The organism is Streptomyces sp. NPDC007189 (assembly GCF_040703635.1).
Taxonomy (GTDB): Bacteria; Actinomycetota; Actinomycetes; order Streptomycetales; family Streptomycetaceae; genus Streptomyces.
Map to the genome: position 1 here is coordinate 540319 of NZ_JBEYEY010000003.1, position 56838 is coordinate 597156.

51 protein-coding genes, 1 tRNA gene and 1 riboswitch (2 of these 53 cut by a window edge) are annotated in these 56838 nt (G+C 73.7%); of the genes, 30 read left to right on the plus strand and 22 right to left on the minus strand.

The genetic code is table 11. The features are described from left to right. Both AB0950_RS08590 and AB0950_RS08595 read left to right on the plus strand, forming a co-directional pair. Window positions 1–468 carry the 3' portion of a LacI family DNA-binding transcriptional regulator gene (locus AB0950_RS08590; protein WP_366778132.1) on the plus strand. The gene continues 564 nt to the left of window position 1, outside the view, so the window shows 468 of its 1032 coding nt (coding positions 565–1032); the start codon falls outside the window, past its left edge; it ends in the stop codon at window positions 466–468. Between the two features lie 9 nt (window positions 469–477). Continuing rightward, a complete protein-coding gene (locus tag AB0950_RS08595; RefSeq protein ID WP_360156630.1) occupies window positions 478–1086 on the plus strand; it encodes a poly-gamma-glutamate hydrolase family protein in 609 nt (202 codons plus the stop codon). On the opposite strand, the gene AB0950_RS08600 is transcribed toward AB0950_RS08595, so the two are convergent. Next, the gene (locus AB0950_RS08600) at window positions 1076–1420 is read right to left on the minus strand and encodes a cupin domain-containing protein (protein ID WP_366778133.1); all 345 of its coding nucleotides are present in this window, start codon (window positions 1418–1420) and stop codon (window positions 1076–1078) included. The two genes, AB0950_RS08595 and AB0950_RS08600, sit on opposite strands and share 11 nt — an antisense overlap. Before the next feature lie 130 nt (window positions 1421–1550). Here AB0950_RS08600 and AB0950_RS08605 point away from each other — a divergent pair, with 130 nt between their 5' ends. Further along, entirely contained in the window at window positions 1551–2066 is a 516-nt protein-coding gene (locus AB0950_RS08605; protein WP_360156624.1) for a hypothetical protein, read from the plus strand. 34 nt (window positions 2067–2100) lie between these two features. Here AB0950_RS08605 and AB0950_RS08610 read toward each other — a convergent pair whose 3' ends face one another. Next, window positions 2101–2679, minus strand: a complete 579-nt coding sequence (locus AB0950_RS08610) for a helix-turn-helix domain-containing protein (RefSeq protein WP_360156621.1) — start codon at window positions 2677–2679, stop codon at window positions 2101–2103. Between the two features lie 193 nt (window positions 2680–2872). On the opposite strand from AB0950_RS08610, the gene AB0950_RS08615 reads away from it, so the two are divergent. Further along, a complete protein-coding gene (locus AB0950_RS08615) occupies window positions 2873–4300 on the plus strand; it encodes an MFS transporter (RefSeq protein ID WP_360156618.1) in 1428 nt (475 codons plus the stop codon). 45 nt (window positions 4301–4345) lie between these two features. Next, window positions 4346–4419 (plus strand) — tRNA-Pro (locus AB0950_RS08620). A 71-nt stretch (window positions 4420–4490) separates the two neighbouring features. Here the strand turns inward: AB0950_RS08620 and AB0950_RS08625 are convergent. From AB0950_RS08625 to AB0950_RS08635, 3 genes are read right to left on the minus strand one after another with little or no spacing between them, the layout of a single operon-like run. Beyond that, complete coding sequence (locus AB0950_RS08625; protein ID WP_360160604.1) at window positions 4491–5579, minus strand: ABC transporter substrate-binding protein; 1089 nt, start codon at window positions 5577–5579, stop codon at window positions 4491–4493. Between the two features lie 46 nt (window positions 5580–5625). Then, window positions 5626–6504 carry an ABC transporter permease gene (locus AB0950_RS08630; protein WP_360574141.1) on the minus strand — a complete coding sequence of 293 codons (879 nt, stop codon included), beginning with the start codon at window positions 6502–6504 and terminating at the stop codon, window positions 5626–5628. Next, window positions 6501–7361, minus strand: coding sequence for an ABC transporter ATP-binding protein (locus AB0950_RS08635; RefSeq protein WP_360160602.1), 861 nt, complete (start codon window positions 7359–7361; stop codon window positions 6501–6503). Before AB0950_RS08635 ends, AB0950_RS08630 begins: the two co-directional genes overlap by 4 nt. Window positions 7362–7598: 237 nt before the next feature. On the opposite strand from AB0950_RS08635, the gene AB0950_RS08640 reads away from it, so the two are divergent. Together AB0950_RS08640 and AB0950_RS08645 are read left to right on the plus strand one after the other, a co-directional pair. Continuing rightward, window positions 7599–9263 carry a sensor histidine kinase gene (locus tag AB0950_RS08640; protein WP_360160601.1) on the plus strand — a complete coding sequence of 555 codons (1665 nt, stop codon included), beginning with the start codon at window positions 7599–7601 and terminating at the stop codon, window positions 9261–9263. Next, window positions 9263–9952, plus strand: a complete 690-nt coding sequence (locus AB0950_RS08645; protein WP_360160600.1) for a response regulator — start codon at window positions 9263–9265, stop codon at window positions 9950–9952. The genes AB0950_RS08640 and AB0950_RS08645 overlap by 1 nt, the downstream gene beginning before the upstream one ends. Window positions 9953–10001: 49 nt before the next feature. Here AB0950_RS08645 and AB0950_RS08650 read toward each other — a convergent pair whose 3' ends face one another. The 7 genes from AB0950_RS08650 to AB0950_RS08680 all read right to left on the minus strand — a co-directional run bounded on the left by AB0950_RS08650 (window position 10002) and on the right by AB0950_RS08680 (window position 17737). Then, on the minus strand, window positions 10002–11414 hold the full coding sequence (locus AB0950_RS08650; protein WP_366778134.1) for an amino acid permease: 1413 nt from the start codon (window positions 11412–11414) through the stop codon (window positions 10002–10004). A 173-nt stretch (window positions 11415–11587) separates the two neighbouring features. Further along, window positions 11588–12286, minus strand: coding sequence for a GntR family transcriptional regulator (locus tag AB0950_RS08655; RefSeq protein WP_360574332.1), 699 nt, complete (start codon window positions 12284–12286; stop codon window positions 11588–11590). Between the two features lie 24 nt (window positions 12287–12310). Beyond that, complete coding sequence (locus tag AB0950_RS08660) at window positions 12311–13312, minus strand: proline racemase family protein (protein ID WP_366778135.1); 1002 nt, start codon at window positions 13310–13312, stop codon at window positions 12311–12313. A 28-nt stretch (window positions 13313–13340) separates the two neighbouring features. After that, window positions 13341–14237, minus strand: a complete 897-nt coding sequence (locus AB0950_RS08665) for a dihydrodipicolinate synthase family protein (RefSeq protein ID WP_366778136.1) — start codon at window positions 14235–14237, stop codon at window positions 13341–13343. Window positions 14238–14803: 566 nt separating this feature from the next. Then, window positions 14804–16213, minus strand: a complete 1410-nt coding sequence (locus AB0950_RS08670; protein ID WP_366778137.1) for an NAD(P)/FAD-dependent oxidoreductase — start codon at window positions 16211–16213, stop codon at window positions 14804–14806. Further along, window positions 16206–16499, minus strand: a complete 294-nt coding sequence (locus AB0950_RS08675) for a (2Fe-2S)-binding protein (RefSeq protein ID WP_360160594.1) — start codon at window positions 16497–16499, stop codon at window positions 16206–16208. The genes AB0950_RS08670 and AB0950_RS08675 overlap by 8 nt, the downstream gene beginning before the upstream one ends. 77 nt (window positions 16500–16576) lie before the next feature. Then, window positions 16577–17737, minus strand: coding sequence for an FAD-dependent oxidoreductase (locus AB0950_RS08680; RefSeq protein ID WP_366778138.1), 1161 nt, complete (start codon window positions 17735–17737; stop codon window positions 16577–16579). A gap of 163 nt (window positions 17738–17900) precedes the next feature. Here AB0950_RS08680 and AB0950_RS08685 point away from each other — a divergent pair, with 163 nt between their 5' ends. From AB0950_RS08685 to AB0950_RS08730, 10 genes are all read left to right on the plus strand, one after another. Beyond that, window positions 17901–18023: a putative leader peptide gene (locus AB0950_RS08685; protein ID WP_360160592.1), complete on the plus strand. Its 123-nt coding sequence runs from the start codon at window positions 17901–17903 to the stop codon at window positions 18021–18023. A gap of 106 nt (window positions 18024–18129) precedes the next feature. After that, window positions 18130–19017, plus strand: a complete 888-nt coding sequence (locus tag AB0950_RS08690) for a glutathione S-transferase C-terminal domain-containing protein (RefSeq protein ID WP_366778139.1) — start codon at window positions 18130–18132, stop codon at window positions 19015–19017. A 78-nt stretch (window positions 19018–19095) separates the two neighbouring features. Beyond that, window positions 19096–19207: riboswitch (SAM riboswitch) on the plus strand. 33 nt (window positions 19208–19240) lie between these two features. Further along, window positions 19241–19390, plus strand: coding sequence for a hypothetical protein (locus tag AB0950_RS08695; protein ID WP_360160590.1), 150 nt, complete (start codon window positions 19241–19243; stop codon window positions 19388–19390). Window positions 19391–19584: 194 nt separating this feature from the next. Next, complete coding sequence (locus AB0950_RS08700) at window positions 19585–20565, plus strand: amino acid ABC transporter permease (RefSeq protein ID WP_360574124.1); 981 nt, start codon at window positions 19585–19587, stop codon at window positions 20563–20565. Beyond that, on the plus strand, window positions 20562–21353 hold the full coding sequence (locus AB0950_RS08705; protein WP_360160588.1) for an amino acid ABC transporter ATP-binding protein: 792 nt from the start codon (window positions 20562–20564) through the stop codon (window positions 21351–21353). The genes AB0950_RS08700 and AB0950_RS08705 overlap by 4 nt, the downstream gene beginning before the upstream one ends. A gap of 73 nt (window positions 21354–21426) precedes the next feature. Further along, on the plus strand, window positions 21427–22449 hold the full coding sequence (locus AB0950_RS08710) for an ABC transporter substrate-binding protein (RefSeq protein ID WP_360574123.1): 1023 nt from the start codon (window positions 21427–21429) through the stop codon (window positions 22447–22449). Next, a complete protein-coding gene (locus AB0950_RS08715; RefSeq protein WP_366778140.1) occupies window positions 22391–22714 on the plus strand; it encodes a putative leader peptide in 324 nt (107 codons plus the stop codon). The genes AB0950_RS08710 and AB0950_RS08715 overlap by 59 nt, the downstream gene beginning before the upstream one ends. A 117-nt stretch (window positions 22715–22831) precedes the next feature. Continuing rightward, window positions 22832–24046 (plus strand): LLM class flavin-dependent oxidoreductase, encoded by a 1215-nt coding sequence (locus AB0950_RS08720; RefSeq protein ID WP_360160585.1) that lies wholly within the window; start codon window positions 22832–22834, stop codon window positions 24044–24046. Window positions 24047–24069: 23 nt separating this feature from the next. Then, entirely contained in the window at window positions 24070–25452 is a 1383-nt protein-coding gene (locus AB0950_RS08725; protein WP_360160584.1) for an NtaA/DmoA family FMN-dependent monooxygenase, read from the plus strand. A gap of 367 nt (window positions 25453–25819) precedes the next feature. Continuing rightward, window positions 25820–27553 carry a LuxR C-terminal-related transcriptional regulator gene (locus tag AB0950_RS08730; RefSeq protein ID WP_360160583.1) on the plus strand — a complete coding sequence of 578 codons (1734 nt, stop codon included), beginning with the start codon at window positions 25820–25822 and terminating at the stop codon, window positions 27551–27553. A 3-nt stretch (window positions 27554–27556) separates the two neighbouring features. Here the strand turns inward: AB0950_RS08730 and AB0950_RS08735 are convergent, their stop codons facing one another. Continuing rightward, window positions 27557–30169 carry a CHAT domain-containing protein gene (locus AB0950_RS08735; protein WP_366778141.1) on the minus strand — a complete coding sequence of 871 codons (2613 nt, stop codon included), beginning with the start codon at window positions 30167–30169 and terminating at the stop codon, window positions 27557–27559. A gap of 76 nt (window positions 30170–30245) precedes the next feature. On the opposite strand from AB0950_RS08735, the gene AB0950_RS08740 reads away from it, so the two are divergent. Genes AB0950_RS08740 through AB0950_RS08750 form a run of 3 tightly spaced genes read left to right on the plus strand, consistent with a single transcriptional unit; the run spans window position 30246 to window position 32781 of the window. Beyond that, a complete protein-coding gene (locus AB0950_RS08740; protein WP_366778142.1) occupies window positions 30246–31670 on the plus strand; it encodes a S8/S53 family peptidase in 1425 nt (474 codons plus the stop codon). A gap of 44 nt (window positions 31671–31714) precedes the next feature. After that, window positions 31715–32305: a sigma-70 family RNA polymerase sigma factor gene (locus tag AB0950_RS08745; protein ID WP_360574114.1), complete on the plus strand. Its 591-nt coding sequence runs from the start codon at window positions 31715–31717 to the stop codon at window positions 32303–32305. Beyond that, window positions 32302–32781, plus strand: coding sequence for a hypothetical protein (locus tag AB0950_RS08750; protein WP_366778143.1), 480 nt, complete (start codon window positions 32302–32304; stop codon window positions 32779–32781). Before AB0950_RS08745 ends, AB0950_RS08750 begins: the two co-directional genes overlap by 4 nt. A gap of 32 nt (window positions 32782–32813) precedes the next feature. Here AB0950_RS08750 and AB0950_RS08755 read toward each other — a convergent pair whose 3' ends face one another. From AB0950_RS08755 to AB0950_RS08785, 7 genes are all read right to left on the minus strand, one after another. Continuing rightward, window positions 32814–34034 (minus strand): cytochrome P450, encoded by a 1221-nt coding sequence (locus tag AB0950_RS08755; RefSeq protein WP_366778144.1) that lies wholly within the window; start codon window positions 34032–34034, stop codon window positions 32814–32816. Window positions 34035–34104: 70 nt separating this feature from the next. Then, window positions 34105–34890 carry an N-formylglutamate amidohydrolase gene (locus tag AB0950_RS08760; RefSeq protein WP_366778145.1) on the minus strand — a complete coding sequence of 262 codons (786 nt, stop codon included), beginning with the start codon at window positions 34888–34890 and terminating at the stop codon, window positions 34105–34107. A gap of 107 nt (window positions 34891–34997) precedes the next feature. After that, entirely contained in the window at window positions 34998–37217 is a 2220-nt protein-coding gene (locus AB0950_RS08765; RefSeq protein ID WP_366778146.1) for an NADP-dependent isocitrate dehydrogenase, read from the minus strand. 283 nt (window positions 37218–37500) lie between these two features. Then, window positions 37501–37905 (minus strand): DUF4186 domain-containing protein, encoded by a 405-nt coding sequence (locus tag AB0950_RS08770; protein ID WP_360160575.1) that lies wholly within the window; start codon window positions 37903–37905, stop codon window positions 37501–37503. A gap of 23 nt (window positions 37906–37928) precedes the next feature. Then, window positions 37929–39020 carry a mechanosensitive ion channel family protein gene (locus AB0950_RS08775; protein WP_360160574.1) on the minus strand — a complete coding sequence of 364 codons (1092 nt, stop codon included), beginning with the start codon at window positions 39018–39020 and terminating at the stop codon, window positions 37929–37931. Window positions 39021–39203: 183 nt separating this feature from the next. After that, window positions 39204–40736 (minus strand): amino acid permease, encoded by a 1533-nt coding sequence (locus tag AB0950_RS08780; RefSeq protein ID WP_366778147.1) that lies wholly within the window; start codon window positions 40734–40736, stop codon window positions 39204–39206. 47 nt (window positions 40737–40783) lie between these two features. After that, window positions 40784–41758: a hypothetical protein gene (locus AB0950_RS08785; RefSeq protein WP_360160572.1), complete on the minus strand. Its 975-nt coding sequence runs from the start codon at window positions 41756–41758 to the stop codon at window positions 40784–40786. 254 nt (window positions 41759–42012) lie between these two features. Here AB0950_RS08785 and AB0950_RS08790 point away from each other — a divergent pair, with 254 nt between their 5' ends. The 4 genes from AB0950_RS08790 to AB0950_RS08805 are packed head-to-tail and all read left to right on the plus strand — an operon-like array spanning window position 42013 to window position 47440. Next, window positions 42013–43443: an FGGY family carbohydrate kinase gene (locus tag AB0950_RS08790; protein ID WP_360160571.1), complete on the plus strand. Its 1431-nt coding sequence runs from the start codon at window positions 42013–42015 to the stop codon at window positions 43441–43443. Further along, window positions 43440–44903: an FAD-dependent oxidoreductase gene (locus tag AB0950_RS08795; protein ID WP_366778148.1), complete on the plus strand. Its 1464-nt coding sequence runs from the start codon at window positions 43440–43442 to the stop codon at window positions 44901–44903. The genes AB0950_RS08790 and AB0950_RS08795 overlap by 4 nt, the downstream gene beginning before the upstream one ends. Continuing rightward, complete coding sequence (locus AB0950_RS08800; RefSeq protein ID WP_366778149.1) at window positions 44900–46132, plus strand: FAD-dependent oxidoreductase; 1233 nt, start codon at window positions 44900–44902, stop codon at window positions 46130–46132. Before AB0950_RS08795 ends, AB0950_RS08800 begins: the two co-directional genes overlap by 4 nt. A 39-nt stretch (window positions 46133–46171) precedes the next feature. Then, complete coding sequence (locus AB0950_RS08805; RefSeq protein WP_366778150.1) at window positions 46172–47440, plus strand: HEAT repeat domain-containing protein; 1269 nt, start codon at window positions 46172–46174, stop codon at window positions 47438–47440. A 25-nt stretch (window positions 47441–47465) separates the two neighbouring features. On the opposite strand, the gene AB0950_RS08810 is transcribed toward AB0950_RS08805, so the two are convergent. After that, the gene (locus tag AB0950_RS08810) at window positions 47466–48230 is read right to left on the minus strand and encodes a crotonase/enoyl-CoA hydratase family protein (protein ID WP_360574099.1); all 765 of its coding nucleotides are present in this window, start codon (window positions 48228–48230) and stop codon (window positions 47466–47468) included. A 41-nt stretch (window positions 48231–48271) separates the two neighbouring features. Then, window positions 48272–49243 (minus strand): lysylphosphatidylglycerol synthase transmembrane domain-containing protein, encoded by a 972-nt coding sequence (locus AB0950_RS08815; protein WP_366778151.1) that lies wholly within the window; start codon window positions 49241–49243, stop codon window positions 48272–48274. 96 nt (window positions 49244–49339) lie between these two features. On the opposite strand from AB0950_RS08815, the gene AB0950_RS08820 reads away from it, so the two are divergent. The 6 genes from AB0950_RS08820 to AB0950_RS08845 form a co-directional block, all read left to right on the plus strand. Next, window positions 49340–51235: an ABC transporter ATP-binding protein gene (locus AB0950_RS08820; RefSeq protein WP_366778181.1), complete on the plus strand. Its 1896-nt coding sequence runs from the start codon at window positions 49340–49342 to the stop codon at window positions 51233–51235. A 164-nt stretch (window positions 51236–51399) separates the two neighbouring features. After that, window positions 51400–52758, plus strand: coding sequence for a lectin (locus AB0950_RS08825; protein WP_360160565.1), 1359 nt, complete (start codon window positions 51400–51402; stop codon window positions 52756–52758). A gap of 17 nt (window positions 52759–52775) precedes the next feature. Then, window positions 52776–54983, plus strand: coding sequence for an RICIN domain-containing protein (locus AB0950_RS08830; protein WP_366778152.1), 2208 nt, complete (start codon window positions 52776–52778; stop codon window positions 54981–54983). Between the two features lie 92 nt (window positions 54984–55075). After that, entirely contained in the window at window positions 55076–55615 is a 540-nt protein-coding gene (locus AB0950_RS08835; protein WP_360574091.1) for a 2Fe-2S iron-sulfur cluster-binding protein, read from the plus strand. Next, window positions 55612–56607 (plus strand): xanthine dehydrogenase family protein subunit M, encoded by a 996-nt coding sequence (locus AB0950_RS08840; protein WP_360160562.1) that lies wholly within the window; start codon window positions 55612–55614, stop codon window positions 56605–56607. Before AB0950_RS08835 ends, AB0950_RS08840 begins: the two co-directional genes overlap by 4 nt. Before the next feature lie 18 nt (window positions 56608–56625). Then, on the plus strand, window positions 56626–56838 hold the beginning of the coding sequence (locus AB0950_RS08845) for a xanthine dehydrogenase family protein molybdopterin-binding subunit (RefSeq protein WP_360160561.1). It continues 1935 nt past the right edge of the window; 213 of the gene's 2148 nt are visible here — the first part of the coding sequence; it begins with the start codon at window positions 56626–56628; its stop codon lies off the right edge, out of view.

Genomic DNA, 56838 nt, shown 5'->3' on the forward strand with positions numbered 1-56838 from the left:
CTCACCAGCCTGAGCAGCGGCTTCTTCCGCAACGAGGAGGAGCGCGAGATGGGCTTCCGCAGCGTGATGCGGGCCCGGCATCCGCAGCGCGCCCTGGTGGAGATCGCCGAGGGCCAGGGGCTGGACGCCACCCAGTACGACCTGGTCCGCGCCGCCCTGGAACGGGACCCGGAGATCCGCGCCGTCTACTCGATCGGCGGCGGCAACAACGCCACCCTGCGCGCCTTCGCCGACGCAGGCCGGGAGTGCGCGGTGTTCATCGCCCACGACCTCGACCACGACAACACGCGGCTGCTGCGCGAGCACCGGCTGTCCGCCGTGCTCCACCACGACCTGCGCCAGGACATGCGGGAGGCCTGCCATCTCGTGATGCGGGCGCACGGCGCGCTGCCCCCGGCCGGGCCGGCGCTACCGTCCGCGATCCAGGTGGTCACGCCGTACAACATGCCCGCGCCGACGGAGGGTTGAGGGGAAGCGATGACACATACCGAACAGGTGGAGATCGAGGGCGTCCCCATGGTCGCGACCCTCGTGCCCGGCGACGGGGTCGGGCTGCTGGCGCTGCACGGCAGCAACGAGGGCGGCACCGCCGCACTCGCCCGGACCGTGGCGCGCCGCTGCGGCGCCACCAGCCTCGTCTTCACCCAGCCGGGAGCACGACAGCCCGTGCACGTCACCTCCCCGCGGATGGCCGCCGACCACTGCGCGCTGCTGAGGGAGTTCCTCGAGAGGGTTTCCCTCACGGTCTCCCTGCACGGCCACATGCGGCCCGGGGCGCCGCACACGGTCTTCCTCGGCGGCGGCAACCGGGCGGCGGCCCGCGTCCTCGCCGAGGCGCTCGCCGCCCACGTCCCGCACTTCCCGGCGGTCACCGACCTGGCCGCGATCCCGAGCGCCCTGCGCGGCGTGCATCCCCGCAACCCCGTCAACCTGACCCGCCTCGGCGGGGTCCAGGTGGAACTGCCGCTCCTGGCCCGGACGAGCGGGGGCGCCAACCTGCCACCGGGGGAGGTGATCGAGGCGTTGGTCGCGGGGGTGAAGGAGCTGAGCGGTGCGACAGACCCCGGCTCGGGGCTCACATGGTGATCGCGTACGCCTTGCGCAGCGTCTCGTGCACGGTCCACGTCGTACGGTCGCCCGCGCCCAGCACCGCCATGTCGCCCGGCCCCACCGTCAGCGTCGGCCCGTCCTCGACCTCGATGGTCGCCGAGCCGCTGATCACCACGAACAGTTCGTCCGCCTCCGTGTCGGTGACCACGCCCGGAGTGATCTGCCAGATGCCACGGACCTGCCGGCCGTCCGGCGACTCCCAGACCACCTTCCCGGTGACCTCCGGGTTCCCGGAGACGATCTGCTCCGGGTCGAGGGGCTCGGGTTCGAGGCCGGCGTCGGGGATGTGGAGCGCGAAGCTGTGCGTCATACGGCGACCCTAGCCAGTGCCGGGACCGTGCCACGGACGACAGTGTGTGCGGCATCGGGGCTGGTGGCAGGACACTTCGTCGGGCCGCCTTGACTGGCGGGGCGGCGTGGCGCGGGTGATCGTGGTGAGCATGGCTGACTCTCCGGCGGTCGGCACGGCACCGCCCCGGCGGCACGACACCCGCGAGGCCGTCCTGTTCGGCGGGGTGTACGGCGCCGTCCTCGCCAGCTCGATGGTGGCGGCGCTCAGCCAGTACGGCCGTACGACCGCCGCAGGCCGCCGCTACGACGCCGTGTGGCTGCTGGTGACCGCCCTCGCCTCCGCCCTCGCGCACGGCTACGCCCACTACATCGCCGAACGCACCCCGCACCACCGGTGGGACGTAGTGCGCACGCTGCGGGACGAGTGGCCGCTGGTCATGGCCGCGCTACCCACGGTCTTCCTGCTCGCGGGCGCCGGCTGGGACTGGTGGCCGCCCAACGGCATCCAGTACCCGGTGTTCGCCCTCAACATCGTGATCCTCTTCACCCTCGGCCTGATCACCGCCCGCTGGTCGGCCCGGAGTTGGCCCATGGCGGTCCTCATGGGCGCCGGGGACGCGCTGCTCGGGGTGATCGTGGTGGTGGCGAACGCGCTCATCAAGTAGGAACGCGCTCCTCACGCAGGCGGTGCCCCGGGTCTCAGCGTCCGGCGCGCACCCCGTCCAGGGCGATCGCCAGGACCCGGTCGCGCTGGGCGTCGTCGTCGAACGCCGTGGCCGTGATGCCGGCGACCATCCGCAGCAGGTCGGTGAAGTCCATGTCCGCACGGGCCACGCCCGCCCGCTGGGCGCGCTCCAGCAGCGGGCCCCCGGCGGCGTACATGGAGTCGCGGCAGGTCTGGAAGATCTCCGACTCGTCGTTCAGCGCCTCGCGCACCGCGCGCTTGGTGACCATGTAGCCGGAGAACCGGTCCAGCCAGGCCGTCAGCGCCTCCCACGGCTGAAGGCCCGCGACCTCCTCGGCGGCCCGGCACAGGGCGTTGACCTCGTCGGCGTACACGCTCTCGAACAGGTCGCGGCGCGTGGGGAAGTTCCGGTACAGCGTGCCGATGCCGACCCCGGCGCGGCGGGCGATGTCCTCGAGCGAGGCGTCGGAGCCGTGCTCCGCGAACGCCTCGCGGGCGGCGGCGAGCAGGGCGTCGTAGTTGCGGGCGGCGTCCTTGCGGTGCGGCCGGCGGGCCGCCACGATCTCGCCGACGGGGAACGGCGTGGCCGTCACTGCTGCCTCCCAGAGGGAATCGATGAACCGGAGGAACGCATCCGCTTCGGTTGAACCGGATGCTCACCTCCGTTAGAGTGGAGGGGTACCTCCACTTTACCAGTGCGGAGGCGGCGCCGCCCTGGCCGGACGCGCCCGGCGGCCCTCGCACCCCTCGCCCATCCCCAGCGCTCCCTTCCGGAGAGGCTCCCTCATGCCCCGCAAGTCCACCCGCCTCACCTTCGCCGTCCTCGCGACCGGTGCGGGCGTGTTCTCCATGCTGCAGTCGCTGATCGCGCCGGCCCTGCCGACCGTCCAGCACGCCCTGCACACCTCCCAGGCCGGCGCGACCTGGGTGATGACGGCGTATCTGCTGTCCGCCTCGGTCTTCACCCCGATCCTCGGCCGGGTCGGCGACCTCGCCGGCCGCAAACGCACGCTCGTCGGCGTCCTGCTCGCCGTCCTCGCCGGCTGCCTCGTCGCCGCGCTCGCGCCGAACATCGGCGTCCTCGTCCTCGCCCGGATCGTGCAGGGCGTCGGCGGCGCCCTGTTCCCGCTGTCCTTCGGCATCATCCGCGACGAGTTCGCGCCGGCCGAGGTCAGCGGCAGCATCAGCAACCTCTCCGCGGTGATCGCCGCGGGCGGCGGCGTCGGCATGGTGGCCGCCGGGCCGATCGTCTCGGCGCTCGACTACCGCTGGCTCTTCTGGATCCCCGTGGTCATCGTCGCCGCGACGGTCCTGATCGCCGTGGCCTGCGTCCCCGAGTCCCCCAAGAGGGCCGAGGGGAAGGTGGGCTGGATGGGCGCCGGGCTGCTCTCCGCCTGGCTGGTGGCCCTGCTGCTGCCGCTGAGCCAGGCCGGGCAGTGGGGCTGGGGCTCGCCGAAGGTGCTCGGCCTGTTCGCCGCCGCCGTCGTGCTGTTCGCCGCGTGGCTCACGGCCGAGACCCGCTCCCGCACCCCGCTGATCGACCTGCGCGTGATGCGGCTGCCCGCCGTGTGGACCACCAACGCCGCCGCCCTGCTCTTCGGCGCGGGCATGTACGCGATCTGGTCCTTCCTGCCGGGCTTCGTCCAGACGCCGTCCACGGCCGGCTACGGCTTCGGCGCGAGCGTGACCGCCTCCGGCCTGCTCATGCTGCCGATGCTGCTGGCGATGTTCCTCTCCGGCGTGCTGTCGGGCCGGCTGGAGCCCCGCGTGGGCGCCAAGGCGCTCCTCACCACCGGCGCCGCACTCGGCGCGCTGGCCTGTGGGTTCCTCACCCTCTGGCACGACGCCCAGTGGCAGATCGCCGTCGTCGCCGGCCTGTTCGGCCTCGGTATCGGACTGGCCTTCGCCTCCATGGCCAACCTCGTCGTCGGCAGCGTCCCGCCCGAGCAGACCGGCGCCGCGACCGGCATGAACGCCAACATCCGCACCATCGGCGGCTCCATCGGCGCCGCGGTCACCAGCGTCCTGGTCACCGGCCGCCTCCAGCCCTCCGGCCTGCCCTACGCCTCCGGCTACACCCACGGCTGGGCCCTGCTCGCCCTCCTCTGCCTGGCCGCGGCCGGCGCCGCCCTCCTCGTCCCGGCCCGCCGCCCCGCCCGTACGACGCACTCCGCCACCCCAGGGGCGGCACGGGAACCCGCACAGGTGCGATAAGGTTGACCTGCGTGATCACGCGGGACGCCCCGCGTGGGAGCGCGACGGGACGTGGCGCAGCTTGGTAGCGCACTTGACTGGGGGTCAAGGGGTCGCAGGTTCAAATCCTGTCGTCCCGACGTACGAAGAAGCGGACGGGCGGCCGCTCCGGAGGCATCCGGTGCGGCCGCCCGTCCGCGTGTGAGGGTGCTCAGCCGGCCGCGCCCGCCGGGGTCGTGGTCGTGGTGAAGCCCTCCTTCTTGTTGGCCTTGAGGGCGAAGTCGTTGGTGAACGTGGTGCCCAGGTCGACCTTCGAGGTCGCGTGGCCCACCAGCTCCTCCGTGGCCAGGACGTTCTTCGGGCCGCCGGCCGGCATGATGCCGTCCGGGAGGAACTGCCCCTTGTCCTGGGTCAGCGCCGAGATGTAGTCGGCCTTTGTCACCAGCTGGTTCTGCACGAACGACTGCGGCAGCTTGCCGGCGATGTCGGCCGCGCTGTGCTTGTCGATCCAGTGCATGGTGGCCACCAGCGCGTCGACCACCCTCTGCACCGCGTCCTTGTGCGCGTTCACCCAGTCGGTACGGGCGATGACACCCGCGGCCGGCCAGGCGCCGCCGGTCGCCGCCTTGGCGCCGGAGGTGGTGGCGACGTCGACCGCCGAGTAGCCGACGCCCTTCTTCTCGATCGCGGCGACCGTCGGCTGCGTCGTCATCACGCAGGCCACCTTGCCGTTCTGCAGCGCGGCGATGGCGGTGGAGCCCGCGCCGACGCCGATCCGGTGGAAGTCGCTGGTCTTGACGCCCTTCTTGGCGGCCAGGAACTGGGTGAGGGTGTCGGTGCCCGAGCCGAGATCGGTGACGCCCAGCGTCTTGCCCTTGAAGTCCGCGGCCGAGTGCACCCCGCTCTTGGCGCCGCACATCTCCCGCTCGCCCGGCGCGCCGGACAGCTGGACGACGTCCTCCACCGCCTTGCCCTTCACCTGGAAGTCGATCGTGTGGTTGTACCAGGCGCCCGCCATGTCCACCTGCCCCGACGCCATCGCGTCCTCGGCGCCGGTGCCGCCGTCCTGCTCGGTGCTCAGGACGACGTTGACGCCGTACTTCTTGTAGAAGCCGAGATTCTGGGCGAGCTGGTACGGCAGGTAGATCTGCTTGTCGATGCCGCCGACCATCAGCCGGACGGTCGGCGTGCCGCCGGAGCCGCCCGAAGCGGAGGCGGCGGAGCCGCTGCCGGAGCAGGCGGTGGCCGCGCCGAGGGCGAGCACGGTCACGAGGGACGCGGTGAGGGTTCTCTTGGACATGGCGGCTCGATTCATCTCGTGGGACTCAGGTGAAGGGGGAGGGGGATCAGAGGGAGTTGGCCTCGGTGGGGGCCGGCGGGCGCCAGGAGAGCAGCCGGTGCTCGAGCTTGCCGATCAGCCACTCGGCGCCGAGCACGATCACCGCGATGACGAGCATCGTGGCGAACACCCCGTTGGGGTCGAAGTTGTTCTGCGCGGTCTTGATGACGAGGCCGAGGCCGCTCTGCGCGCCGAGCACCTCGCCGACGAGCGCGCCGACGATGGCGAAGCCGAACGCGCTGTGCAGGCTGGCGATGATCCAGGTCAGCGCGGACGGCACGATGACGTGCCGGATGATCTGCAGCTGCGAGGCGCCGAGCACCCGTGCGTTGGCCAGGATGTTGCGGTCGACCTCGCGCACGCCCTGGAAGGCGTTGAAGAAGACGATGAAGAACACCAGCACGGCGGCGAGCAGGATCTTCGGAGTGACGCCGATGCCGAAGGCGACGATGAAGATCGAACCGAGCACGATGCGCGGGATCGCGTTCACCATCTTGATGTAGGGGCCGAGGACGTCGGACAGATAGCGGCTCTGCCCGAGCGCGACACCGAACACGACCCCGGTGACCGCGCCGAGGGCGAAGCCGGCCAGGGCCTCCTGGATGGTGGTCCAGATGTTGGCGTAGAAGGACCCGAACTCGGTGCCGTTCTGGAAGAGGTCGACCAGCCGCCGGGCGATCCCGGACGGCTGCCCGAAGAAGAACGGGTCGACGACGCCCCAGGCGGTGAACGCCTGCCAGCCGCCGACGACGAAGGCGGCGAGGCCGATGCGGCCCGCCCACACCAGGGCGACCCGTCGTCGTGCGGCCCGTCTGGCGGCGGCCGCGGCCGAGGCCTGGCCGCCGTCGGCTACCGGGACGGCGGAAGCGGTGGACGTCGTGCTCATGCCTTTCCTCCTGCGGTGCGTGCGTAGGCGCGCTCCACCTCTTCGCGCAGCGTGTCCCAGATCTGGTGCTGGAGTTCGATGAAGCGGGGCTGGTAGCGGATCTCCTGCACCGAGCCGCGCGGCCGCGGCAGGTCGATGTCGAAGACGGCCTTGACCGATCCGGGGCTGGACGTCATGACCACCACCCGGTCGGCGAGGGCCACGGCCTCGTCCAGGTCGTGGGTGATGAAGATGACCGAGGGACGGATCTGCTCCCACAGGTCCAGCAACTCGGTCGACATGATCGCCTTGGTCTGCACGTCCAGGGCGCCGAACGGCTCGTCCATGATCAGGATCTTGGGTTCGTTGATCAGCGCCGCGGCCATCGCCACGCGCTTGCGCATGCCGCCGGACAGCTGGTGCGGATAGCGGTCCTCGAACCCCGCCAGGCCCACCCGGCGCAGCCAGTCCCGCGCCGAGGCCTGCGCCTGCTGCTTGGGCACGCCGCGGAAGACCGGGCCCATCAGCACATTGCCGAGGACCGTCTTCCACGGCAGCAGCGCGTCCGCCTGGAACATGAAGCTGACGCCGTCGGTGATGCCGTCCACCGCACGGCCGCCGACCTTCACCGAGCCCTCGCTGGGCCGGTCGAGCCCGGAGACCATGCTCAGCGTGGTCGACTTGCCGCAGCCGGTGGGACCGACCACGGCGCAGAACTGGCCCGGCTCGACGGTGAACGAGACGCCTTGGAGCGCCGTGAACACCTCACCGGCAGGGGTCAGGAATCGCTTGGTGAGCCCGGAGATCTCGATGCGCGCGTCCCCGCGCTCTGCTGCACCGGCGATCGGGCTCTTCGCGACGTCGTTGCGCGAAGCCATGTGAGGCCGTCTCCTTCCACACCTCGTGGGGTCGAGGAAGGCAGACGCTAGAGGTCACCCGGTGTTACGTCGCTGTTTCCCAGGTATCTCGCGAAACCCGCGTTAGCCGGGGTTCTGCTCATTCTGCTCAGTGGAACGGGGGTGGGCACGGTTTCGGCCATCAGGCACAATCACGCCACCACGGGTCCGGTGCAGGGCCGGCCCGGCACCACGCGCGACAGAGACGAAGAGGCACCTGTGACACCCATCCGTCAGTGGATCGGGCGCGGCGGGAGGAGGAGACTCTCCGCGCGGATCCTCGCCAGCCAGCTCGCCATCCTGGCGCTCACGGGCGCCATCGGATTCGTCCTGTTCGCCTTCGCGCAGCGCTCCGCGCTCGACCGCACCTACGAGGAGCGGGCCGTGGCCATCGCCCAGACCGCCGCCGCCGACCCGCAGATCCGGCGGGCCATGGAATACGGCGACGAAGGCGACACGGTGCAGCGGGCCGCCGAGCGGATCCGCCGGGCGTCCGGCGCGTCGTACGTGGTGGTGATCGACCTGCACGGCGTCCGCCACTCGCACCCCATGCCCCAGCTGGTCGGCTCGCCCGTGGCCGAGCCGCTGGTGGCGCTGGACGGCCGGCCGCACGTCGGCACCGACCAGGGCGCGACCGGACGCTCCGCCAACGGCAAGGCCCCGCTGTACGGGCCGACGCACAAGCTGGTCGGCGAGGTATCGGTGGGCATCCCGGAACGGCATGTGCTCAGCGAGCTGTGGCGCGAGCTGCCCACCTTCGGGCTGTACGCCGCGATCGCCACCGCACTGGGCGCCGCGGCCGCGTACCTGCTGGCCAGGCGGCTGAAGCGGACCACGTTCGGGCTGGAGCTGGAGGAGATCGCCGGACTGCTGCAGGACCGCGAGGCGATGCTGCACGGCATCCGAGAGGGCGTGGTCGCCTTCGACCCCGACGGCCGGATCACCGTGGTGAACGACGAGGCCCGCCGCCTGCTCGGCCTCGGCACCGCGCTCGGCCGCACCGTCGAGGAGGTGCTGCCCGACGGCCGGCTGCGCCGCGCCCTGGACGGCACCCTTGCCGGCGCCGACGTCAGCGTCCTGACCGACGAGCACTGCCTCGTCGTCAACCGGATGCCGGTGACCCTGCACGGCCGGGAACTCGGCGCCGTCGTCACCGTGCGGGACCGCACCGAGCTGGTCGGGCTGCTGCGCGAACTGGACTCCGTGCGGGGCCTGACCGACGCGCTGCGCGCCCAGCAGCACGAGTTCACCAACCGCATGCACACCCTGGCCGGCCTGCTCGACATCGGGGAGTACGACGACGCCTACGAGTTCGCCGTCGGCGCGGCCGGCGCCGGGCAGGCCCTGTCCGAGTCCGTGCGCAAGCGGATCGGGAACTCCCTGATGGTCGGACTGATCGTGGCCAAGACCACGGTCGCCGCCGAACGCGGGGTCCGGATCGAGCTGACCGGCGACTCGGCCCTCGGCCAGGACCCGCCGCACCTGCACCGGTTGCTGACCATCGTCGGCAACCTGCTGGACAACGCGGTCGACGCGGCCGGCGAGGGGCCGCGCCCGGCTGGCGGCCGCGAGGTGCGGCTCACGCTGAGCGAGACCTCGGGCGAGGTGCGGGTGCGGGTCGCGGACACCGGTCCGGGCGTCCCGCCGGACGCGGTGGAGTCGATCTTCGAGGACGGCTGGTCCACCCGGCCGGACCGGGGCACCGCCCGGCGCGGTCTGGGACTGGCCCTGGTCCACCGGCTGGTGCAGCGCCACGGCGGCGCCGTCACGGTCAGCGAGGGACCCGGCGCGGTCTTCACCGTCGTACTGCCCCAGGCGGAGGCGGCCACCGCACCGCGGGAGGCACTGTTCACCACGGCGTTGCCGGTGGGAGGCGAGCGCTGATGATCCGGACGCTGGTCGTGGACGACGACTTCCGGGTGAGCCACATCCACAGCGAGTACGTGAGCCGTGTCGCGGGCTTCCACGTGGTCGGCGAGGCGGCGACCGTCGCCGAGGCGCTGGAGGCGGTCCGGACCCTGCGCCCCGACCTGCTGCTGCTCGACGTCTTCCTGCCGGACGGCAACGGGCTCGACGTGCTCCGCCGGCTGTCGGGGGACGAGGGCGGAGCCCGCCCCGACGTCCTGATGATCACGGCGGACCGGGACATCGAGTCGGTGCGCGGCGCCATGAAGCTCGGCGCCGTGGGCTACCTGGTCAAGCCGTTCGGCTCGCCCGACCTGTGCGAGCGGCTCACCGCCTACCGCGAGCTCCAGCACCGTGTGGAGGTGCTCGGCCCGGCCGCCGAGACCCAGCAGGCCGACGTGGACGCGCTGTTCAGCGCCGCCCGGCCGCCCGCCGTTCCGCGGGTGCCGGCCAAGGGGCACTCGGCGCCCACCCTGACGCTGGTCCACCAGGCGCTGCGCGCCGCGCCGGGACCGGTGTCGGCGGCCGAGGCGGCCGAACTCACCGGAGTCTCCCGCGCCACGGCCCAGCGCTACCTGTCCTACCTCGTCAAGGAGGGCATGGTCCGCCTGGAACTGCGCTACGGCGCGACCGGGCGCCCGGAGCACCTGTACCGGATCGTCTCGTGACCCGGCGCCGGGGCCCCGCCCCCGGCGGGGCGGACGCACGGCCGGCGGCTCACGGCGTGTCCGTCTCCACGAGCCTGCGCTGCCGGCGTGCCGCCATCACCGCGTAGACCAGGATGCCGACGAACAGGAACAGCACCCCCTGGTACACCGCCGCATAGCCGGCGCCCGCCATCAGCCAGACCGAGAACACAGCCGCGATCACGGTGACCACCGAGTCGCGCACCAGCCGCCCGCGGTCCACCGACCTGCCGGAGACCAGGTGGAAGAGCTGCGCCGCCGTCGCCAGCAGGTACGGCACGGTCGCGGTGAACGTGGTCACGAGGACCAGGACGTCGAACACCTTCGCCGAGCCCGACAGGTAGTTGTAGGCGGTGAGCACGGAGGACAGGACGACCGTGACGGCGACGCCGACCGTCGGCACGCCCCGGCGGCGGCGCGCGAAGGCCGCCGGGAACAGGCCGTCCTTGGCCGCCGCGTACGGGGTCTGGGCGCTCAGCAGGGTCCAGCCGTTGAGGCAGCCGGTCATGGACACGAGCGCCGCCAGCGCCACCGCCGTACCGCCCCAGCCGCCGCCGAACATGGTGTTCACCGCGTCGGAGAAGGGGGCCGTGGAGGCCACCAGCCGGTTGTGCGCGACCGTGCCGAAGACGGCCAGCGTGCCCAGCAGATAGACCAGCGCGGCGCCCGCGGTGCCGATCACGGTGGCCCGCCCCACGTTGCGGCGGGCGTCCCTGACCTCGCCCGCGCTCACGGCGGCCGACTCCACCCCGAGGTAGGAGAAGAGCAGCAGGGCGGCGGAGGCGGAGATCGCGCCGACTGCGCTGTGCCCGCCGGCATTGAACGGCCCGAGCCGGGACGGGTCGAAGAAGAACAGCCCGCCGACCGCGACGAGCAGCAGCGGCAGGAACTTCAGCACCGTCGACACCAGCTGGACCGCGCCCACGTACCGGGTGCCGGCGAAGTTGGCGAGGGCCGGCAGCCACTGCAGGGCCAGGGCGGCCAGGCACGCGGACCACTTGTGGTGGCCGACCGGGATCAGCACGTCCAGGTAGCCGACGGCGGCGACGGCGAGCGCCGCGTTCGACACCCAGGTGGTGATCCAGTACGCCCAGGCGGCGAGGAACCCGGCGAAGTCGCCGAAGGCCTCGCGGGCGTAGACATAGGGGCCGCCGGTACGGGGGTCGCGCGCGGCGAGCCGGCCGAAGACCAGGGCGAGCGCGATGGCGCCCACGGTCAGCACCCCGAAGGCGACCAGGCTGACCGTGCCGTACGGGGCGATGGAGGCGGGGAGCAGGAAGATGCCGCCGCCGATGATGTTGCCCATGACCAGCGCGGTGGCGACCGGCAGGCCGAAGCGGCGGGCATGCTTGCCGGGGTCGGTGTGGTGCGGGACCTCGACGACGGCCCTACGGGTCTCGGAGGTGGCCGGAGCCGGCTGCGGGGCGGTTCCGGTGACGTGCATGGGTGGTGCGCCTCTCATCGAACAGACGTCCCAGGATCGCCGGGACGCTGTCATGGTCCGGGACACCCCCGCCCACCGCAAAATCGCCGTCTCTTGTGCCGTCCGGGACGGCCGATCACGGAAAAAGTGCGCTGGTGCGGCCTTTGCGCCGCGAGATGTTCAGCGTGCCGGTTCTAGTCCTCGCCGTCGGCCCACAGGCTGCGCACATGGCCCAGATGCCGGGTCATGATCGCGTGGACGGCCCTCTCGTCCCGCTCCAGCAGGGCGTCGAGCAGTTCCAGGTGCTCCTCGGCCGAGGCGAGCAGCCGGCCGGCCTCCACCAGGGCCGTCAGGCCGTAGAGACGGGAGCGTTTGCGCAGGTCGGCGACCACCTCGACCAGGTGGGCGTTGCCCGCGAGGGCGAGCAGGCCGAGGTGGAAGCGGGTGTCGGCCTCGACGTAGGCGATCAGGTCGCCCGCCACCGCGGCGGTGACGATCTCGCGGGCCGCCGGGCGCAGCGCCTCCAGCGAGACCCGGTCGGCGGTGCGGGCCAGGGCGACCACCGTCGGGATCTCGATCAGGGCGCGGATGTGCGTGTACTCGTCCAGCTGCTTGTCGGAGACGGCGGTGACCCGGAAGCCCTTGTTCGGCACGGTGTCGACCAGGCCCTCCTTGGCCAGGTCCAGCATCGCCTCCCGCACCGGCGTCGCCGAGACGCCGAAACGGGCGGCGAGCGAGGGCGCGGAGTAGACCTCGCCCGGCCGCAGCTCGCCGGCGATCAGTGCGGCGCGCAGCGCGTCGGCGACCCGCTCGCGGTAGCTGCTGCGCCGGCCGCCCAGCCGGGGGAGGGCGGGCACCCGAGTGCCTTCCGTGTCCGGTGCCATGTCACGCATCACCCGGTGAGTCTAGAGCACGGTCTAGAGGACGAAACCTTCCGGGAAGGGGTCGGTGGGGTCGAGCAGGTACTGCGCGGTGCCGGTGATCCACGCGCGGCCCGTGAAGCTGGGCAGGACCGCCGGGAGCCCCGCGACCCGCGTCGTGCCGAGGAGCCGTCCGGTGAAGCGGGTGCCGATGAACGACTCGTTCACGAACTCGGTGTGCAACGGCAGTTCGCCGCGCGTGTGCAGCTGGGCCATGCGCGCGCTCGTGCCCGTGCCGCACGGGGAGCGGTCGAACCAGCCCGGGTGGATGACCATCGCATGCCGCGAGCGGCGGGCGGTGGCGCCGGGCGCGTAGAGGTGGACGTGGTGGCAGCCGCGGATGGACGGGTCCTCGGGATGCACCGGTTCCGCCTCGGAGTTGATCGCCGCCATCAGCGACAGACCGGCCGCCAGGATGTCGTCCTTGCGGGCCCGGTCGAAGGGCAGCCCGAACGCGTCCAGCGGCAGGATCGCGTAGAAGTTGCCGCCGTAGGCGAGGTCGTAGGTGACCGTGCGGCCGCCGGGCAGGGTGATCGTACGGTCCAGGGCGACGGCGAACGACGGCACGTTCCGCAGGGTGACATCGCGCGCGGCGCCGTTCTCCACCGCCACCTCGGCCACCACGAGCCCCGCCGGGGTGTCGAGCCGGATGGTGGTCACCGGCTCCACCACCTCCACCATGCCGGTCTCCACCAGCACGGTCGCCACCCCGATGGTGCCGTGCCCGCACATCGGCAGATAACCGGAGACCTCGATGTAGATGACGCCCCAGTCGCAGTCCGGGCGGGTCGGCGGCTGCAGGATCGCGCCGCTCATCGCGGAGTGGCCGCGCGGCTCGTTCATCAGCAGCCGCTTGATGGGGTCGCGGTGTTCACGGAAGTACAACCGCCGCTCGTTCATCGTCGCACCCGGCACGGTGCCGATCCCGCCGGTGATCACCCGGGTCGGCATGCCCTCGGTGTGCGAGTCGACGGCGTGCAGGACGAGCTTGCTGCGCATGTTCCGGCTCCCTCGTACGGGCGCGGGCCTATGCGAGGCCCGCGGCGACGGCCTTCTCGGTGGCGGCCCGGACCCGCGCCTCCTGCTCGGGCAGCAGCGGCACGCGCGGCGGGCGCACCGGGCCGCCGTACCGGCCGACGACGTCCATGGACAGCTTGATCGCCTGCACGAACTCCACCCGGGAGTCCCAGCGCAGCAGCGGGTGGAGCCGGCGGTACAGGGGGAGCGCGGTGGTGAGGTCCCGGGCCAGCGCGGCGCGGTACAGTCGCACCGAGGCCCCGGGCAGGGCGTTCGGGTAACCGGCCACCCAGCCCTTGGCACCGGCCACCGCCAGCTCCAGCAGGACGTCGTCCGCGCCGGCCAACAGGTCCAGTTCGGGGGCGAGTTCGGCGATCCGGTAGGCGCGCCGGACGTCACCGGAGAACTCCTTGACGCCGTGGATGTGCCCCTCGCCGTGCAGCCGGGCGAGGAGTTCGGGCACCAGGTCGACCTTGGTGTCGACCGGGTTGTTGTACGCCACCACGGGCAGGCCCGCGCGGGCGACCTCCGCGTAGTGGGCGAGGACGGAACGCTCGTCGGCGCGGTAGGCGTTGGGCGGCAGCAGCATCACCGACGCGCAGCCGGCCTCGCCCGCCTGCTCGGCCCAGCGCCGCGCCTCGGCCGCGCCGTACGCGGCGACGCCCGGCATCACGCGCTCCCCGCCGATCGCCGCGACGGCCGTCTCCACCACCCGGGCGCGCTCGGCGGGCGTCAGCACCTGGTACTCGCCGAGCGAGCCGTTCGGTACGACGCCGTCACAGCCTTCCGCGACCAGCCAGGCGCAGTGCTCGGCGTAGCGGTCGTAGTCGATGGAGAGGTCCTCGCGCAGGGGGAGGGCGGTGGCGACGAGAACGCCCCGCCAGGGGCGGCGCTGCGGGTGGGTCATCTGCGGTCCCCAATCGGGTGGTGTGTGACATGGTACTGAGTGGGGCGATCTGCGGACAGGCTTCGGGTCGGGGGAGTGCGGTCGGGGCGGTGGCCGAGCGGGGTTGGTGGGGTCGTCGAGCCCGGTCGGCAGGGGTGCGGAGTGCGGTCGGTGGGGTCGCGGGCGGAGGCGCCGGGCTGCGTCAGTCGTCAGCGAGGTCTGCGGGGTGCCGCGCGGTACGGGCCGGGCGGACGGCCGGTGTCGGTCGCGTGCGGTCGGTGGGGTCGCGGGTGAATGGCGGTCGGGTGGTCAGTCGTCCGGGAGGTCGGCGGGGTGCCGGGCGGATGGTCGGTGTTGGCCGCGTGCGGTGGGTCGGGTGTGGGTGGATGGCGGTGGGCTGGTCAGTGGGCGGGGATGCTGGGCGCGGGTGGGGCGGATGGTCGGTGTCGGTCGCGTGCGGGGGGTCGGGTTCCGGGTGGATGGCGGTGGGCTGGTCAGTGGGCGGGGATGCCGGGCGCGGGCGGGGCGGACGGCCGGTGTCGGTCGCGTGCGGTTGGTGGGGTCGCGGGTGAATGGCGGTCGGGTGGTCAGTCGTCCGGGAGGTCGGCGAGGATGCCGAGGGGTACCGGGCGGGCGAACGGTCGGCGTCCGGGGTTTGGTGGGCAGCCGGTCAGGCCGGCCACCGCGGGGGTGCACATCCGGCCCTGGCACCAGCCCATCCCGGCCCGCGTGAGCAGCTTCACCGTGCGCAGATCACCCGCGCCGAGGGTGCCGGAGGCCGTGCGGACCTGGCCGGCGGTGACCTCCTCGCAGCGGCACACCACCGTGTCGTCCGTGATCCGGTCCGCCCAGCCCGGGGGAGGGGCGTACACCCTCTCCAGGGCCGCGAAGAACGCCCGCCCGCGGTCCCTCGCCCGTGCCGCCGCCGCCCAGGAGCGCGGGTCGGGGGCGGTGCCGTGCAGGCGGGCGGCGATCGAGCGGCCCGCGATGTGCCCCTCGGCGAGGGCGAGGCCCGCGCCGCCGATGCCGGTGGTCTCCCCGGCGGCCCAGACGCCGGGCACGTCGGTGCGCTGCTCGTCGTCGACGCGTACGGCCGTACCGGCCAGGGTGCAGCCGAGGGTCTCGGCGAGGTCGGTGTGCGGCAGCATGCCGTGGCCGACGGCGAGGGCGTCGCAGGGGATGCGGCGCGCGCTGCCGGGCCGGACCCGTCCGTCCCGGCCCAGCGCGGCGACGGCCACCGCCTCCAGCCGGCCGGCGCCGTGCGCCTCCAGCACGGTGTGCCGGGCCAGCGTGCGCACCCGGTACCGCAGCAACTGCCCCGCGTACCAGGCGGCTTCGGCGAGCTTGACGGGCTCCGCGGCGAGGGCCGGAGTACGGCGCGCCACGGCGCCGGGGCCGGCGGACTCGACCAGCGCCGCCACCCGGGCGCCCGCCGCGGCGAGCCCCGTGGCCACCGGCAGCAGCAGCGGTCCGGTGCCGGCCACCACGACCGTGCGGCCGGGCAGCACCAGGCCGCCCTTGAGCATGGCCTGCGCCCCGCCCGCGGTGACCACGCCGGGCAGCGTCCAGCCGGGGAAGGGCAGCACGCGTTCGTAGCCGCCGGTGGCGAGCAGCAGGGCGTCGGCGCGGACGGTGGCTCCCTCCTCCTGCGCGGGGCCGCGCAGGGCGTGCACCGCAAAAGAGCCCGGCTCTCGCGCGGAGGAGCCCGGCTTCCGTTCGGCACACCAGACGTGATGACCCGTCAGGTGGATGATCCGTCCGGCGGCGAGGTGCGCCTCCAGGCCGTCCCGCAGCCGTTCCCAGGTGCGCCACTGGTGGTGCAGGGCCTGGGGGCGGCGGGCGCCGAAGGCTCGGGCGGGCTGCCGGTAGAACTGGCCGCCCGCCTGCCCGTCCGCGTCGACGAGGGTGACCCGCACGCCCCGGGCGGCCGCCGCCAGCGCTGCCGCGAGCCCCGCCGGGCCCGCCCCGACGACGGCGAGATGCGCGCGCTCAGTCATCGTCCCGTCCCGTCCCCTCCTGCGTGCGGATCACATCGCCCGGCCGCACGGGCACCAGGCAAGCCCGTTGGTTCGCCCGGCCGTTGACCGTCACCAGGCAGTCGAAGCACACCCCGATACCGCAGAACACCCCGCGCGGCCGGCCGCCGCCGCGGGTGCTGCGCCAGGACGTCACGCCCGCCGCCCACAGCGCCGCCGCCACCGTCTGGCCGGGCAGGGCGGCCAGGGCACGGCCGTCGAAGGTGACGGTGAAGGCCGCGCCCGGCCGGGCCTCGGCCAACTCCAAAGGGCCGGCCGCGCGTTGCCGCCGCCGGGCACGAGCGGCCTGTCGCGCCCGACGGGACCGGGACGGCTCCTCGGGATTCACGGCGTGTCCCCTCCGTCGGTGTCGAACCGCTCCGGCCGGAACGGCGTGAGATCCAGCTCCGGTGACCTCCCGGTGAGGGCCTGCGCGATCAACTGCCCGGTGCCGGCGGCCAGTCCGATGCCGGCGCCCTCGTGCCCGCAGGCGTGGAACAGCCCCGGCGCGCGCGGGTCGGGGCCGATCGCCGGGAGGTGGTCCGGCAGATACGGCCGGAACCCGGCGTACGCCCGCAGCGCGCGCACCCGCTGCAGGAACGGGAACAGCCCGATCGCCCCGGCCGCGAGCGCCCGTACGGCCGGCAGCGACAGCGAGCGGTCGAAGCCGACCCGTTCCCGGCTCGCGCCGATCAGCACCGGGCCGGCGGCCGTGCCCTCCACCACCGGCGAGGTGCGCAAGCCCGCCGAGTCGCTGGCGACGTCCGCCACGTAGTCCGCGGCGTACACCTTGTGCCGGACCGTCCGCGGCAGCGGCTCGGTGACCAGGACGAAGCCGCGCCGGGGGAGCACCGGCAGCCGGACGCCCGCGAGCGCCGCGAGGTCGCCGCCCCAGGTGCCGGCGGCGTTCACCACCGCGGGTGCGTGCAGGTCGCCGCGGTCGGTGCGGACGCCGGTCACCGCGCCGTCGGCCGTGCGCAGCATCCCGGTCACCGTCCACCCCGTGTGCAGGCGGGCGCCGGAGGCGCGCAGCAGGTGGGCGGCGGCCAGGGCGGGCATGACCTGGGCGTCCTGCGGATAGTGCACCCCGCCGGCCATGTCAGGGGCCAAGTGCGGCTCCAGCCCGGTGAGTTGGTCCGCGGCGACCGGGCCGGCCGTGACTCCGGCCGCCCGCTGGCCGTCGGCGAACGCGTGCAGCGCCGCGAGCGCCTCGGGACCGGCGGCGACCACCAGGCCGCCTTTGGGCTCGTACTCGACCGCCGTACCCAGCTCGTCGCCCAGCCCCGCCCACAACCGGGCCGACAGCAGGGCGAGATCGAGTTCCGGGCCCGGTTCCTTGTCGGAGACGAGCAGGTTGCCCTCGCCCGCGCCGGTGGTGCCGCCGGCCACCGGACCCCGGTCCACCACCCGCACGTCGAGGCCCGCCCGCGCGGCGTACAGGGCGCAGGCCGCGCCGACCATGCCGGCGCCGACCACCACGACATCGCAGGTCAGTCCCTTCGCCACGCCAGTACTATGTCACATGGTCCCGCTCCTGAGGAGGCTTTCGGCGGGCGTGGAGGGGCCGTATCGCCTCGGCCGGGTGTCCCAGGCGTGGACGCCCCCTTGACGGCGCCGGACGCCGGATCGACACTCCAGGACGGGAACCCTAGTGAACAGGTAGGGAATCATGACGCGCCTCGACACCGGCACCGGCCACACGGGCCGTACGCCGCTGTGCGCACCCCTGCTCACCTCCCGCCGGCACATCGACCTGCTGCGCGTCTGCAGCGCCATCAGCCGCGGCCGCTGAGCCGGCCCCTCGCGCCCACCGGCAGGCCCGAGCCGGTCCCTCGCGCGCACCGGCCGGCGCCGGCCCTCGACGCGCACGTCCGTACGCCCATCACCCGGGGAGACGCATGTCCATCGCTCCGCTCGCCGCCGTCCCGTCCGTCCACCGCGCCGCCCCCGTCTTCCGGGGCCGGATCGGCCAGGACCCGCGCAGTGGCCACTACGCCGTGCCGCACCGCTACCGGCTCCATCTGTCCACCGCCTGCCCCGACGGGCTGCGCCTCGCCGTCGCGCACAGCCTCCTCGGCCTGGACGGCAGTTGTCCGGTGACGCTGCTGCCCGCCGTGCCCGACTGTCCCGGCGGCGGCCACTCGGCGCTGCGCCCGCTGTACGAGGCGAGCGCCCACCACTACACCGGCCCCGCCCTCGCGCCCGTGCTCAGCGACGACTGGTCCGGGCGGATCGTCAGCACCCACGCCGGTGACATCCTGCGGGACCTCGACCGGTTCCCGCGCGAGGGCGCAGCCGCCCTGTACCCGTGCGGCCAGGAGTCCGTGATCGAGGCCGTCGAGCGGATGTGCGCCGAGGGCATCGAAGGGGCCGCGCAGCGAGCCGGCCGGGCCGGCGCCGCCCCGGCCGAGCGGGACGCCGCCCTCGGCGTGCTCCTCGACACCCTGGGCCGGCTGGAGCGGCGGCTGGCCGGCGAGGAGTACCTGGTCGACGGCCGGCTCACCGCCGCCGACGTCGAACTGTGGGCCGCACTGGTGCAGCTGGACACCGTCCACCGCTGCCACCTCGACGCCTCCGCCGTGCACCGCATCGCCGGACACCGCGCCCTGTGGGCCTACGCGCGCCGCCTGGCCGCCCACCCGGCGTTCGGCCGCCACCTCGACCTCGACGGCATCTGCCGCCGCCACCACGGCCGCTGCCAGGGGCTGGAGGCCGCCGGAGCCGCCGTCCAGATCCTGGACTGGGCGGGCCACGCCGCCGACGCCGAGGACGCTTTCCGCAGGTGACGGCGGCACCGCCGGTGTCCACTGAGCGGACGGCCGTTGACATTCGAACGGCCAACTGCCTTACTTACGGCTCAGAACGGTCATGAGCGTCAGCGCCAAGCCCTGGCTCGCTGACCGGCAACCCTCGCATCGCGGTGGGGTGCCCCAGGTGACGACCGGACCGGAACGACGTTCTCGGTAAGCGCGAGGGCCCCGCGGGGCCGGAACAGTGACAGGTGACGCCATGGACGCAGCTCTCAGGACGGCCGCGAGCCGCCCCCAGGGCCGCGTACGGCCGTACGCCGGGCTCCTCGTCGCCGACCGCGCCGTCGACCTGCTCCGCGTCAACAGCGCACTGTGTACCGTGCCGGGCCGTGCCCGCTGCCGGGGCTGACGCCTTCTTCCAGCCCCGCCCGCCCTCCTCGCGTTCCTGACGCACACCGCCGCCCGTGCGGTGTGCCGTCGTCCGCGGGCCCCCGGTTCCCCCGCGCCGCCGTGCGCCGCCCCGTGCCGTAGTGCCGCGGCGGCCTGCACCCGCGCGCCGCGATCCGGGCGCCCGACTCACGCCGACTCAAGCCGGAGCCCGCCATGAGCGAACCCCCAGGCGCCGTCGTCTCCCTCGCCGAGGCGCCGTCCGCCGACACATCGTCAAAGCCACTGACAGCACAGCGCGTCCAGCCGTTGCGGCGTCCGGGACGGTGGATCGTCACCGCCGTCGTGCTCGTGCTCGTCGCGCAGATCCTGCACGGGCTGGCCACCAACCCGTTCTACCAGTGGGACCGCTTCCGCTACTGGTTCCTGCGCCCCACCGTCCTCGACGGCCTGCTGGTCACCCTCGAAGCCACCGCGCTCAGCGCCGTGTTCGGGCTCCTCGGCGGCATCCTGCTGGCCCTCGGCCGGCAGTCCGGCAGCCCCGTGCTGCGCGCCGTGAGCTGGACCTACACCTGGCTCTTCCGCTCGGTGCCGCTCATCGTCGTCCTCATCTTCCTCTACAACTTCTCCGCCCTGTACAAGACCCTGAGCCTCGGCATCCCCTTCGGCCCCGCCTTCGTCACCTTCGACGAGTCCAGGCTCGCCACCGACATGACGGTCGCCGTGGTCGGGCTCAGCCTCAACGAAGCGGCGTACGCGGCCGAGGTCGTCCGCGGCGGCATCCTCTCCGTCGACCAGGGCCAGCACGAGGCGGCGGCCGCGCTCGGCCTGCCGAAGGGCTACCAGTTCCGCAGGATCGTCTTCCCGCAGGCCCTGAGGTCCATCACGCCGAACTACGTCAACCAGCTCATCGGCCTGATCAAGAGCACCTCGCTGGTGTTCTACGTCTCGCTGCTCGACCTCTTCGGCTCCGTGCAGACCATGGGCAGCACCTACCCCGGCGACATCGTGCCGCTGCTGCTGGTCGCCACCGTCTGGTACCTGATCCTCACCAGCGCCGTGTCCGTCGTCCAGTTCTACGTCGAGCGGTACTTCGCGCGGGGCGCCACCCGCAGCCTGCCGCCGACCCCGCTGCAGAAGGCGCGCGCGGGCCTCGACGGGTTCCGGGCCCGGCTGCGCAGGGAGGCCGCCGTATGACCACCGCCGACACCCTTCAGACGACCCCGGCCGCGCTGGAGGTCCACGACGTCCACAAGTGGTACGGCGCCCACCGCGTGCTGGACGGCATCGACCTGACCGTCCGCCCCGGCGAGGTGGTGGCCGTCATCGGCCCCTCCGGCTCCGGCAAGTCCACGCTGCTCAGGGTCGTCAACCACCTGGAGAAGCCCGAGATCGGCCAGGTCAGCGTCGGCGGCGAGCTGATCGGCGTCAAGCGGGCGGGCGGCGGACGGCTGAAGGAGCTGAGCGAGCGCGCCATCCTGGCCCAGCGCAGCCGGATCGGCTTCGTCTTCCAGAACTTCAACCTCTTCCCGCATCTGACCGTCCTCGACAACGTGGCCGCCGCGCCCGTCGCCACCGGCCGGCTCACCAGGCCCCAGGCCCGGGAGCTGGCCCGCGAACTGCTCACCCGGGTCGGCCTCGGCGACCGCGGCGGCGCCTACCCGCGTCAGCTCTCCGGCGGCCAGCAGCAACGCGTCGCCATCGCCCGGGCGCTCGCCCTGCGCCCCGGCATCATCCTGTTCGACGAGCCCACCTCCGCGCTCGACCCCGAACTGGTCGGCGAGGTGCTCTCCGTCATCAAGGACCTCGCCACCAGCGGCACCACCCTGGTCATCGTCACCCACGAGATCGGCTTCGCCCGCGAGGTCGCCGACCGGATCGTGTTCCTCGACGGCGGCCGGATCGTCGAACAGGGCCCGCCGCAGCAGGTCCTGGACCGGCCCCGGCACGAGCGGACCCGGGCCTTCCTCGCCAAGGTCCTGTGACCCTCCGCCTGGCCCCGGCACCCCCGAACACCACCGAACGCACCGAACTCCACGGAACGACAAGGAAACAGCCATGCCCAGCCACCTTCCCCGACGCAGCCTGATACGCGGCCTCACCGCGGCGACCGCCGTCGCCGCCCTCGCCACCACCCTCGCCGCCTGCGGTGGCGACAGCGACGCGGCCACCACCGACAGCGTCGCGTCCGGTGAGGTGGTCATCGGACAGGTCTCCAACGGCGCCGCCCGGCCGGTCACCCTCAAGGTGCCGGAAGTGAAGTCCATCAGCGCCGAACTGCCCGCCTCGATCCGCAAGAGCGGCCGGCTCGTCATCGGCGAGGGCGCCCTGCCGTCCGGGTTCCCGCCGCTGGCGTACGTCGGCTCGGACCAGAAGACCCTCACCGGCTCCGAACCCGACCTCGGCCGCCTGGTCGCCGCCGTCCTCGGTCTCAAGCCCGAGCTGAGGAACTTCACCTGGGAGAACCTCTTCGTCGGCATCGACAGCGGAAAGGTCGACGTCGCCTTCTCCAACGTCACCGACACCGAAGAGCGCAAGCGGAAGTACGAGTTCGCCTCCTACCGGCAGGACAACCTCGCCTTCGAGGTGCCGAAGAAGAGCACCTGGAACTTCGACGGCACCTACGAGAACCTCGCCGGCAAGACCGTCTCCGTCGGCTCCGGCACCAACCAGGAGCGGATCCTGCTGGAGTGGAAGGCCAAGCTCGCCAAGGAGGGCAAGAAGCTCACCGTCAAGTACTACCCGGACCGCAACGGCACCTATCTCGCCCTCGCCAGCGGCAGGATCGACGCCTATTTCGGCCCGAACCCCGGCATCGCGTACCACATCACGCAGGTCGCGAACACGCCGAACGCGACGCGCAACGCGGGCGAGTTCTCCGGCGCGGGGGAGCACCTGCAGGGCCTGATCGCGGCGACCGCGAAGAAGGACAGCGGCCTCGCCAAGCCGGTCGCCGACGCCGTCAACTACCTGATCAAGCACGGCCAGTACGCCACGTGGCTCAAGGCCTACCACCTCTCCAATGAGGCCGTCGCCACGTCCCAGGTCAACCCGCCCGGACTGCCGCTGGACAACTCCTGACGGCGGGCCGCCCGGGGACCGGACCCGAGCCGGGAGCGGGCCGGTCCCGGGGCGCGGGAACAACCCGAGGCGGCCGCGCGTTGTGCATCATGACGAGATCCGCGAGGCGGCTGCCCACCCGGCCCGCCGAGCCCGACGGACGGAGGTGACGGCCGTGCCCCGCGCACTCCCGCCGCGCGCCCCGCGCCCGTACCGCTCCGTCCGCCTGATCACCCGGCCGCACATAGACCTCCAGCGCGTGTCCGCCGCGCTCTGTCGCCGCTGACCTCTTCTCCCGGCCCGCCCAGCCCCGAAGACCCGGGTTACCCCTGCCGCGCTCGCCCGTGCCGACGCCTGCCCCGCGAGCCGGTGTTCTCCTCCGGACGTCAAGGAAGGCACCGACGTGTCCTCAACCTCCTCGTCAACACCCTCCGCCCCGCTGCACCTCGCCGTCGCCCTGGACGGCACCGGCTGGCACCCCGCGTCCTGGCGCGAGCCGGTCGCCCGCCCCGGTGAGCTGTTCACCGCCCGGTACTGGGCCGACCTGGTCGCCGAGGCCGAGCGCGGTCTCCTCGACTTCGTCACCATCGAGGACGGCCTCGGCCCGCAGTCCTCGCACCCCTTCGACCCCGACGAGCGCACCGACCAGGTGCGCGGCCGGCTCGACGCGGTCCTCATCGCCTCCCGCATCGCCCCGCTCACCCGGCACATAGGCCTGGTCCCGACCGTGGTGGTCACGCACACCGAGCCGTTCCACATCTCCAAGGCCATCGCCACCCTGGACTACGTGAGCACCGGCCGCGCCGGTGTGCGGGTGCAGATCAGCGCCCGGCCGCACGAGGCCGCCCACTTCGGCCGCCGTACCGTCCGCCGGATCGAGGCCTACGACAGCCTGGCCGCACAGGACGTGCTCACCGAACTGTTCGACGAGGCCGCCGACTACGTGGAAGTGGTGCGCCGGCTCTGGGACAGCTGGGAGGACGACGCCGAGATCCGGGACGCGGCGACGGGACGCTTCATCGACCGGGACAAGCTGCACTACATCGACTTCGAGGGCCGCCACTTCAGCGTCAAGGGCCCCTCGATCACACCCCGCCCGCCCCAGGGCCAGCCCCCGGTGACCGCCCTCGCCCACCAGACGGTGCCGTACCGGCTGGTCGCCCGCCAGGCCGACATCGGCTACGTCACCCCGCACGACACGGACCATGCCCGGGCGATCGTCGCCGAGATCCGCGCCGAGCAGGAGGCCGCCGGCCGGGCCGCCGAGCCGCTGCACATCTTCGGCGACCTCGTCGTCTTCCTCGACGACAGCCGGGCCGAGGCCGAGGCCCGCCGGGAGCGGCTGGACGCGCTCGGGGGGGAGCCGTACACGAGCGACGCCCGCGTCTTCACCGGCACGGCCGCCCAACTCGCCGACGAACTGGAGGAGCTGGCCGAGCAGGGGCTGACCGGGTTCCGGCTGCGGCCCGCCGTCGCCGGGCACGACCTGCCCCGCGTCAGCCGGGACCTGGTGCCCGAACTCCAGCGCCGGGGCCGCTTCCGGCACGCCTACGAGGCGGACACCCTGCGCGGCCTGCTCGGCCTGGCCCGACCCGCCAACCGCTACGCAGCAGCCTGAGCCGGAGAGGACGACCCCACCCCATGAGCAAGCCGCTGAAGCAGATCCACCTGGCCGCCCACTTCCCCGGCGTCAACAACACCACCGTGTGGAGCGACCCGGCCGCCGGCAGCCACATCGAGTTCAGCTCCTTCGTGCACTTCGCGCAGACCGCCGAACGCGCCAAGTTCGACTTCCTGTTCCTCGCCGAAGGGCTCAGGCTGCGCGAACAGGGCGGCAAGATCTACGACCTGGACGTCGTCGGCCGCCCGGACACCTTCACCGTGCTGGCCGCGCTCGCCGCCGTCACCGAACGGCTCGGCCTGACCGGCACCATCAACTCCACCTTCAACGAGCCCTACGAAGTCGCCCGCCAGTTCGCGAGCCTGGACCACCTCTCCGGCGGCCGCTCCGCCTGGAACGTCGTCACCTCCTGGGACGCGTTCACCGGCGAGAACTTCCGCCGCGGCGGCTTCCTGCCGCAGGAGGAGCGCTACTCCCGCGCCAAGGAGTTCCTCGCCACCGCCCATGAACTCTTCGACTCCTGGCGCGGCGACGAGATCCTCGCCGACCGGGCCACCGGCGCCTTCCTGCGGGACGCCAAGGCCGGCGCCTTCGTCCACCAGGGGCAGCACTTCGACATCCACGGACGGTTCAACGTCCCGCGCTCCCCGCAGGGCCGCCCGGTGATCTTCCAGGCCGGAGACTCCGAAGAGGGCCGCGAGTTCGCCGCGTCCGGCGCCGACGCCATCTTCAGCCGGCACGCGACCCTGAAGGAGGGCCAGGCCTTCTACACCGACGTCAAGTCCCGGCTCGCGAAGTACGGGCGCCGCCCCGACCAGCTGCTCATCCTGCCCGCCGCGACCTTCGTCCTCGGCGACACCGACCAGGAGGCCGCCGAACGCGCCCGCGAGGTGCGCCGGCAGCAGGTCAGCGGGGCCACCGCCATCAAGCACCTGGAGTTCGTGTGGAACCGTGACCTGTCGGCGTACGACCCGGAGGGCCCGCTGCCCGACGTCGACCCCGTGGTGAGCGAGGAGCACATATCCCGGGGCCGCGCCCAGGTGCGGATGTACCGGGACCCGATCGCCGTCGCCCGCGAGTGGCGGCAGCTCGCCGAGGCCAACAAGTGGTCCATCCGCGACCTGGTCATCAACACCGGCAACCGGCAGACCTTCGTCGGCTCCCCGGACACCGTCGCACAGACCATCGACGACTTCGTGCAGGCCGACGCCGCCGACGGCTTCATCCTCGTCCCGCACATCACGCCCGGCGGCCTCGACCCCTTCGCCGACAAGGTAGTCCCCCTGCTCCAGGAGCGGGGCGTGTTCCGCACCGACTACGAGGGCACGACCCTGCGCGACCACCTCGGCCTCGCCCACCCCGACGCCGCCGCGTACGCCCCGGCCGAGCGGGCCGCGTCCTGAACGGGCGGCCGCACACCGGCGCGGCCGCGGTCGTCACCTCCCCCGTAGGTGACGACCGCGACCGCTTCCCCGCTCCCCCGGCGCCGGACCGTGGCCGCTGCCGTCCCTGTGCCGTCACCGGCACACGACCGCCGTCGCTCCGGGCCCCCACCCGGAGCGCGAACAGACGCGGACGGCGAAACGGCGGCCCCTGACGAGCCGGACCCGGGCGGCGGCGTCGTCCGGCGCGCCGCCGTCGTCTGCCGCGCAAGCGAGCAGAGGCGTCGGGTCATGCGCCCAGCCTGCCCGCCCGCCGGCGCCGGGCGCCTGAGTCGGGGGCTACTCAAGTCGCCCTGTATCAAACCTGAGTACTCGCGCTCTGCATGAGGTGAGGACTTACGAGCAGGACGCCAAGACGCTTCAGCTGCCCTGGCCGTTCACCGGCCGGGAGGAGGAACTGGAACTGGTCCGCGGGTCGTCGGCCGCCGGTCGGCCCGGCCTCGTGGTCACCGGACCGGCCGGCCACGGCAAGACCCGGCTGATCACCGAGGCGGTCCGGGGCACCGAGCACGCCCTGGTCACCGGCACCCCCGAGGCCCAGACCCTGCCCTTCGCGGCCTTCGCCCACCTGCTGCCCGACACCGTCTCACTGCACCACGCGGTACGGACGCTGTCCGGCGTACGGCTCCTCGTCGTGGACGACGCCCATCTGCTGGACGAGGCCTCCGCCGCCCTCGTGCACCAGCTCGCCGTGCACGGCCGGACCCGGCTCGTCGTGGCCGCGGTGGACGGCGTGCCCGCGCCCGCCGCGGTGTCCCGGCTGTGGACCGGCGAGCTGCTGCCCCGGCTGGCCCTCAGGCCGCTGCCCTGCGACGACATCGCCCGGCTGCTCGGCGCGGCCGGCCTCGAACCGCTCACCGTGCGCCGGCTGCACCGGATGTGCCGGGGCGATCTGCGGCTGCTGCGCGCCCTGGTCGCCGCGCTCGGCCCGGCCGGGCGACTGCATCCCGTCGCCGGTACCGAGGAGCGGGCCTGGCGGGGCGCGCTGCCGGTCACCGCGGCGGTACGGGAGCGGCTCGCGCCCGTGCTCGACCGCTCCCACCCCGGGGAACGGGACGTGCTCGAGCGCCTCGCGTTCGCCGAGCCGCTGCCGTTGCCGCTGGACGACCTCGATCCGGCGGCCCTCGACCTCCTGGAGTCTCTCGAGGCGGACGGCCTGATTCACGTCGACGACGAGACCGGCGACGTCACCCTCGCCCACCCCCTGCACGGGCCGGCCCTGCGCGCCACGACCGGCAGGCTGCGCGCCCGGCGGCTGGCCGGCACCCCCGCCTCGTACGGCCCGCCCCTGGAGGCCGAACGGCGGCTGCTGGTAGGGCGGATGGAGCAGCTCGACGTCCGCCCGGCGCCGGCACCGGTGGGGGAGTGGCTGGTCGCGGAGGGCACGGGGCTGCCCGCCGGGTACGCCGCCGTCCGCGCCCGGTTCGCACGGCTGCGCGGCGAGCTGCGGGACGCCGCCGCGTGGGCCCGGGAGGGCCTGCGGGAAGCGCCGGGGGACGCGGCCTGCCTTGCGGAACTCCAATTGGCCGACGGCGAGTTGGGTGACGGCAGCGGTGACGATGTGTACGGCCGGTACGACGCCGTACGCCTCGGCGCGCCCGAGCGGGTCCTCGGGCGGCTGCCGGCGGGCAGCGTGTTCGCGCGGCACGCGGAGGCCTTGGCGCGGGGAGACGGAGCCGGTCTTGACCGGGTCGCCGAGGAGCTGGAGGAGCGGGGGTTCCTGCTGTTCGCGGCCGAGGCGCGGGCGCAGGCCGTGCGGGCGCACCGGGATCCGCGGGCCGCGCGGGTCTCCCGCACCCGGGCGGTCGCGCTCGCGCGGCGCTGCCAGGGCGCCCGCACACCGGCGTTGGCGGGACTCGTCCTCGGTGAACTCACCGCGCGGCAGCGGCAGATCGTGACGCTGGCGGCGTCCGGGCTGAGCAACCGGGAGATCGCCGAGCGGCTGACGCTGTCCGTGCGGACGGTGGGCAATCATCTGTACAGCGCCTACAGCCGGCTCGGGACCGGTGACCGGGGTGCCCTGCCCTGGCTGGTGGACTCGCCGGAGCGTGCGTCGGCGTGACCCTCACGCCGCCCCGAACGCCGCGAACGCCCACCCCGTGGCCTGGTGGACGGAATCGCCCGGGAGGGCCGTACGGGCGTCGCGCAGGGCCTCGGCCAGGGACAGTCCGGTGTCGAGGCCCTTGTGGAGGGCCAGCATCAGCGGCACCACCGCAGCGTCGTTGACCGGCGCGCTGCTGGCCACCACCCCGGCCGTGCCCAGCGGCAGCAACGCGGTGACCAGGCCGAGGAGTTCGTCGGCGCCGACGGAGGCGAGGCGGGCGGTGTCGCAGCTGGAGAGGATGATCCGGTACGGGCTGCGGGCGAGCCGTTCGAAGTCGTGCACGATCAGCGGGCCGTCGGCCATGCGCAGGGCGGAGAACAGCGGGCTGTCGGCGCGGAACGTGCCGTGCGCCGCCAGATGCGCGAGCGCCGCGCCGTCGAGGTGCTCCAGGACGCGTGGGACCTGGGCTTCGTCGCCTTCCAGGACCGTCGCGGCGCCGTACCGGCCGGCCAGTTCCGGTACCTCCGCTCCGCCGGTCGCCAGGCCCGGCCCGCGCACCAGCACCTGCCGGCCGCCCGGCGGCGGCTCGGTCTCGCGGGCCCGCAGCCAGCTGCCCGCCGACGGCGAGACGCTGAGCACCCGGTCCCGCAGCGCGGGCAGCAGCGCCCAGGGCACCCGGTGCAGCGCCCCCGGCGGCACGATCACCACGGGTCCCGAGCCGAGGTGGGCCGCCGCCCCGCCCAGCAGCAGCTCCTGCAGCCGCAGCCCGGCGGCCTCCACCAGCGGCAGCCGGGCCTCGGCGCCGGGGTGCGCCAGGCGCCGCAGCCCGGCCTGGACGTACTCGGCCTCGGCGACCGCCTGGGCGAGCGGGCCGCCGGTGAACCGCCGGACCCGGCCCTGCCCGCACAGCAGGACGTGCACCCGCCCGTCGACCACGGCGAGTTCCACCAGCCGCGCCTCGCCGAGCCGGTCCAGCAGCCGGGCCACGCCGAAGCCGTCGCCCGCGTGCGGGGCCGAGCCGCGCATGCGGTGGATGCGGGAGCGGATCTCCCGTTCCAGGCGCCGCTGTTCGCGCTCCAGCGCCGGCACCGGACGGCCCTCCATCCGGGCCTCCTCGGCGCGGGCCGCGATCTCCCGGTAGGCGGTCAGCACGCTGAGCAGCGCCGGGTCGGCGGGCGGCCGGGTGGGCGGCGTGGACAGCACGGTCGCCCGCCAGCGCTCGCTCCACTGCAGCAGCCGGCGCGGTGAGCCGTGGGCGAGGCTCACCTCCTGGGCGAGCGCGGCCAGTTCGGCGCCCTGCGCGGTGGCGTGGGCGCGCAGCTCCGAGGCGCCGAGCGTCATCCGGTGGTCGTCCAGCACGCCCAGACCGCGCCGGCACGCCTCCAGCACGCCCCGCCGGGACCCGGCCGCGCGCGCCCTGAGTGCCTGTGCCGCCCAGCCCGTCACCCGGGCCGGCGGCGGCCCGCCGTACCGGCTGCGCGCGGCCACCGCCAGATGCCGTTCGGCGTCGGCCGGCCGGCCCAGCGCGAGCGCGATCCGGCCCGCGAGCAGGGACGCCTCCGGTGCGGCCGGCGAGCCGAACGAGGCCAGCTTCTCCGCGACCGCCGCCGCGTCCGCGACCAGCCGCCCCGAGCGGCGCCCGGCCGCCGCCCGCGCCTCGAGCAGCACCAGCCGGGCATGCGTCTCCCACCACGGCCTGCGCTGCGCCGCGAACAGCCGTACGGCGACGGCGGCGCGGGCCGCGGCGGTGTCCGGGTCCTGGGCCGAGCGGGCGGCCCGCGCGGCGGCCAGCAGCAGCTCGGCCTTCCGGGTGGACTGGCCGCCGATCCGGTCCAGCAGCGCGATCGTCGCGTCCGCCTCGGCCAGCGCCTCCGGGGCGAGCCCGGCCGCCATCAGCACCTCGCAGCGGCGCAGCGACAGCATGTAGGTGGGGGTACCGAGTTTCGCGTACCGTTCCTCGGCCTCGTCCAGCAGCCGCAGCGCCGCCGGGATGTCACCGGAGCGGAACGCGGCGAGCCCGCGGCTCTCCACCGCGTCGGCCTTGTCGTGCTCCTGGCCGGTGGTGTCCCACAGCCGTTCCGCCGCCGTGAAGTCGGCGACCGCCCGGTCCACCGCGCCGAGCGCGAGATGGACGGTGGCCCGCAGGGTCAGCGCCCGCGCGGTCCAGATGTCGTCGCCGATGTGCCGCAGCACGGGCAGCGCCCGGCGCACGTCCTCCAGCGCCTCCCGGTGACGCCCCAGCACCCACCACACGTACGCCCGCCGGAACAGCACCCGGGCCCGGGTGTGCCCGCTGCCCCGCGCCACCCCGCGCTCGAAGGAGGTGAGCCCCTGCCGCGTGCGCCCCGCGTGCACCAGTGCGACTCCGAGCGTGGCGAGCACATCCGCCTCGCGGTCGGCCGATTCGGCGCGCGCGGCCAGGTCCCGGGCCCGCCGCAGATGCCGCAGCGCGATCCGCAGATCGCCGAAGTCCCGCTGCCAGATGCCGAGGACCTGGTGGGCGACGCTGGCGTGCAGCGGCGGCGGAGCGGCCCGCAGCACCTGCTCAGCGCGGGACCGGGCCGCGCCCGGGTCGGCGAACACCAGGGGCAGCAGTTCGAGGACCGAGTCGCTTCCCGCCGTCACGTGTCGCATCGTAGTGGCCACCTGTATCAGACGGCGGCCCCGCGGCTCTCTCTGTCGAACGCCGTCGTCAGGGGGAGGACAGGTCATGGCACCACAGCGGTTCCACGAGCAGTTCCAGCACATCCAGCGCTCGATGCCGGACGTCTCCCTGGCCATGGGCCCGGACGAGGACGCCCACTTCCTGTACGAGAAGGGCGTCGTCCTGGCCCGGGACGGCGAGGAGGCCCGCGTCGTCGAGGACGCCGTGCGCGCCCACTTCACCGCGACCGACGGCCTGGTCCCCGACCACGTCCGGCGCGACGGACCCGAGGCCGGCCGCACCGGTGTCACCCGCATCCGCGTCGGCGACCCGGCCGCCGGCGACGACGCCGTGCCGCACGCGCTGCGCGCCCTGCGCGAGGCCGAGGACCGACGGGGCCGCCGGCTGGTGAGCCGCAACCACGTGGTGCACATCGCGGTCAACGCCTGCCCCGGCGACGAGCCGGTGCCGGTCGCACGCACTCAGCCCGCCAACCCGGCCGCCGCCGAGGGCGGTTGCGACGCGGACAGCGCCGCCCGCGTTCTCGTGATCGACACCGGACTGGTCCGCGACCACGGCTCCTACCCGCTGCTCGCCCGCACCACGGGCGACCCCGAGGCGGCCGAGACCGACGCCGACGGGGTGCTGCGCCCGTACGCCGGCCACGGCACGTTCATCGCCGGGATCCTCGCGGCCGTCGCGCCGGGCACCGCGATCACCGTGCGCGGCACGCTGAACGACGCCGGGGCCATCCTGGAGTCCGAGTTCGGCGCCCGGCTCTTCGAAGCGGTCGACCAGGGCGGCTGGCCCGACATCATCAGCCTCTCCGCGGGCACCACCACCGAGGGCGGCGACGGCCTCATCGGCCTGGACGCGTTCCTGCGCGAACTGCGCGAGCAGCGCACCCTGCTGGTGGCCGCGGCCGGCAACAACGCCAGTGACACGCCGTTCTGGCCCGCCGCGTACGCCGCCCTGCCCGAGTACGCCGGCAGCGTGCTGTCGGTCGGCGCGCTGCGCGCGGACGGCGACGGCGAGGCCTGCTTCAGCAACCACGGGCCCTGGGTGCGGGTCTTCGCCCCCGGCGAGCGTCTCACCAGCGCCCTCACCGGCTTCGGCACGCCCGTGCCGTACGTCTACCAGCACTCCACCTACGACGCCTGCCGGTTCGGCTACGACTATCCGTGCACCTGCCGGTTCCCGCGCCACACCGGCGTGCTGAGCGAGGACCGGGAGAGCACCGGCGCCAAGCCGGACCAGGTGATGTTCGACGGGCTCGCGCAGTGGAGCGGGACCTCCTTCGCCACGCCGGTCGCCGCCGGTCTCGTCGCCGCCCGCATGACGGCGCACGCGGAGCCCGATCCGCGCACGGCGCTCACCCGGCTGCTCGCGGACACCACCGACACCGCAGAGGTGCGCGGGGCGCGCGTCCCGGCGCTCCGGCCGGCCACCTGGCGTCCGGTTCCGGTCGTGGCCCCGGCCGTGCCCGCATGAGGCCGGGAACCCTCCACCCCACGGCGTACGATGACGTGCCGTACATGAGGGGTGGAGCCGTGGACCGAACAGAGGTCGGCGCGCTCGTCCGGTCCGCCGTCGACGGGGACGCCGCGGCCTGGAAGGCGCTGGTGGAAGGGATGAGTCCGCTGGTGTGGTCGGTGGTGCGCGCACACCGGCTCTCCGAGGCCGACGGGCACGAGGTCTACCAGACCGTGTGGTTCCGCTTCGCCCAGCACCTGGGCCGTATCCGGGAACCCGACAAGGCCGGTTCCTGGCTGGCCAGTACGGCCCGCCACGAGTGCCTGAAGGTGCTCAAGAGCCTGACCCGGCTGACCCTGACCGACGACCCGCGGGTGCTGGACCGGGCCAGCGACGACCGGACCCCCGAGGAGTCGCTGATCGAGTCGGAGGACGAGGCGGACCGGGCCGAGCGGGTCCGCCGCCTCTGGCAGGAGCTGGACGGACTGGGGGAGCGCTGCCGGCAGTTGCTGCGCGTGCTCGTGTCCTCCCCGCCGCCCAGCTACGGGGAGATCTCGGCCGCGCTCGGCATCGCGGTCGGCAGCATCGGCCCCTTGCGCCAGCGCTGTCTGCGCCGGCTGCGGGCCCGGATGGACGCACGGGGTGCGGCGTGAACGAGGACGAACGGTTCCCGGAGGCGGGCCCGGTGGACGACGAGCGGGCGGACGCCCTGCTGGAGCGGGAGCTGCGCCAGGCGGCCGCGGTCCTCGACCCGGTTCCGGAGGCCCTGCGCCAACTGGCGCTCGACGCCTACGCGTTGCACGACCTGGACGCGCGGATCGCCGAGCTGACCTTCGACTCGCTGGTGGACGCGCTGCCGGTGCGGGGGGTGACGGACGCGCCGCGGATGCTGACGTTCAGCGCGGGCGAGGTGACCGTGGACGTCGAGGTCACCGAGGACGGGCTGATCGGCCAGGTGCTGCCGCCGCGGTCCGTGCACATCGAGGTGCTCGGGGGCCCGCGGACCGCCCGCCCGGTCCCGGTCGACAGTCTCGGCCGCTTCACCAGCGACACACCGCCGGCCGGCCCGTTCGCCCTCAGACTGCGGACCGGCACGGAGGTGATCGTCACGGAGTGGCTGCGGGCGTAGCCGTCAGCGGACCGAGGTGTCAGCGGCCCAGGTCAGCGGACCCACGTCACCGGCAGTGTCCGCGGGCCGCGGATCATCGTCCGGTGCCGCCAGCGCACCTCTTCGGCCGGTACCGCGAGCCGCAGCCCCGGCAGCCGGTCCAGCAGGGTGTCCACCAGCAGCTCGGTCTGCAGCCGGGCCAGCAGCGTGCCGGTGCAGAAGTGCGGGCCGTTGCCGAAGGCCACGTGCGGGTTCGGCTCGCGGTCGGGGTCGATGCGGTCCGGGTCGGGGAAGACGGCCGGGTCGCGGTTGGCGGCGAGATAGGAGACGTACACCGGCTCGCCCGCGGCGATCCGCTGCCCGGCGATCTCCACGTCCTCCAGCGCGATCCGGGCGAGCCCGACCGAGCTGCGGTGCGGGATCCACCGCAGCAGCTCGTCCAGCACCACACCGCGCGCCTCGGGATGCGTCAGCATCCGCTCCATCAGCTCCGGCCGGGTCAGCATCAGGTACAGCATCTGCCCGCAGTTGTGCGTGACGGCCTCGCCGCCGATCTGCAGCGGACCGGCCAGCCCGACGGCCTCCTCCTCGCTGATCTCGCCGCGCGCCACGGCCCCGCCGAGCATCGAGTAGACGTCCTCGCCCCGCCCGTCGGAACGGGCCCGGACGATCGTCCTGATCCATCCGTACAGGCCGTCCTTGGCGCGGCCGGCCGCCTCGGCCCCGTTGGTGGAGATGATCTCCCGGGTCCAGGCGTGCACCTGCGTCCGGTCGGCGGCGGGCACGCCCATCACCTCGCTGACGACGCTGAGCGGGAACGGCTCCAGCACCCGCTCGACCAGATCGGCCGGCGGCCCGCCGCGTACGACGTCGTCCACCAGCTCGTCCAGGATCTCCTGCGCGCGGGGCCGCAGCCGCTTCATGGCGCTCACCGTGAAGGCGCCGGCGACCGGCTTGCGCAGCCGGTTGTGGTCGGGCTGGTCGGCCCAGGCGAGCGAGCCCGGGCGGGGCGCGAAGTTCGGCGCCATCCGGGTCACCTGACGCTGTGTCACCTCGGCGCGGCTGAACCGCGGGTCGTTGGTGATCCGTTTCACGTCGTCGTAGCGGGTCGCCAGCCACGCCCAGCCCTCGCCGAACGGCAGCCGGATCCGGGTCAGCGGACCCTCGCGCATCAGGCCGGCGAGCACCGGGTCGAAGTCCGTCCCGTCCAGGTCGGGTGTGGGCCAGTCCCGTACGGGCGGGGCCTGGCCGGTGAGCGTGATCTCCTCGGTCATGCGCACCACCTTGGTACGGGCGCCTCCGGCTGTCCTGCGGGCGTAGGCCAGGCGGAGGGCCGGTGTGCGCCTACCGGGGGGCCGCGTCGACCAGTGCGGCCAGTGCGGTGGCCAGGCGGTGAAGGCCCGGGCCGGGAGCCCCGCCCGGCTCGGTCATGTAGGCGTCCCGCCTGATCTCCACCATCACGGCGGCGACCCGGGCGTCGGCGCCGTAGAACTCCAGCGGCACGTACGTCCCGGCGAACGGGCTGTTCAGGCCGGTCCTGCCCATGTCCGCGAACGCCGTGCGGGCCGCTTCGGTGAGCCACGCCGGGGTGTGGAAGGCGTCCGTGCCCAGGCACACCGGCGGGCGCGGGCCGGTGCCGTGCAGTTCGTAGGGCAGCGGCTCGGTGGGATAGGAGTGCACGTCGATAATCACGGCCCGGCCGGTCGCGGCCAGCCGTCCGGCGACCGCCTCGGTCATGGCGCGCGCGTACGGCCGGAAGTACCGGGCCAGCAGCGGCTCCGGGTCGGTGTCCGCGGGCCGCAGCTCGCCCCGGTGCGTGGTCCGCGTGTACACGGCGCCCATGCCGACGGCCGCCATCTCCTCCCGCTCGTCCGGGAACCGCTCGGGATCCACGACGAGCCGGGACAGCCGGTTCACGAACCGCCAGGGCCTGACCTGCGCCAGTACGGCGGCCCGCGCGGCGAGTTCGGCGGTGTGCGCGTCGGTGATGTGGTCCAGCTCCCGGTCCAGGGCGGTGTCGTCCAGCACGATCCCGGCCCGCACGTCTGCCGGGACGGCCCGCGCGGAGTGCGGCACGTGCAGCAGCACGGGCGAGCCGGGATCACCCGGCAGCAGTTCGAAGGAGGGCATGGGCGGCTCCGGGACGTGGTCGGCGGTGTTGGATACGGCTCCGCCCCGGCCGGTGACCCCGGCCGGGGCGGAGCGCGCTCACGAGGGCGGCTCGGGCGCCGCGGGCACTAGCTCAGCGAGGCCAGGGCCTCGTTCCAGGTGGCCGACGGGCGCATGACCGCGTCCGCCTTGGCCTTGTCGACCTGGTAGTAGCCGCCGATGTCGGCCGGCTTGCCCTGGACGGCGATCAGCTCGTCCACGATCTTCTGCTCGTTCGCGGCGAGGGTCTCGGCGAGCGGCGCGAAGGCCTTCGCCAGGTCCGCGTCGTCGGTCTGCCGGGCCAGCTCCTGCGCCCAGTACAGGGACAGGTAGAAGTGGCTGCCGCGGTTGTCGATGCCGCCGACGCGCCGGGTCGGGGACTTGTCCTCGTTGAGGAAGGTCGCCGTGGCGCGGTCCAGGGTGTCGGCGAGGACCTTGGCGCGGGTGTTGCCGGTGGCCGCCGCGTACTGCTCGAAGGACGGGACGAGCGCGAAGAACTCGCCGAGGGAGTCCCAGCGCAGGTAGTTCTCCTTGACCAGCTGCTGGACGTGCTTGGGCGCGGAGCCGCCGGCGCCCGTCTCGAACAGGCCGCCGCCGGCCATCAGCGGGACGACCGACAGCATCTTGGCGCTGGTGCCCAGCTCCAGGATGGGGAAGAGGTCGGTCAGGTAGTCGCGCAGCACGTTGCCGGTCACCGAGATGGTGTTCTCGCCGCGGCGGATGCGCTCCACCGACAGCTTGGTGGCCTCGACCGGGGGCAGGATCCGGATGTCCAGGCCCTCGATGTCGTGCTCCGGCAGGTACTGCTTGACCTTCGCGATGAGCTGCGCGTCGTGGGCGCGGGTCTCGTCCAGCCAGAACACGGCCGGGTCGCCGGTGGCGCGGGCGCGGGTGACGGCCAGCTTGACCCAGTCGCGGATCGGGGCGTCCTTGGTCTGGCAGGCGCGGAAGATGTCGCCGGCCGAGACGGCCTGCTCGATCACGACGTTGCCGGCCTGGTCGACGAGGCGGACCGTGCCCGTGGTGGGGATCTCGAAGGTCTTGTCGTGGCTGCCGTACTCCTCGGCCTTCTGCGCCATGAGGCCGACGTTCGGGACCGAGCCCATGGTGGACGGGTCGTAGGCGCCGTTGGCGCGGCAGTCCTCGATCACGGCCTGGTAGACACCGGCGTAGGAGGAGTCCGGCAGCACCGCGAGGGTGTCGTGCTCCTGGCCGTCCGGGCCCCACATGTGGCCGGAGGTGCGGATCATGGCCGGCATCGAGGCGTCCACGATCACGTCGGAGGGCACGTGCAGGTTGGTGATGCCCTTGTCGGAGTCGACCATCGCGAGGGCCGGGCCCTCGGCCAGCTCGGCGTCGAAGGAGGCCTTGATCTCGGCGCCCTCGGGCAGGGACTCGATGCCCTTGAGGATGCCGCCCAGACCGTCGTTCGGGGTCAGACCGGCGGCGGCGAAGGTCTCGCCGTACTTCGCGAACGTCTTCGGGAAGAAAGTGCGCACCACGTGACCGAAGATGATCGGGTCGGAGACCTTCATCATCGTGGCCTTCAGGTGCACGGAGAACAGCACGTCCTCCTGCTTGGCGCGGGCGACCTGCGCGCCGAGGAACTCGCGCAGCGCGGCGACGCGCATCACGGAGGCGTCGACGACCTCGCCCTCGAGGACCGGCACGGACTCGCGCAGCACGGTCGTCGAGCCGTCGTCGCCCTTGAGCTCGATGCGCAGCGTGCCGGGCTCGGAGATCACCACGGACTTCTCCGTGGAGCGGAAGTCGTCCACGCCCATGGTCGCCACGTCGGTCTTGGACTCGGCGGTCCAGGCGCCCATGCGGTGCGGGTGGGTCTTGGCGTAGTTCTTCACCGAGGCCGGGGCGCGGCGGTCGGAGTTGCCCTCGCGCAGGACCGGGTTGACGGCGGAGCCCTTGATCTTGTCGTAGCGCGCGCGGATCTCGCGCTCCTCGTCGGTCTTCGGGTCGTCCGGGTAGTCCGGCAGCGCGTAGCCCTTGCCCTGCAGCTCGGCGATGGCGGCCTTCAGCTGCGGGATGGACGCCGAGATGTTCGGCAGCTTGATGATGTTGGCCGCGGGCGTCTTGGCCAGCTCGCCCAGCTCGCTCAGCGCGTCCGGGATGCGCTGGTCCTCGTTCAGGTACTCCGGGAAGACGGCGATGATGCGCCCGGCCAGCGAGATGTCACGCGTCTCCACGGGCACACCGGCCTGCGAGGCGTACGCCTGGATCACCGGCAGGAACGAATGCGTCGCCAGGGCCGGGGCCTCGTCTGTGTAGGTGTAGATGATGGTCGAGTCAGTCACCGGGTGCTCCGCTCCACGTCTGCAACATTGCTCGACATCAAGATATCTCGTGACGGGGCCCGGTTCGACAGGGGTCCCGGCCGGACAGCGCGGCGCGCCGCTCCGGCCGCGCGCCGCCGCGGGACGCGATGACAAGCGATCACCCGCCGACCACGGGCGGTCATCACGGAACCGGGCGTCCGGCCTCTTCCGGCCTCGGAAATATGGGAAACAACGGCTGCCGCGTGTTGCGCACCACCTCGGCGTGGCGGCACCGGCACGGGAACTTTCCGCGCCTGTCCGATCAGCCGCGACGAGGGGGACCGCTCCCGGTCCCGCCCCTCATCTCCCGTTCGATCCAGCGGCAGATCACGTCCACCACGTACACGTGCTCGGCCCGGGTCAGCTCGCGGCCCTTGGGGATTCCGTGCCGGCGTTCCAGACAGCTGCGGCAGCAGGTGGCGGTCGCGTGCTGGGCGACGAAGACCGGATGACCCCGGTACGGCGTCTGCTTGCCGTCCTTGTACGGCGCGGCCGGCGCGAGCCGCCTGGCGATCAGGTCGTACGCGTGCCGGCGGATCGTCGCCGGGCCCTTCAGCTCGGCGGTCGCCCGGTCCCGGCCGCGCAGGTGGAACCTCGCCCGGAACGGCTCCCGGGCGAGGGCGTCGAGCCGCTGGTCGAGCCAGGCGGGATCGGAGGAATCGGCCATACCGCTTCGAGCGTAGCGTGCGGCTACGGGGCCGGCGTGGCCCCCGGCGCCCGCTCCTGACCGCCGCGCTGCTGCGGGATCACCACCGCGCCCTGCTGCAGCGCCACCGTGCGGGTGGGGGCCGGGATGGAGATGCCCTCCTCGCGGTAGCGGCGGTGGAGGCGCTTGATGAACTCGTGCTTGATGCGGTACTGGTCGCTGAACTCGCCGACGCCGAGGATCACCGTGAAGCCGATGCGGGAGTCGCCGAAGGTGTGGAAGCGGATGGCGGGTTCGTGGTCGGGGACGGCGCCCTCGACCTCCCGCATGGTCTGCGCGACGACCTCCGCCGTGACCCTCTCCACGTGCTCCAGGTCGGCGTCGTAACCCACCCCCACCTGCACCAGCACGGTCAACCGCTGCTCGGGGTGCGTGTAGTTGGTCATGTTGGCCTTGGCGAGCTGGCCGTTGGGGATGACCACCAGGTTGTTGGACAGCTGGCGGACCGTCGTCTGGCGCCAGTTGATGTCGACGACGTATCCCTCCTCGCCGGTGCCGAGGCGGATGTAGTCGCCCGGCTGGACGGTCTTGGAGGCGAGGATGTGGATACCCGCGAACAGGTTGGCGAGGGTGTCCTGGAGGGCCAGGGCGACCGCCAGACCGCCGACGCCCAGGGCGGTCAGCAGGGGCGCGATGGAGATGCCCAGGGTCTGCAGGACCACCAGGAAGCCGATCGCCAGGACCAGCACCCGGGTGATGTTCACGAAGATGGTCGCCGAGCCCGCCACGCCCGAGCGGGACTGGGTGACCGTGCGGACCAGACCGGCGATCACCCGGGCCGCGGACAGGGTCACCACGAAGATCAGCCACACCTGAAGGATCTGGTCGACGTGGTGCTGCACGGTGCGGGTCAGCGGCAGCACCACCGCGGCCGCCGCCGCGCCGCCCGCGATCGCCGCCCAGGGGACGACCGAGCGCAGCGCGTCCACGATGACGTCGTCCCCGCTCCAGCGGGTCCGCTTGGCGTGTTTCGCGAGCCAGCGCAGCAGGGTGCGGGACATGAAGGCGAGCAGCAGTCCCGCCGCGAGCAAGATGCCGGCGACGACGAGGTCGTCCAGGGTCAGCGCGCGGTTCACCGGTCACCTCCGGGGCGGGCCGCAGCTGCGGAGTTGTGAAGTCTCGTCACGGTGTCACCTGCTCGATGTGCGGAATGTGCGATCGCGCCGGGCCGGAGAACTCCGGTGACCGGCGCGATCGTTCATCCTGCCGTATCCGGAACACCGGTTCGTACCCGGACCGGTGTCCTTCGGACAGCCGGCTCAGACGATGCCCTCGGCGAGTTCGGCCTGGTCGCGGTCGCTGCCGTACGCGGCGGCGGTCGGGGTGCCGTAGGAGCGGCGGGCGACGTACCACCAGACGCTCGCCAGGAGGAGGACGACGGCGAGCGCCACCGACGCGTAGTTCATGGTGCCGGCGGTGACCGGCGAGGCCTGCGGCAGGCAGAACAGCACGGTCACACAGGCCACCCAGACCACCGCGATCCAGCCGACCGGCCGGCTCCAGCGGCCCAGGCTCCACGGCCCCGGCCGGAACCGGTCGCCCGCGCGCAGCCGCAGCAGCACGGGGATCGCGTAGGCGGGGGTGATGCCGATGACGTTGATCGCGGTGACCGCGTTGTACGCCGTCGCCGAGTACAGGGAGGGCAGGGCGAGGACGCCGGCCACGGTCACGGACAGCCAGACGGCGGCCACCGGGGTCTGGGTGCGGGCGCTCACCGTGCGCCACAGCCGCGAGCCGGGCAGCGCGCCGTCCCGGCTGAACGCGAACACCATCCGGCTGGCCGCGGCGACCTCGGCGTTGCCGCAGAACAGCTGGGCGACGATCACCACCAGGAGCAGCGCGCTGGCGCCGCCGGTGCCCAGGCCGTCGAGGAGGATCTGCGCGGGCGGCACACCCGTGGCGGTGGTGCGGGTGGCGTCGTAGTCCTGGATCGCGAAGGTCAGACCGGCCAGCAGCACGAAGCCGGCGATCCAGGACACCCAGATGGACCGCACGATGCCGCGCGCGGCGGACACCGAGGCCTGCGAGGTCTCCTCGGACAGGTGGGCGGAGGCGTCGTAGCCGGAGAAGGTGTACTGCGCGAGCAGCAGGCCGATCGCCGCCACGTACAGAGGGTTGTGCCAGCCGGTCTCGTTGACGAACTTCGTGAACACGAAGGACGCCGGCCGGTGGTGGTCGGGGACGATCGCGAGCGCGCCGACGATCAGCGCGACACCCGCCAGGTGCCACCACACGCTGACCGAGTTCAGCACGCTGACCAGGCGGACGCCGAACAGGTTCAGCGCCGCGTGCAGCAGCAGGATGGCGCAGAAGATCAGCATGGTCCTGCCGGGCGTCGGCGTGAAGCCCCACTGGAGGTTGGCGAACGCGCCGGTGAACAGGGCGGCGCCGTAGTCGATGCCGGCGATCGCGCCGAGCAGACCGAGCAGATTCAGCCAGCCGGTGTACCAGCCCCAGCGCCGGCCGCCGAGCCGGTCGGCCATGTAGTACAGCGCGCCGGAGGTCGGATAGGCGCTGGTGACCTCGGCGAGGGCGAGGCCGACGCACAGGACGAACAGGCCGACGCCCGCCCAGCCCCACAGCATCACGGCGGGGCCGCCGGTGTTCAGGCCGAATCCGTACAGCGTCATGCAGCCGGACAGTATGGAGATCACCGAGAAGCTGATCGCGAAGTTGCCGAAGCCGCCCATCCGGCGGGCCAGCACCGGCCGGTAGCCGAGTTTGCGCAGCCGCTTCTCCTCGTCCTGCTGGGGCAGGCCGGGCGAGGGCGCCTGTTCGGGGGTGGGGGACATGCGGGGGACCTCCGGGTCGACGGGGTTGCGGGCGTGGGGCGGTGCGGTCAGGGGCGGGCCGAGCGGCAGCGGTCCCGGGCCTGGGTGAAGACCTCCACGGCACGGTCGCGGTCGGGCGTGCGGTACATCCAGGGCGGGGGCGTGAAGTAGGGGCCGATGGCGTCGAACACCCGGGCCGCGTCGGGGAACTGGAGCGAGCCCCACAGGGCGTGCGCGAGATGGTTGAGGTCGAGCAGGGAGCGTTCGGCGCGGTGGGTGTGCTCGAACCAGGAGTGCAGGGCGCGCCGCGCCTCGCGGGCCGCGTCCTCCGCCACCCAGTGCAGGTCCAGCGCTGCGTCGTGCCCGCTGTCGCGCCGGTACCGCTCGACGCGGACGTACAGCGGCAGCAGGTGCAGCGGGGAACCGGGCGGGGCCTGCACGGCGGCCCACTGCGCGTAGCCGGCGGCCTCCGTGAGCCGGCCCGTGCCGCCGCGCGCGTACAGGAACTGGAGCATCCGGTGGTGGGCCTCGCGGTTGTGCGGGTCGCGCCGGCCGGCCTCGGCCAGCAACCCCCAGGGCCCCGGCGGCAGCACCGGCTCGGGCGGCGGCGCCCGGTGCTCCTCCCAGCGCTGCTCCGGATCCAGCTGGGCCAGCGCCAGCAGGCACACCCAGGGCACCGGGTCCCGCGGCGCGATCCGGGTGGCGGACTGTGCGGCGTCCCAGGCCTCGATCCACAGCTCGTGGGTACGGCGGTGGCGTTCGCGCCGGGCGCGCAGGGCCCGCTCCACGCCGACCCGGGCGTGCATCACCGCGGCGTGCGCGCTGTCCGGTTCCTCGGTGAGCCAGGCGCGCACCACGTCGGTTCCGGCGGCGGCCGCCGCGAGCACCTGGGTGCGCTGGGTCCACCGCCCTCCCGGCGCGGTGTCCGCGAGCAGGGTGCGCATGGCCATCCAGCGCCCGGTGCGCACCTCCTGGAGCGCGGCGCGCAGGGCGCGGTCGGGGCCTGCGGGGTCGTAGGAGGGGCGGGGTCCTTCTCTGGCCATCAGCCGTCGGCCCCGGGCCACGGGCGCGCGGGCGGACGGGCGGGGTGGCGTGGCAACAGCCCTCCTGTGGGCGGCGATCGCGGTTACTCGGCGCTGGTCGGCGGTCACTATAGAGGCGCCGGTTCCGCCGTGCCATTGTTGCCAAATCAACCAATTGGCCAGGGAGTTGAGCGACGGGCCACGCTTGACGCCGGACGCGGCGCGACGGCAGGCTGACGCCGTGTGATCGTCAGCGCGGAGCGGAAGAGGGTGCGATGACCGGGCCGGTGCTCGCCGTCGACCAGGGCACGTCCGGCACCAAGGCCCTCGTGGTCTGCCCCGAACGCGGCGTACTCGGCTCAGGCTTCGCCGAGGTCCGCCCCCGGTATCTGCCCGGCGGACGCGTCGAGGCGGACCCGGCCGAGCTGTACGGCTCCGTCGTCGACGCCGGCCGGCAGGCGCTCGCCGAGGCCGGCGAGGACGCGGTGGCACTCGGCCTGGCCAACCAGGGCGAGACCGTCCTCGCCTGGGACCCCGGCACCGGCCGCCCGCTCACCGACGCCCTGGTCTGGCAGGACCGGCGCGCGGAAAGCGTCTGCGCCGAACTCGCCGACCACGCCGAGGAGTTGCGGCAGCTCACCGGCCTGCCCCTCGACCCGTACTTCGCCGCGCCCAAGATGGCCTGGATCCGCCGCCACCTCACCCACGAGGGCGTCGTCACCACGTCCGACGCCTGGCTGGTCCACCGCCTCACCGGCGCCTTCGCCACCGACGCCGCGACGGCGGGCCGCACCCAGCTCCTCGACCTCGACCGCGCCGCATGGTCACCGAGGGCGCTGGAGCTGTACGGCCTGACGGACGAGCGGCTCCCGCCGACCGCCGACAACGCCCAGCCCATCGGCACCACGAGCGCGTTCGGCCGGGAGATCCCGCTCACCGGACTGTGCGTCGACCAGCAGGCCGCCCTGCTCGCCCAGCGCGTCACCGCACCCGGCACCGCCAAGTGCACCTACGGCACCGGCGCGTTCCTGCTCGCCCACACCGGCGACCGCCCCCGGCGCGGCAGTTCGGGCCTGGTCTCCTGCGTGGCCTGGCGGCTCGCCGGCGCCATCGGCTACTGCCTGGACGGCCAGGTCTACACGGCGGCCTCCGCCGTCCGCTGGCTCACCGGCCTCGGCGTCATCTCCGGCGCCGCCGACCTCGACCCCGTCGGCGGCTCCGTCCCCGACAGCGGCGGTGTCACCTTCGTACCCGCGCTCGCCGGTCTCGCCGCACCCTGGTGGCGCGGTGACCTGCGCGGCTCGCTCACCGGGCTCGGCCTCGACACCGGACCCGGCCATGTGGTGCGCGCCCTGTGCGAGGGCATCGCCGCCCAGGTCGCCGAACTCGCCGACGCGGCCGCCGCCGACCTCGGCGCCCCGCTGGACACGCTGCGCGTCGACGGCGGCCTGACCCGCTCCGCCCTCCTCATGCAGACCCAGGCCGACCTGCTGCAACGCCCGGTCGAGGTCTCCGCGCTGGCCGACGCGACCGCACTCGGCGCGGCCGCCCTCGCCCGCCTCGGCGCGGACCGTACCCTGGGCGTCGCACAAGCCCTGCCCGACGGGAAGCCCGCCGCCGTGTACGAACCCCGCATCACCGCCGACGAGGCCGCCGAGCGCCGCGCCCGCTTCCGCATGGCCGTCGAGGCCCTGCTCGGCGCATGACGGTCACCGCCGAGGGCCCGCTGCCCGCCCGGACCTACGACGTCGCGATCGTCGGCGCCGGAGTCGTCGGCTGCGCCATCGCCCGCGAACTCGCCCGCCGGCCCCGCCTGAGCGTCGCCCTCGTCGAGGCCCAGGACGACGTCGGGCAGGGCACCTCCAAGGCCAACACCGCGATCCTGCACACCGGTTTCGACGCGGCCCCCGGCACCCTGGAGGCCCGGCTCGTCCGCGAGGGCTACGACCGGCTCAGCGCCTACGCCGCCGCCTGCGGCATCCCCGTGGAACGCGTCGGCGCCCTCCTGGTCGCCTGGGACGAGGAGCAGCTCGCCGCACTGCCCCGGCTGGCCGCGAAGGCCGCACACAACGGCTGCGACGAGACGCACCTGCTGGACCCCGACGCGCTGTACGCCCGCGAACCCCGCCTCGGCCCCGGCGCGCTCGGCGCGCTGCACGTGCCCGGCGAGAGCATCATCTGCCCCTGGACCACGACCCTGGCCTACGCCACCCAGGCGGTCCGCGCCGGAGTGGACCTGCACCTGAACTCGCCCGTGCGGCACGTCGACCGGGAGGGCGGCCACCGCCTGCGCACCGCCCGCGGTACCCTGCACGCCCGCCATCTCGTCAACGCCGCCGGCCTGCACGCCGACACCCTCGACCGGCTGCTCGGCCACGACGACTTCACCGTCACCCCGCGCCGCGGCCAGCTCCTGGTCTACGACAAGCTCGCCCGCCCGCTCGTCCGGCACATCCTGCTGCCCGTCCCGACCGCACTCGGCAAGGGCGTCCTCGTCGCGCCCACCGTCTACGGCAACGTCCTGCTCGGGCCCACGGCGGAGGACCTGGACGACAAGCGGGCCACCGGTTCCACCGCCGACGGCCTGGCCGGGCTGAGGGAGCGGGGCCGCCGCGTCCTGCCCGCCCTGCTGGAGGAGGAGGTCACCGCCGTCTACGCCGGGCTGCGCGCGGCCACCGGGCAGGAGGACTACCGCATCGCCGCCCACCCGGAGCAGGCGTACGTCACCGTCGGCGGCATCCGCTCCACCGGCCTGACCGCCTCCATGGCCATCGCCGCCCATGTCACCGGTCTGCTGGCCGAGAGCGGCCTCGACCTCGGCCCGGTCCGCGAGCCGGAGCCGGTGACCATGCCCAACCTCGGCGAGGCGTTCCCGCGCCCCTACCAGCGGCCCGACCTCATCGCCGCCGACCCGGAGTACGGCGCCCTCGTCTGCCACTGCGAGCGCGTCTCCCGCGGCGAGATCCGCGACGCCCTAGCGAGCCTGCTCCCGCCCCGCTCCCTGGAGGGGCTGCGCCGCCGCACCCGGGCCCGGGCCGGGCGGTGCCAGGGGTTCTACTGCGGGGCCGCGGTACGGGAGCTGTTCGAAAGGGGCCTGCCGCGGGACGGCGAGCCGGCGGTCGCCGAGCTCGCCGCCGGAAAGCCGTCCGGAAGAGGCCGGCCGTGACGACCGCCCGCCGTGTCGACGTGCTCGTCGTGGGCGCCGGACCCGCCGGGCTCGCGGCCGCCGCGCGCCTGGCCGCCGCCGGCGCGGGCCGCGTGGAGGTGCTGGAGCGGGAGGCGCGGCCCGGGGGAGTGCCCCGGCACTGCGCGCACGGCGGCTTCGGCACATGGACCCGGCCGCTGACCGGCCCCGCCTACGCCCACCGGCTGGCCGAGGCCGCCGAACGGGCGGGCGCGCTGCTCCGGACCGGGGTGACGGCCCTGGACTGGGGACCGGCCGGACCGGTGCTCGACGCCGTCGGCCGCGGCGGCCCCGAGACGATCGAGGCGCGGGCCGTCGTCCTCGCCACCGGCGCCCGCGAACGCCCGCGCAGCGCCCGCCTGGTGCCCGGCACCCGCCCCGCCGGGGTCTGCACCACCGGTGAACTCCAGCAGGCCTTCCACCTGTTCGGGCAGCACATCGGCACCCGTGCCGTGGTCGTCGGCGCCGAGGACGTCTCCTACGCGGCGGCCGGCACGGTCCGCGCGGCCGGCGCCGAGGTGGTCGCCCTGGTCACCGAGCATCCCCGCGCCCAGACCGGCCCCCTCCGCGCCCACGCCGCCCGGCTGCGCGACCGCGTTCCGCTGCTGACGCACACCACGGTCACCGAACTCCTCGGCCACGGGCGGCTGTCCGGGGTCCGCGTCCGTCACCGCGACGGCCGTACGGCCGTACTGGCCTGCGACACCGTCGTGTTCACCGGCGACTTCGTCCCCGACCACGAACTCGCCCGCCGCGGCGCCCTCGTCCTGGACCCCGGCACCCGCGGCCCCGCCGTCGACGGCGCCCTGCACACCTCGCGCCCCGGAGTCTTCGCCGCCGGGAACGTCCTGCACGCCGCCGAGCGCGCCGGCACGGCGGCAGCCGAGGGGACCAGGGTGGCCGGCGCCGTCCTGGACTTCCTCGCGGGCACCTGCTGGCCGGCCCCGGGTGTCCCGCTCGCCGTCGACGCGCCGCTGCGCTGGATCGCCCCCAACCGCCTCACCCCGGCCGCCCCGCCGGGCCGTTACCTCCTGCGCACGAGCGCGCCGCTGACCCGTCCGGTCCTCCTGGTCCACCAGGACGGCCGCCTGCTGCACCGCACCCGGCCGGGCCTCGGCACCGCGCTGCCCAACCGCACCCTGACCCTCAGCGCCCGCTGGACGGGACGCGCCGACCCCGAGGGCGGCGAGGTACGGGTGAGCGTCGGCTGAGCGGACCCGTTGTCAGTGCCGCCTGCGACAGTGGAGCGCGTGACAGACACGAACCACGCGCTGACCGGGCTGGACTCCGTCGACTGGACCGCCCTGCAGCACGCCTACGGCCCGGCCGACGACGTCCCCGCACAGCTGCGCGCCCTGTGCTCCCCGGACCCCGCCGAGCGGCACAAGGCGCTGGACGACCTGTACGGCAACATCTTCCACCAGGGCAGCCGCTACCCGGCGACCGCGGCGGCGGTGCCGTTCCTGGCGCGCACGGCGGCCGACCCCGCGCTGCCCGGCACGCCCGAGACACTGGAGCTGCTGGCGTCCCTCGCCATCGGCTACGACGAGTCGCACCTTCCCGGCGGCGTGGCCATAGCCGACTGGCGGCGCGAGGTCGAGGAGTTCCTCGCCCGGGACCCCGAGGAGATACGCGCCGAACTCGACGCCTGGGTGGAGGCGGCGGCCGACGAGGGCGAGCGGCGCAGCCGGGACTTCCGGCGCAGCCTGTTCGACCACGACCGCCAGTGCCAGAGCGCACAGGCGGAACTCGGCGCGTACGACGCGGTGCGCCGCGAACTGCCCGGCCTGCTCCCCCTGCTGGCCGACGCGGAGCCTGCCGTGCGGGCCGCGACCGCGTATCTGCTGGCCTGGTTCCCCGAGGAGGCCGGCGAGACGCTGCCGCCTCTGCTGCGGCTGCTGGACGCCGAGCGCGAACCGGTCGTCCTGGCCACCGCCCTCGTCGCCGCCGGGCTGCTGGGCGACGGGGAACTCGTGGGCCGGCTGCGGGCCTTCCTCACGGCCCGGGAGCCGGTGGTGCGCTGGGCGGCGGCCACCGCGCTGGCCCGGCTCGGCGCCGCAGGCGCCGCGGAGGCCGTGAGCGTGGAGGTGCTCACGGAACTCGCGGCCGTCGAGGACGAGGCACCGGGCACCGGTGCGCTCCGGGTCCTCTTCCACGAAGGCGACCTGCGGGGCTGCGCCGCCGCCTCGCTCGTGCTGCTCGCCGACCGGTTCCCCGACGAGGCGCTGGACGCGGTCACCGGCGCGCTGGCCGGCACCTCGGGCCCGGCGTCCTTCCCGGTCGCCGAGGCCGCGCTGCGGCTGGCGTTCGGCGTGCCGGGCCAGGGCGGCGTCGGGGCGTTCGAGGAGCTGGGCGAGCGGCAGCGGCGCCTGGTGCGGGTGCTCGCCGGCCTCGGCACACAAACCTGGCAGTGGGTGAACCTGCTGTCCCTCGTGCGCTCCTGGGGCCTGCCCACCCCGCGCGACGCCCTGCGCGCCTACGCCGGGCTGCCCGAGGAGCAGGAGGCGGCGCGGGAATGACGGGCAGGGGCGGCGGGCCAGGGGTTCACAGGTCCGTGAACGACCCGTGCCGGCCGGCCCCGGAGGCGAACCGGGCGGCTCCCTCGGCGCTCTCGGCCAGCACGGCCGTTCCGTACCGGAGTTCACCGCGCAGCGCCGTCTCCTCGTCCAGGCCCTCCTGGTCGAGGACCGACGCCCGGTCGCCACGCAGGCAGGCCTGCGGGAAGCGGGCGATCCGCGCCGCCAGCGCCTCGGCCTCGGCGCGGGCGCGCCCCGTCGGCACCACACGGTTGGCGAGCCCCATCTCCTGCGCCTCGCGGGCCGGCACCGGCCGGCCGGTGAGGATCATGTCCATGGCCCGGCTGGTGCCGATCAGCCGGGGCAGCCGTACCGTACCGCCGTCGATCAGCGGCACGCCCCAGCGGCGGCAGAACACCCCGAACACGGCGTCCTCCTCCGCGACCCGCAGATCGCACCACAGGGCCAGCTCCAGACCGCCCGCCACCGCGTGCCCGGCGACGGCGGCGATCACCGGCTTGGACAGCCGCATCCGTGTCGGCCCCATCGGCCCGTCACCGTCCTCCGCCACCCGGTTGCCGCGTTCGGTGCCGATCGCCTTCAGGTCCGCGCCCGCGCAGAACGTGCCGCCCTCGCCCCAGAGCACCGCCACCCGGGCCCGGTCGTCGGCCTCGAACTCCCGGAAGGCGGCGGCGAGTCGGGCGGCCGTCGGCCCGTCCACCGCGTTGCGTGCGGCCGGCCGGGAGAGGACGACCGTGGTAACGTGTTCCGTGCGCTCGACGCGGACCGGCATGGGAAGCCCTCCTTGGTTCGGTTGGTTAAGGCCACTGTGCCTCAGATGACCTTGAACCGGACCAGCGCCCCCAGCGTCAGCGCACCCGGCAGCAGCGGCGCCCACACGGTGATGATGCGGTAGGCGAGGACCACCGCCGTCGCCACCGCGGCCGGACCGCCCACCGCCACCAGCGCCACGATCAGCGCCGCCTCGACCGACCCCAGGCCGCCCGGGGTGGGCACCAGCGCCACGGCGACGGTCGCCGCGAGGTAGGCGAGCACCATGTGCGCCACCGGCACCGGCAGGCGGAGGGCCTGTCCGACCGCGGCCAGACCGGCCGCCTGCAGCGCGGGGAAGGCCAGCGATCCGCCCCACAGGGCCAGGACACGGCAGGGCCGGGTGTGCACCGAGCGCGCCTCACCGAGGGCGTCCCGCAGGAACGCGCCCACGCGCCGGCGCAGCGGCCGCACGGCAGTGGCCCCGGCCGCCGCCACCGCGAGCAGGCCGGCCGCGCCCAGCAGCAGCGGCAGGGCCGAGCCGTCCGGCAGCAGGGGGCCGAGCCGCAGCGCGTCGGGGAAGGCGAGCAGCAGCGCCGACAGCAGGCCGAGCCGGCCCACCGACTCGGCCAGCAGATACAGGGCGAGCGCCGCCGAGGAGCGGGCGAGCGGCACCCCGCACACGGTCATGAAACGCAGGTTCACCGCGCCCGCGCCCAGTCCCGTGGGCAGCAGATGGTTGGCGGAGGCCGCCGCGAACTGGGTGGCCAGCAGCCGCCCCTTCGGCAGCGGCTGCACCACCGCGCCCTGGCGGGTGAACGCGGCGGCCACCCAGGTCAGGCAGGTCGCGCCGGCCGCCGCCAGCAGCCACGGCCAGGAGGCGGTGCGCAGCTGGCCGAAGCCCTCGGCGAGCAGCGAGCGGTTGCGTACGGCGACCACGGCGACGAGCGCGAGCGGCACCAGGCACAGCACCTGGCGGGCGGGGACGCGACGGGGGAGTCGTCCCCGGGGCGGGGGAAACGGGACGGCAGTCACATCCGCAGAGGTTCTCCGCGCCGTCCCAACTGCGGGTGAAATGCCGCAGACCTTGACCTCAACGAAGCTTGAGGTTCTACCTTCTGTGCCATGAGCATGGAGACCACTGCATGGACGCAGCTGCACAGCGTGATGACCGCGCAGTCCGAGCGCCGTCCGTTCGCCCGCGCCACGCTGCGCCGCATCGCCGCCTTCGCCCGCCCGCACCGCGCGGGCATCGTCCGGTTCGTCCTGCTCGGGGTGGTGACGGCCCTGCTCGCCGTGGCGACCCCCATGCTCGCCGGCCGCGTCGTCGACGCGATCGTGGCGGGGCACGACTCCAGGACGGTGATCAGGCTCTCCCTGCTCATCGCGCTCGTCGCCCTCGCCGAGGCGGGGCTCGGCATCCTCGGGCGCCGGCTGTCGTCGACGCTCGGGGAGGGGCTCATCCTCGATCTCAGAACGGCTGTGTTCGATCATGTACAGCGCATGCCGGTCGCGTTCTTCACACGGACACGTACGGGCGCGCTGGTCAGCCGGCTCAACAACGACGTGATCGGCGCCCAGCGGGCGTTCGCCAACACCCTCTCCGGCGTGGTCAGCAACCTGGTCACGCTGCTGCTCACCCTGGCCGTGATGCTCACCCTGTCCTGGCAGATCACCCTGCTGGCGCTGGTGCTGCTGCCGGTGTTCGTGCTGCCGGCCCGCCGCATGGGCAGCCGGATGGCCCGGATGCAGCGGGAGGCGGCGGCGCTGAACGCGGCCATGGGCACCCGGATGACCGAGCGCTTCTCCGCGCCCGGCGCCACCCTGGTCAAGCTGTTCGGCCGCCCCGAGGAGGAGTCCGCCGAGTTCGCGGCCCGCGCCGCCCGCGTCCGGGACATCGGGGTGCGCACCGCCACGGCCCAGTCCGTCTTCATCACCGCCCTCACCCTGGTCTCCTCCCTCGCCCTGGCCCTCGTCTACGGCCTCGGCGGCTGGTTCGCCCTGCACGGCACCCTGCAGGCCGGCGCGGTCGTCTCCCTCGCCCTGCTGCTGACCCGGCTGTACGCCCCGCTCACCGCGCTCGCCGGCGCCCGGGTGGAGGTGATGAGCGCGCTCGTCAGCTTCGAGCGGGTCTTCGAGGTGCTGGACCTCGAGCCGCTCATCGAGGAGAAGCCGGACGCCCGCGAGGTGCCCGAGGGTCCCGTCGCCGTCGAGTTCGACGACGTCCGCTTCTCCTACCCCTCGGCCGACCAGGTCTCCCTGGCCTCCCTGGAGGAGGTCGCCGCCCTCGACACCCGCGGCGGCAGCGAGGTCCTGCACGGCATCTCCTTCCGCGCCGAACCCGGCGAGACCATCGCCCTCGTCGGCTCCTCCGGCGCGGGGAAGTCGACCATCGCCCAGCTCCTGCCGCGCCTGTACGACGTCGACGCGGGCGCGGTCCGCATCGGCGGGGCGGACGTCCGCGACGTGACCGCCGCGTCCCTGCGCGGCACGGTCGGCCTGGTCACCCAGGACGGCCATCTCTTCCACGACACCGTCCGCGCCAACCTGCTGCTGGCCAGGCCGGACGCCACGGACGACGACCTCTGGGACGCGCTCGGCCGGGCCCGGCTCGCCGATGTCGTACGGTCCCTGCCCGACGGTCTCGACACGGTGGTCGGCGAGCGCGGCTACCGGCTCTCCGGCGGGGAACGGCAGCGGATGACCATCGCCCGCCTGTTGCTGGCCCGCCAGCGGGTGGTCGTGCTGGACGAGGCCACGGCCCACCTGGACAACACCTCGGAGGCCGCCGTGCAGGAGGCCCTCACGGAGGCGCTGGAGGGGCGTACGGCCGTGGTGATCGCCCACCGGCTGTCCACGGTCCGGGCGGCGGACCAGATCCTGGTCGTGGAGGCGGGGCGGATCGTGGAACGGGGCACGCACGAGGAGCTGCTGGTGCTCCAGGGGCGGTACGCGGAGCTGTACCGGACGCAGTTCGCGGACAGCGGCGAAGCCGCGGCGGCGGTGGCCGAGGCGCCGACGGTCTGAGAGGGGCGGGGGCGTTCCAGGGAGCCGAGTTGGTGCCGTACCTCTTGACTCCACTGGTCCGTACCTTTAGTTTCACGCCTTAAACAAAGCCGGTGGACACGCCAACGCGCGCTGTGTTCACCGGCGTTGTGTCGCATCCCCCCACGCGAAAGGCCTACCCGCCCATGGCCAGACCCCTCCCCGCGGCTGTCTCCCTCGGCGTCCTGGCGCTCTCGGCCGGACTGCTCACCGCTGCCCCCGCCCAGGCCGCCACCGGCGCCATCACCGGGCTCGCCGGCAAGTGCCTCGACGTCGCCGGGGCCAACTCGGCCGACGGCACGCCCGTCCAGCTCTACGACTGCAACGGCACCAACGCCCAGCAGTGGACCGTCGGCAGCGACGGCACGATCCGGGCGCTCGGCAAGTGCCTGGACGTGACCGGCAATTCGACCGCCGACGGCGCCAAGGTGCAGCTGTGGAGCTGTAGCGGCGGAGCGAACCAGAAGTGGACCGTCACCGCCGCCCACGACATCGTCAACCCGCAGGCGAACAAGTGCCTGGACGTCACCGACAACAACTCCGCCAACGGCACCCGGATACAGATCTGGAGCTGCGGCGGCGGCGCCAACCAGAAGTGGAACGCCCCCGCGAGCGACGGCGGCAGCATCCCGTCCGCACCGATGGCCGTGGCGCCGTATCTGTACAACGGCTGGGGCAGCCCGCCGAACCCGACCACCATCACCCAGGCCACCGGCGTGAAGTGGTTCACCCTCGCCTTCGTGCTCAGCAACGGCTACTGCAACCCGCAGTGGGACGGCAGCCGCCCGCTCACCGGCGGCGTGGACCAGCAGACGGTCAACACCGTGCGGGCGAACGGCGGTGACATCATCCCGTCCTTCGGCGGCTACAGCGGCAACAAGCTGGAGAGCTCCTGCTCCAGCGCCGGTGAACTGGCCGGTGCGTACCAGAAGGTGATCAACGCCTACGGCCTGAAGGCGATCGACATCGACATCGAGGCCGACGCCTACAGCAGCGCCACCGTGCAGCAGCGGACCGTGGACGCGCTCAAGACGGTCAAGGCGAACAACCCCGGTCTCAAGGTGTACGTCACGATGGGCACCGGGCAGAGCGGCCCCGACACCAGCCTCATCAACCGGGCCGCGTCCTCCGGGCTGACCGTCGACGCCTGGGCCATCATGCCGTTCGACTTCGGCGGCGCCGGACAGAACATGGGCAACCTCACCACCCAGGCCGCCGAAGGCCTGAAGAACGCGCTGAAGAACGCCTACCACTACAGCGACGACCAGGCCTACCGGGACATGGGCATCTCGTCCATGAACGGCATCACCGACAACAACGAGACCGTCACGGTGAACGACTTCCGCACCATCCTCGCCTACGCCCAGGCCCACCACCTCGCCCGGCTCACCTTCTGGTCCGCCAACCGCGACCGGCCCTGCACCGGCGGCCCCGCCGACAGCTGCTCCGGCGTCAACCAGTCCGACTGGGACTACACCCGCGTCTTCGCCGGATACACCGGCTGAGCCCCGCAGGAGACATCGTGCTTCCTCACTCACGCCGCAGACCGGCGGCCCTCGCCGTCACCCTGGCCGCGGCCGCCGTCCTGCTCACCGCCGCCCCGGCCCCCCTCGGCGGCACCGCCCACGCCGCCGCCACCCAGGCCGCCGCTTTGCCCACCGGCTTCGCCACCCTCGTCAACGCCGCCAGCGGCAAGTGCCTGGACGCCAAGGCCGCGGCCACCGCGAACGGCACCGTCGTGCAGCAGTACGCCTGCAACGGCAGCACGGCCCAGCAGTGGAGCCTCACCGACGCCGGCAACGGCTACGTCCACATCGACAACCGCAACAACACCAGCCAGGTCGTCGACGTCAGCGACGTGTCCACGGCCGACAACGCGCCGGTCCATCTGTGGAGTTACGGCGGCGGCGCCAACCAGCAGTGGCAGGCCGTGGACGACGGCGGCGGCGCCTACCACTTCGTCAACAAGAACAGCGGCAAGTGCCTGGACGACCCCGGCGCCTCGACCGCCGACAGCGTGCAGTTCGTGCAGTACACCTGCAACGGCACCGCCGCCCAGCGCTTCCAGGTGGTCCCGGTGACCCAGTCGAGCAGCAACCCGGACCTCGGCCCCAACGTCGTCGTCTTCGACCCGTCCATGTCCTCGTCCACCATCCAGAGCAAGCTGGACGCGATCTTCAAGCAGCAGGAGACCAACCAGTTCGGCGCCCAGCGCTACGCCGTGCTGTTCAAGCCCGGCGCCTACAGCGCGGACGTCAACGTCGGCTTCTACACCCAGGTGCTGGGGCTCGGCCTCACCCCGGACGCGGTGTCCATCAACGGCGCCGTGCACGCCGAGGCCGACTGGTTCCAGGGCAACGCCACCCAGAACTTCTGGCGCGGGGCCGAGAACCTCTCCGTCAACCCGACGAACGGCGGCGACCGTTGGGCCGTGTCGCAGGCCGCGCCGTACCGCCGGATGCATCTGCGCGGCAACCTCGCCCTCGACGACGGCGGCTGGTCCTCCGGCGGCTACCTCGCCGACAGCAAGATCGACGGACAGGTGAACTCCGGCTCGCAGCAGCAGTGGATCACCCGCAACTCCCAGCTCGGCAGCTGGACCGGGTCCAACTGGAACATGGTGTTCGCCGGCAGCCAGGGCGTGCCCGCCACCAGCTTCCCCAACCCGCCGGACACCACCGTCGCGCAGAGCCCGGTCATCCGAGAGAAGCCGTTCCTGTACGTCGACGGCTCCGGGAACTACCAGGTGTTCGTGCCGGGCACGCGCACCAACGCGACGGGCACCAGCTGGGCGAACGGCAGCCCGGCCGGCACCTCGCTGCCGCTCAGCCAGTTCTACGTCGTCAAGCCCGGCGCCACCGCCGCGCAGATCAACGCGGCCCTCGCGGCCGGACAGAACCTGCTGGTCACGCCCGGCGTCTACCACCTCGACCAGACCCTGAAGGTGACCCGCCCCGACACGGTCGTCCTCGGCCTCGGGCTCGCCACCTTCGTCCCGGACAACGGGATCACCGCGATGACCGTCGCCGACGTCGACGGCGTCGACATCGCGGGCCTGCTCTTCGACGCCGGCACCACCAGCTCGAAGTCGCTGCTGGAGGTCGGGCCGGCCGGCTCCACCGCCTCCCATGCGGCCGACCCGGCCTCCCTGCACGACGTCTACTTCCGCATCGGCGGCGCGGGCGTCGGCAAGGCGGCCACCAGCCTCGTCGTCAACAGCAGGAACGTCATCGGCGACCACATGTGGATCTGGCGCGCCGACCACGGCAGCGGCGTCGGCTGGACCAGCAACACCGCCGACACCGGACTCGTCGTCAACGGCGACGACGTGACGATGTACGGCCTGTTCGTGGAGCACTTCCAGAAGTACCAGGTGATCTGGAACGGCAACGGCGGCCGCACCTACTTCTTCCAGAACGAGATGCCGTACGACCCGCCGAACCAGTCCGCCTGGATGAACGGCTCCACCAAGGGCTACGCCGCCTACAAGGTCGCCGACTCCGTCACAAGCCACCAGGCGTACGGCCTCGGCAGCTACTGCTACTTCAACGTCAACCCCAGCGTGACCGCCGACCGTGCCATCGAGGCGCCGAGCAACCCGAACGTCACCTTCACCAGCATGGTCACCGTCTCCCTCGGCGGCACCGGCACCATCAGCCACGTCATCAACACCACCGGAGGGCCCTCGAACTCCTCGAGCAACGTCGCGGACCTGGTCCGCTACCCCTGAGCGCGGGGGGTGGCCCGCCGGACGTGTGAGGCGCCGCCGCGTGGATACGCGGTCAGGACGGACTCAGGGCCCGTCCGGAAGGCCACCCCGCCATGACCAGTGAAAACCAGCTTCCCGCCGCATCGGAGATCACCCTCCGTGTCAACGGCAAGCCCCACACCGTGCACGTCGACCACCGGCGTGTCCTGCTCGACCTGCTCCGCGAGGACCTCGGTCTGACCGGATCGAAGAAGGGCTGCGACCACGGCCAGTGCGGTGCCTGCACCGTGCTGGCCGACGGCCGCCGCGTCAACAGCTGCCTGCTGCTCGCGGTCGCCCTCGACGGCAGCGAGATCACCACCGTCGAGGGCCTCGCCGGCGACGGCGAGGAGCCGCACCCGCTGCAGCGGGCCTTCCTCGACCGCGACGCCTTCCAGTGCGGCTACTGCACCCCCGGGCAGATCTGCTCCGCCATCGGCATGCTCGCCGAGGCCGCGGCCGGACACCCCTCCCACGTCACCGATCCCGCGGCCCCCTCCGGCCGGCCCGTGCCGCTGGAGAGGACCGAGATCCGCGAGCGCATGAGCGGCAACCTGTGCCGCTGCGGCGCCTACCCGCGCATCGTCGAGGCGGTGGAGGACGTGATCCGGTGAACGGCTTCGGATACCTCAGGCCCGCCGGTGTCGAGGAGGCCGTGGAGGCGTACGCCGCCCACCCCGGCGCCCGCTACCTGGCCGGCGGCACCAACCTGGTCGACCTGATGAAACTCGGCGTCGAACGGCCCACCGTCCTCATCGACGTGGGCCGGCTGCCGCTCGGCGGCATCGAGGAGCTGCCCGACGGCTCGCTGCGCGTCGGCGCCACCGTCCGCAACAGCGACCTGGCCGCCGACCCGCGTGTCCGCGACCGCTACCCGGTGCTCTCCCAGGCCCTGCTCGCCGGCGCCTCCGGGCAGCTGCGCAACGCCGCCACCACCGGCGGCAACCTGCTCCAGCGCACCCGCTGCCCCTACTTCCAGGACCTCGGCAAGCCCTGCAACAAACGCGACCCGGGCAGCGGCTGCGGAGCCCGGGAGGGCGTGCACCGCGACCACGCGGTCCTCGGCCACTCCGAGCAGTGCATCGCCACCAACCCGTCCGACATGGCCGTCGCCCTCGCCGCGCTGGACGCCGAGGTCGAGCTGTACGGCACCGACGGCGTCCGGCGGCTCCCGGCGGCCGACTTCCACCGGCTGCCGGGCGAGCACCCCGAGCGGGACACCTGGATCCGCCCCGGCGAACTGATCACCGGCGTGCTGCTCCCGGCGGCCACGGCCGGCGTGCCGTCCGCCTACCGCAAGGCACGCGACCGGGCGTCGTACGCCTTCGCCCTCGCGTCCGTGGCCGTCGTGCTGCGGGTCGCGGACGGCGTCGTCGACCACGCCGGTGTCGCCTTCGGCGGGCTCGCCCACCGGCCCTGGCGGGCCCGGCACACCGAGCTGGCGCTGCTGGGCGCCCCCGCGACCCCCGAGGCCTTCGAGGGAGCCGTCGCGCTGGAACTCGCGCACGCCGAGCCGCTGCGCGACAACGCCTACAAGGTGCCCCTCGCCCGCAACCTCGCCCTGGACGTCCTGAACCGTCTCACCCCCGCCCCCGCGGCGGCCTGAGCCGACGCAGGAGGAACCATGACCGCCCACCCCCCGGACGAGCACCCCACCCCACAGACCCGGCGCCGTACCGGTGGCGTCCTCGGCGCCGCCGTCGAGCGGCGGGAAGGCCGGCAGAAGGTGGGGGGCACCGCCCGCTACGCCGGGGAGTACCAGCTGCCCGGCAGGGCGCACGCCTGGCCCGTGCCCGCCGCGGTCGCCCGCGGGCGGGTCACCGGCGTCGACACCTCC

Excerpts from the sequence above, each read along its gene's own strand:
- AB0950_RS08595 (WP_360156630.1), top strand. The coding sequence starts at position 478 with ATGACACATACCGAACAGGTGGAGATCGAGGGCGTCCCCATGGTCGCG.
- AB0950_RS08600 (WP_366778133.1), bottom strand. The coding sequence starts at position 1,420 with ATGACGCACAGCTTCGCGCTCCACATCCCCGACGCCGGCCTCGAACCC.
- AB0950_RS08605 (WP_360156624.1), top strand. The coding sequence starts at position 1,551 with ATGGCTGACTCTCCGGCGGTCGGCACGGCACCGCCCCGGCGGCACGAC.
- AB0950_RS08615 (WP_360156618.1), top strand. The coding sequence starts at position 2,873 with ATGCCCCGCAAGTCCACCCGCCTCACCTTCGCCGTCCTCGCGACCGGT.
- AB0950_RS08625 (WP_360160604.1), bottom strand. The coding sequence starts at position 5,579 with ATGTCCAAGAGAACCCTCACCGCGTCCCTCGTGACCGTGCTCGCCCTC.
- AB0950_RS08630 (WP_360574141.1), bottom strand. The coding sequence starts at position 6,504 with ATGAGCACGACGTCCACCGCTTCCGCCGTCCCGGTAGCCGACGGCGGC.
- AB0950_RS08635 (WP_360160602.1), bottom strand. The coding sequence starts at position 7,361 with ATGGCTTCGCGCAACGACGTCGCGAAGAGCCCGATCGCCGGTGCAGCA.
- AB0950_RS08645 (WP_360160600.1), top strand. The coding sequence starts at position 9,263 with ATGATCCGGACGCTGGTCGTGGACGACGACTTCCGGGTGAGCCACATC.
- AB0950_RS08650 (WP_366778134.1), bottom strand. The coding sequence starts at position 11,414 with ATGCACGTCACCGGAACCGCCCCGCAGCCGGCTCCGGCCACCTCCGAG.
- AB0950_RS08655 (WP_360574332.1), bottom strand. The coding sequence starts at position 12,286 with ATGCGTGACATGGCACCGGACACGGAAGGCACTCGGGTGCCCGCCCTC.
- AB0950_RS08660 (WP_366778135.1), bottom strand. The coding sequence starts at position 13,312 with ATGCGCAGCAAGCTCGTCCTGCACGCCGTCGACTCGCACACCGAGGGC.
- AB0950_RS08665 (WP_366778136.1), bottom strand. The coding sequence starts at position 14,237 with ATGACCCACCCGCAGCGCCGCCCCTGGCGGGGCGTTCTCGTCGCCACC.
- AB0950_RS08670 (WP_366778137.1), bottom strand. The coding sequence starts at position 16,213 with ATGACTGAGCGCGCGCATCTCGCCGTCGTCGGGGCGGGCCCGGCGGGG.
- AB0950_RS08685 (WP_360160592.1), top strand. The coding sequence starts at position 17,901 with ATGACGCGCCTCGACACCGGCACCGGCCACACGGGCCGTACGCCGCTG.
- AB0950_RS08690 (WP_366778139.1), top strand. The coding sequence starts at position 18,130 with ATGTCCATCGCTCCGCTCGCCGCCGTCCCGTCCGTCCACCGCGCCGCC.
- AB0950_RS08695 (WP_360160590.1), top strand. The coding sequence starts at position 19,241 with ATGGACGCAGCTCTCAGGACGGCCGCGAGCCGCCCCCAGGGCCGCGTA.
- AB0950_RS08700 (WP_360574124.1), top strand. The coding sequence starts at position 19,585 with ATGAGCGAACCCCCAGGCGCCGTCGTCTCCCTCGCCGAGGCGCCGTCC.
- AB0950_RS08705 (WP_360160588.1), top strand. The coding sequence starts at position 20,562 with ATGACCACCGCCGACACCCTTCAGACGACCCCGGCCGCGCTGGAGGTC.
- AB0950_RS08710 (WP_360574123.1), top strand. The coding sequence starts at position 21,427 with ATGCCCAGCCACCTTCCCCGACGCAGCCTGATACGCGGCCTCACCGCG.
- AB0950_RS08715 (WP_366778140.1), top strand. The coding sequence starts at position 22,391 with ATGAGGCCGTCGCCACGTCCCAGGTCAACCCGCCCGGACTGCCGCTGG.
- AB0950_RS08725 (WP_360160584.1), top strand. The coding sequence starts at position 24,070 with ATGAGCAAGCCGCTGAAGCAGATCCACCTGGCCGCCCACTTCCCCGGC.
- AB0950_RS08735 (WP_366778141.1), bottom strand. The coding sequence starts at position 30,169 with ATGCGACACGTGACGGCGGGAAGCGACTCGGTCCTCGAACTGCTGCCC.
- AB0950_RS08740 (WP_366778142.1), top strand. The coding sequence starts at position 30,246 with ATGGCACCACAGCGGTTCCACGAGCAGTTCCAGCACATCCAGCGCTCG.
- AB0950_RS08745 (WP_360574114.1), top strand. The coding sequence starts at position 31,715 with ATGAGGGGTGGAGCCGTGGACCGAACAGAGGTCGGCGCGCTCGTCCGG.
- AB0950_RS08755 (WP_366778144.1), bottom strand. The coding sequence starts at position 34,034 with ATGACCGAGGAGATCACGCTCACCGGCCAGGCCCCGCCCGTACGGGAC.
- AB0950_RS08760 (WP_366778145.1), bottom strand. The coding sequence starts at position 34,890 with ATGCCCTCCTTCGAACTGCTGCCGGGTGATCCCGGCTCGCCCGTGCTG.
- AB0950_RS08770 (WP_360160575.1), bottom strand. The coding sequence starts at position 37,905 with ATGGCCGATTCCTCCGATCCCGCCTGGCTCGACCAGCGGCTCGACGCC.
- AB0950_RS08780 (WP_366778147.1), bottom strand. The coding sequence starts at position 40,736 with ATGTCCCCCACCCCCGAACAGGCGCCCTCGCCCGGCCTGCCCCAGCAG.
- AB0950_RS08785 (WP_360160572.1), bottom strand. The coding sequence starts at position 41,758 with ATGGCCAGAGAAGGACCCCGCCCCTCCTACGACCCCGCAGGCCCCGAC.
- AB0950_RS08790 (WP_360160571.1), top strand. The coding sequence starts at position 42,013 with ATGACCGGGCCGGTGCTCGCCGTCGACCAGGGCACGTCCGGCACCAAG.
- AB0950_RS08795 (WP_366778148.1), top strand. The coding sequence starts at position 43,440 with ATGACGGTCACCGCCGAGGGCCCGCTGCCCGCCCGGACCTACGACGTC.
- AB0950_RS08810 (WP_360574099.1), bottom strand. The coding sequence starts at position 48,230 with ATGCCGGTCCGCGTCGAGCGCACGGAACACGTTACCACGGTCGTCCTC.
- AB0950_RS08820 (WP_366778181.1), top strand. The coding sequence starts at position 49,340 with ATGGAGACCACTGCATGGACGCAGCTGCACAGCGTGATGACCGCGCAG.
- AB0950_RS08825 (WP_360160565.1), top strand. The coding sequence starts at position 51,400 with ATGGCCAGACCCCTCCCCGCGGCTGTCTCCCTCGGCGTCCTGGCGCTC.
- AB0950_RS08835 (WP_360574091.1), top strand. The coding sequence starts at position 55,076 with ATGACCAGTGAAAACCAGCTTCCCGCCGCATCGGAGATCACCCTCCGT.